Consider the following 57,239-nt stretch of genomic DNA (forward strand, 5'->3'; position numbering starts at 1 on the left):
CAGGTCGGCCGGCAGGCACGACACTTCCAGTTCGTTCAGGATGTGGTTGACGATGCCATGGCCCAGCTTCACGCCCGGGGCGTTTTCCTGGTTCATGAAGTGCAGCGGCACCTTGACGTGGATCTTGTCGGTGGCCGACACGCGTTGGAAGTCAACGTGCAGGACCAGCGGCTTGAACGGGTGCATCTGGAAAGCGCGCAGCAGGGCCTTTTCAGCCTTGCCTTCCACTTCGAGGTCGAGAATCGACGAGTGGAATGCTTCTTTCTTCAGCGCGTGGAACAGTGCGTTGTGATCGAGTTCGATCATCTTGGGTTCGGCTGCGCCGCCATAGATGATGCCGGGGGTCTTGCCGGCGTTGCGCAGGCGGCGGCTCGCACCCGTTCCCTGTACGCTACGCTCGAAGGCTACTACTTTCATGATGACTCCAAATGTAAGAGGGCTGTCCGCGACCAGACAGCCCGATGAACCTCGTCACGTGCCGTAGTAGGGGTCTTACTCCCCAAAAACAGCCGCAAACGCGGTAAAGCCTTGAATTCTATCAGGAATCGGCAAACAGCGACATGATCGAGTCGCCCTTGACGATCCGGGTAAAGGTCTCTGCCAGCAGCGATGCGGTCGAGAGCTGGCGAATCTTGCCGGACTGGATGGCATCGTCGCGCAGCGGAATGGTGTCGCACACCACCACTTCATCCAGTTCGGAGTCGGCGATGCGGGCAGCCGCGCCACCGGACAGGACCGGGTGGGTACAGTAAGCGAATACCTTCAGCGCGCCGCGTTCCTTGAGCACCTGGGCCGCCTTGCACAGGGTGCCGCCGGTGTCGATCATGTCATCCATGATCACGCAGTTGCGGCCGTCGACTTCACCGATGATGTTCATCACCTCGGCCACGTTGGCCTTGGGGCGACGCTTGTCGATGATGGCCAGGTCGCAATTCAACTGCTTGGCCAGCGCACGGGCGCGCACCACGCCGCCGACGTCGGGCGAGACCACCAGCAGATTGCCGTAGTTCTTCTCGCGCAGGTCGCCCAGCAGAACCGGGGAGGCGTAGATGTTATCAACCGGGATATCGAAGAAGCCCTGGATCTGGTCGGCGTGGAGGTCCATGGTCAGGACCCGCTCGACGCCGGCAACTTCCAGCATGTTGGCGACCACCTTGGCCGAGATCGCGACGCGCGCCGAACGCGGGCGGCGGTCCTGGCGGGCATAGCCGAAGTAGGGCATGGCGGCAGTGATGCTGCGTGCCGAAGCGCGCTTGAGCGCATCGACCATCACCATCAGTTCCATCAGGTTGTCGTTGGTCGGCGCGCAGGTGGACTGCAGCACGATGACGTGCTTGCCGCGAACATTTTCCTGGATTTCAACTTGGACTTCGCCGTCGGAGAACCGACCGACCTGGGCCTTCCCGAGCGGGATGCCGAGGTGCTGAACGACAGCCTCCGCGAGTTTGGGGTTGGCGTTGCCGGTAAAAACCATCAAGCCTTCGCTGCTCATTCGGTGCACCTGTCTTGCTACTGGAGGGGGAACGATTGCTGCCGGCTAGTGCCGGCAGCTTTTCGTGCAGGTCCGTAAGGACACTGTAGGATGTAATGGCAGGGGAAGAAGGATTCGAACCTTCGAATGCCGGAATCAAAATCCGGTGCCTTGACCAACTTGGCGACTCCCCTACACAACCGGGTACGTCCATCGTCACATTCAACTGCATGCGACGCCGAACGAAAAACTTTTTATGCGAGCGTTGCGAGTGGGTGTTGCGATAAACTCTTCGCACACCTGCCATCCCATTCGGGAGGCAACCGGTCTAGTACCTGCTGCGCAGTTTGCTCGTCGTTAAATCGTGCAAACACGCAGGCTCCGGAACCGGTCATCCTTGCATGTGGACTGTACTGTCTCAACCATTCAAGGGCTCGGGCAACTTCGCCGAACTTCACTGTTGCTATCGCTTCCAGGTCGTTGCGACCGAAACCGAACTTGTTTGTGCATCCAGTGAAGTCCGCTATTATGGTGATCGCCGTATCCCTTGTCAAGCGCTTGTCCGAAAAAATTGCAGCGGTCGGAACATGCTGCCGCGGATGGATGATCACGAACCAGCTTTCAGGCAATTCAACCGTCGTCAGTTCCTCGCCTATCCCTTGCGCGAACGCATTTTCCCCATGCACAAAGAACGGCACGTCGGCACCTAACGAAAGGCCGATGCGCTTGAGTTCGTCGCGTCCCAGGCCCAGCCCCCAAAGATGATTCAGTGCCAGCAGCGTGGTCGCCGCGTCCGATGAGCCGCCGCCGATGCCGCCGCCCATCGGCAACCGCTTGGCAATGGCGATGTCCGCGCCAAAGCGGGTGCCGCCAGCTTGCTGCAAGGCCTGCGCGGCGCGCACGATCAGGTCGCTCTGCGCCGGTACGCCCGGCACGTCGCTGATGCGCTCGATGCGGCCATCATCGCGGCGGAAAAAGTCGAGCGTATCGCTCCAGTCCACCAGTTGGAAAACCGTCTGCAGCGTGTGGTAGCCATCCGCGCGGCGTCCGGTCACATGCAGGAAGAGATTCAGCTTGGCGGGCGCCGCGCAGTCGCGCAGCGCAGGCGGAGGCAGGGGGCGGGCCGTGCTCATTGTGCTTGCTCCGGATCGATGACCAGGCGTACCGAGAGCGGGTTGGCTGCGCCGTCGCGCGCGAGGTCGATGCGGCGCGGGCTCGCCGTGGCCGGCGTGGATGGCGTTGTGGGCGCGGCTTCCTGCCATGCCACGTAGCGCACGGTCCAGCCGTTCTGCGCCAGGGTAGCCAGCCGTCCGCTGTCGTCAAGCGTGGTGCGCGCCGGGCTGCCGGGTGCGGGGCGGGCGTGCAGCCAGTCTCGCAGGCCTGCCACCGGCAGCGAAAATCCGAGCGCTTCCTCCAGCAAGGTATCGACTTCGGGCGCGTTGCGCGGCGGCTGGTTGGGCAGGTCGAGCGTGGCCCCCGAAGGCGTGGAGGTGACCACCGCCAGGGTCTGGCCCAGCGGCGAGATCAGGTCCAGCCGCACATTGCGGCCTTGCTCATGCCATTGGAAGCTGCCCTGCACGCCTTCATCGCGGCCATAGCGCACGTAGTTGGCGGCGAAGCGGCCGCTGAGGTCGCGAGCCTGGGCGGTCTCGCCGGCATCGAACTGCCGCGTGGGCGTGATGCTGGCGCAGGCGGCGAGCCATAAGGGGGCGCTCAGGCAGAGCAGGGCAAGGCGTCGGGATCTGGGCATGGCGTTTGGCGTGCGCGCCGGCGCCGCTGGGCGCCGGGCTGCCGGCCCGGCGCGAGGGCCGGGCGGCGGATGATTGCGGGTGATCGGAATGCCGCGTGACGGCTGCGTACGGCAGGATGCTACTTGGACAGCGCGGAGAGCGGGACGTTATAGCGGCGCAGGGTGTCGATCAGGATGACGTTATCCGGCTCGATCTTGGCGGCTTCGGTCCAGGTCTTGCGTGCCTCGTCCTGCTGGCCGAGTTGCCACAGCACCTCGCCGAGGTGGGCGCCGATTTCGGCCTCGGGTGCCTTGGCGTAAGCGTTGCGCAGCAGTTCGGCGGCCGGCTGCAACTGGCCCAGGCGGAACTTGACCCAGGCCAGGCTATCCATGATGTAGGGATCGTCCGGACCCAGCGCGGAGGCCTTTTCCAGCAGCTTGAGGGCCTCGGGCAGGCGCACGTTGCGGTCCGCAAGCGAATAGCCCAGCGCGTTGTAGCCCTGCTTGGCTTCCGGCTGCATGGCGATCACGCGGCGCAGCAGCTTTTCCATGCTGTCGTAGCGCTTCTCGCGCTCATCGAGCATGGCGAGTTCATAGACCCAGTCCGAGTTGTCGGGCTCCGCCGCGGCGCGTTCATCCAGCACCTTGCGGGCGCGGTCATAGGACTTGGCGTCGATCAGCATGCCAACTTCGGCCTGGCGGATAGCGGTCATGCGCTGCGCGCGCTGGTCGGGCTCGGGTATATCCTCGGCATCGGCCAGCATGTCATTGAATACCGCCTGGGCGTCGTCGAGCTTGCCCATGCGGCCTAGCAACTGCGCGCGCTTGACGGCTGCAGCCGGCGCGAGGCGGGCGTCGTCGATGCGGTCGAGCCAGGCTACGGCTGCCGGGTAGTCCTTCTTTTCCTCGGCGATCTGCGCCAGGTACTGGTAGGCGATATCCGGGCTGGCCGCCGGCACTTGCTCGGCGAGCTGCAGGTATTCCTTCAGGTACAGCTCGGCTTCGTCGTAGCGCTTGGACTGCAGGCTGGTGAGGCCGAGGGCGAGCGGCACGCGCGGATCCTTCGGCGCAATCTTGCGCAGCGTCTCGAACTCCGAGCGCGCGGCTTGCAGGTCGTTTTGCTGCAGGTAGAGGCGGGCCAGCGTGATGTGCCCGTTGACCGAGGCCGGGGCCTTGTCGACGAACGCCTTGAGCCCGGCAATGGCCTGGTCCGGCGCGCTGTCGGCGCGCAGCTCGGCAGCCATCAGCGCGGCGCCTTCGAAGTCGGGACGGATCTTCTGGGCCTCGTCGAGCTCCGCCAGGGCGCCAGGAATATCGTTGGCGGTTTCCTTGGCGCGCGCGAGGGCAAGGTGAGTCTCGGCCGACTTCAGGTCGTTGGCCACCAGGCGCTGCAGCAGCGCGGCCGCGCCGGCGGGATCGCTGGTGCGCGAAAGCTGCTGCTGCATCTGCAGGATGGCCTCCGGCCGCTGGCTCGGCGGCACGCCATTGAGCTGCAGGGCCAGCAGGGGTTCGGCTTCGTCCCATCGGCCGCTCAGGACCAGCAGGGTCGACAGCACTTGCCGCGCGCCGGCGGAGGTGGGCGCAAGCTCTGTCCACAGCCGCGCGGCGTCAAGCGCTTGCTGGGCGCTGCGGGCATTGAACGCGATCTCGGTGGCGCGCTGGGCAAAGCGCGGGTCGTGCGTATTGCGCGCCAGCTCCAGGTACGTCTGGTACGCGGGGCCGACCACGCCGCGCTGGGCGGAGATTTCAGCGGCCAGCACGCGGTAGAGGATGTCCGCGGTCAGTGGCACCGCCGGCAGGGGCATCTTCGGTGGCAGCGGGTTCGAGCGGATTGGCGTGGTGGCCTCCGCGGCGACCTTCATCGCGGGCTTGCCGTCCGCGGGCGCGGCGTGGCTGGCGAGCGGCGCCAGGGCGCAGACTGCCACCGCGGCGGCAGCCGTGGCCGCGAGCCTGTGACGCAGCGGCCGCCGGGGGAAGAGAAGTTGAGCGGTGGTCATCGGGGTACGGTCCAGGCGGTCCGACATGTGGGTGGGTGCTCCAGCACTCAAAGGCGATGGGGAAGGTAAAGGCATTGTAGCCTGCCGCTACAATGCTTTGCTTATCCGCATGGCACCGGCACGGCTGGGGTCTCTGGCGGTTTGAGTGGCACAAAAGGGAGAGGTTCGATGCCTGAGTTGCCGGAGGTCGAAGTGACCCGGCGCGGCTTGCTGCCGCATGTGGTTGGGCGGCGCATTGCCGAAGTGGTGGTGCGCCATCGCGGCCTGCGCTGGCCGGTCGAGCCGGATCTGGAGTCGCAACTGGCCGGGCGGGTGATCGCGCGCATCGAGCGGCGTGGCAAATACCTGCTGCTGGAGTGCGTGCGCCCGGACGGCGAGGCTCCCGGATGGCTGCTGATCCACCTTGGCATGACCGGCACGTTGCGGGTGTTGCCGCAGGCGCCGCCGCCGGGCACGCACGATCACCTTGACCTGGTCCTTGCCGACCCCGACGGTGCGGGCGATGCACAGCCCGGCGCAGCCACCAGCCTGGTGCTGCGCTTTCGCGATCCGAGGCGCTTTGGCGCGGTGCTGTGGAGCCTGCTCGAAGAGTCGCAATTGCCGACCCATCCGCTGCTGAGCAAGCTCGGCATCGAGCCTTTCGACCCACGCTTCGACGGGGCCTGGCTCTATCGCCTGGGACGCGGGCGCAGCGCGGCCATCAAGACCGTGCTTCTCGCGGGCGACATCGTGGTGGGCGTGGGCAATATCTATGCATCGGAAAGCCTGTTTGCCGCAGGCATCCGCCCCACCACGCCGGCCGGGCGCTTGTCTCTGGCGCGTTGCGAACGCCTGGCCGAGGCCGTGCGCGACACGCTGGCCCGCGCGATCGAGCGCGGCGGCAGCACTTTGCGCGACTTTGTCGGCAGCGATGGCAGCAGTGGCTATTTCCAGCTGGATTGCGCCGTGTACGACCGCGCCGGCCATCCATGCCGGGTCTGCGGCACCACCATCCGGCAGATCGTCCAGGGGCAGCGCTCGACGTTCTACTGCCCGAGCTGCCAACGTTGAGTGCGGCGGCGCCGGGCCTGCGGCTCTCGTTGCGCAGGCCGTACGAGAGTGATGATTGCCCATCTTCTTGCGAATGTGGCGCCAACCCGATGGCCCGGCGCAACAGGGAGGGCGGCGGGCGACTCGAATTTCACAAAAATCCGCCGTAAACCTGTATCTTGAAGATACGTAAAAAAGTGTTACAAAGACACCATGTCACCGCCCGAGTGCCGGCCATCGGACATCAAGATGTCAGGCCTGCAGCGCCGTCGCGGGGGCTTTTCGCCAAGCCGATCCCAGTGCCAATGACAACCCTCGCCCTTCAATTCGAACAATACGGCGCCTGGAGAACCGGGGTACTCCATTCCCTGGCCGAATTCCGCTCCTGGCTGCAGCAGCACGATCTCTACGACGCCCAGGCCGACGAACGCGTCCAGCGCATCCAGGGCGTGCTCAAGAGCGACCGGCTCAAGGTGGCGTTCATCGCGGAATTCTCGCGGGGCAAGAGCGAGCTGATCAACGCGATTTTCTTTGCCGACTACGGCCGTCGCATCCTGCCGTCTTCCGCCGGGCGCACCACAATGTGCCCGACCGAGCTGCGCTACGACGAAGCCGAGGCGCCGTGCATCCGGCTGCTGCCGATCGAGACGCGCCTGCAGGAAGCCTCCACCGCCGATTTCCTTGACGTCGATGCGCACTGGCACACCGTGCCGCTCGACCCCTCGTCGCCCGATGGCATGCTGGATGCGTTCCGGCACGTGGTCGAGACCAACCGTGTCACGCGCGAGATGGCCGAGTCGCTTGGCCTGTACAACGAGAACGATCCCGACGCCGCCTACGCGCTCGATGCCGACGGCATGGTCGAGATTTCCCGCTGGCGCCACGCGGTCATCAACTTCCCGCATCCGCTGTTGCGCCAGGGCCTGGTCATCCTCGACACGCCGGGCCTCAACGCGATCGGCACCGAGCCCGAGCTGACGCTGCGCCTGATCCCGGATGCGCATGTCGTGGTGTTCATGCTGGCGGCCGACGCCGGCGTGACCAAGAGCGACCTCGACCTCTGGCGCAGCCATGTGAGCGCAGGCCACCGCAAGGGGTGCCTGGCGGTGCTCAACAAGATCGACGGCCTGTGGGACCCGCTCAAGTCGCCGGCCGAGACCGCGGCCGAGATCACGCGCCAGGTCACCACCAGCGCTCATGTGCTGGGCATCGACGAGTCGCGCGTCTACCCGGTGTCGGCGCAGAAGGGCCTGGTGGCCAAGGTCACCAACGACGACGACTTGCTGGCGCGCAGCGGCCTGCCGCAATTCGAGCACGTGCTGTCTGACCAGCTGATCCCGCAGCGGCGCGAGATCGTCGCCGACCAGGTGCAGCGCTCGGTGGAGGAGATGGCGCGCGGCGCGCAGCAACTGCTGCAAAGCCGCCGCCGCAGCATCGTCGAGCAGTTGTTCGAGCTGCGCGGGCTGCGCGGCAAGAACCACGCGATGGTCAAGCACATGCTGATGCGCGTGCAGTCGGAGAAAGAAGAGTTCGAGCAGAGCATCGCCAAGTTCCAGGCGCTGCGGCTGGTGTTCGGGCGCCATAGCGCGGACATCATCAAGAGCCTGCAGCTGCGCGACGTGCGCCGCACCATGCGCGAGCGCCGCGAGCAGATGAAGGAGCGTTTCTTCTCGCGCGGCATGCGCGAGGACATGGACGCCTTGTTCGCGCGGCTTGGCGAACTGGTCAGCGAGGCGGACCAGAAGATCGCCCAGCTCCACCAGCTCACCGACAGCATGTACCGCCGCTTCAATGCCGAACATGGTTTTACGCTGCCTGCGCCGATCCAGTTCGTCACCGCGCGCTACGTCAGCGAATTGCAGCAGACGCTGGCGTTGGCCCACACGCACTTCGGCGCCATGAACATGCTCACGCGCTCGCGCCCGCAGCTGGTGCAGAGCGCGTTTTCCACCATCGCCACCCGCGTGCTGGAAACCTTCCGCGATCTGAACCGCGATATCGAGATCTGGCTCAAGTCGGTGATGACGCCGCTGGAGGCGCAGGTGCGCGAGCACCAGAAACAGTTGCGCCGCCGGGTCGATTCGATCGAGCGCATCCACGAGGCCACCGACACGCTCGAGAGCCGCATCGCGCAGCTCGAGGAAGTGCTCAACGGCCTGGATGATCGCAGCGGGCGCATCGAATCCTTCTCCAGGCAGATTCTGCAGCCGGACGCCAACGAGGGGCAGCCCAGGGCGTTCGCGGCCTGAAGCGCGGCCGGCGCAAGTCCGGCGGCGAATGCAGGTGGCGAGGGCTGGTGGCGGCGAGGCGGTATCATGACGCGCCGCCGCTTCCGGCGCTGTTGCTGTGTTGCCTTACCCGTCACGTACCCGATGCCCCGCAAGCCCGCTGCTTCTCCTGCCGTTTCATCCGATCTTTCCCCCGCCGTGGTTCCTGCCGATTTCGCCGCGCGCGTGGTGGGCTGGCAGCGCTTGCACGGGCGCCATGACCTGCCGTGGCAGAACACCCGCGACCCTTACCGTATCTGGCTGTCCGAGATCATGCTGCAGCAGACCCAGGTCAGTGCGGTGATCGAGTATTTCCAGCGTTTCGTCGGCCGGCTGCCAACCGTGGCCGCATTGGCCGAGGCCAGCGCGGATGAGGTGATGGCGCTGTGGGCCGGGCTTGGCTACTACTCGCGCGCGCGCAACCTGCACCGCTGCGCCAAGGCCGTGATGAGCGAGCATGGCGGTGTGTTCCCGACCGACCCCGAGGTGCTGGTGACGCTGCCCGGCATCGGCCGCTCCACCGCGGCAGCCGTGGCCGCGTTCAGCGCCGGCGTGCGCTCGCCGATCCTGGATGGCAACGTCAAGCGCGTCTTTGCCAGGTTCTTTGGCATCCATGGCCATCCCGGCGTCAAGGCGGTGGAGAATCGCATGTGGCAGCTTGCCGATGCGGTCCTGCCCGCCAAGGGGCCGGCGCAAGCCGAGGACATGGTGTCCTACACCCAGGGCGTGATGGACCTTGGCGCCACTGTCTGTTCGCGCGGCAAGCCAGCCTGCCTCGCCGCCGCCGCGTCGTGCCCGCTGGCCGGCGACTGCGTGGCGCGCCGCGACGGGCTGACCGGCGTGCTGCCCACGCCGAAGCCGCGCGCCGCCATTCCCGAGCGCAGCACCGTGATGCTGCTGGTCCGCCGCGGCCGCGAGGTCCTGCTCGCACTGCGCCCGGACAGCGGCATCTGGGGCGGGCTGTGGAGCCTGCCCGAAATGCCGGTCGATACCGTGCCCTTCGATGCGGAACTGGCCGAAGACGCTGCGCTGGAACGCGCCCGCGAATTCGGCAATCCCAGCACGGCCAATATGGTCGGCGAGCTCACCCACGTCTTCACTCACTTCCGCCTGCTGATCCGCGCCATTCGCGTCGACGTCACCGGCCTCACCGCGCGCGATGCCGCCAACGGCCCCGCACTACGCTGGCTGTCACTGGACGATCTGGATGCGGTAGGCACGCCCGCGCCGGTGCGCAAGCTGCTGGAGGCGCAAGCCCAAGGGGGATTGTTTTAACGTTGCTTAGAGGATGTGGTGCTGGTGCATGTATTTATGCACGATCTCGATCCGCATGCCCGCGTCCGGCAGCGCCATCAGCATCTGCTTGGCCTTGAGCGGCACCGGCAAGAACTCGCACAGCCGATTGGCCACCCAGCTGGGGTCATCCCACAGGAACGGCTCGCAGAAAGGCAGCTCGCCCGGATGCTCGGCATGGAGCGAGGCAACGATACGCCGCAGCACGGCCAGGCATTCGCCCAGCAGTTCGAGCTTGCAGTCGATGATGTCGGGCGGCAGCAATTCCGCCTGGCCGACCAGCAAGCCGTCCGGGCTCACGCTGTGGCCCAGCAGCCGGAAGCGCTGGCGGCCGCGCGCGCTGATCAGCAGCACACCCAGTTGTTCCATATTGCAGTCGATGATGTCGGCCAGGCAGCCGATCGTCTCGGGCATGGTGGGCTCGTCCGGGCGGGCGACCTCATTGCCGCTGGCGATCAGGCAGACACCGAAGGGCGTGCGATCGCGCATGCAGGCGCGCACCATGTCCACATAGCGCGCTTCGAACACGCGCAGTGGCAGCAGCCCATCGGGAAAGAGTACGGTATGCAGCGGAAACAGCGGCAGGCTATCCAACGTAGGCCCCGCCGAGGTGCTGTGCGGGGCGGCGAACGATGCGGATGAGCCGGGCGTGGCGGGTGAGGACATGCTGAGCCAGCAAAGGTTTCGGGCGAGGATTGCCGAGCCTGACCGCGAAACCTGGCGGTGCGGCGTTTAGCCGCCCGGCGCGAGCTCGCGGTGTCTCACCAGCACATTACCATGGGCGCGAAAATAGTTGGCAAGTCTTTCCGCGATGTACACGGAGCGATGCTGCCCCCCAGTGCAACCGATTGCGACGGTCAGGTAACTGCGATTGTCAGCGATGAAACTTGGCAGCCACTTTTCCACATAGGCGCGTATGTCCTCGGCCATGGCCAGCACCATCGGCTGGCTCTGCAGAAAGTCGATCACGGGCTCGTCGCGGCCGGTCAGTGGGCGCAGTGCCAGGTCGTAGTAGGGGTTGGGCAGCGAGCGCACGTCGAACACCAGGTCGGCGTCGCTGGGCACGCCGTGCTTGAAGCCGAACGACTCGAACAGCAATGTGAGCTTGAGGTCATCGCCGCGCACGAATTCCTTGATCCACGCGCGCAATGTATTGGTGCGCACATTGCTGGTGTCGATGCGGTGCGCAGCCTCCGCCAGCGGGCTCAGGAGCTCGCGCTCCATCTCGATGGCCTCGATCAGCGAGGTGTCGTTGAGTGCGGTCTCGGCGGCACTATCGGCGAGATTCTCGTTCCTGGGATTGGCCGAGAGGCCAGCCATGGCTGCGCGCATCGACAGCGGATGGCGCCGTCTCGTCTCGGAATAACGCTGCACCAGCGCATCGGTATTGGCGGTCAGGAAGACCACCCGGACCTGGTGTTCGGAGGCGAGGTCGCGCAGCGTGCCGGGCAGCTCGTCCAGCGATTCACGGCTACGGATATCGGTGGCGACGCCCAGATGGGTGTAGCCCTGCGCCGCCAGGTACTGGGCCAACTCCGGGATAAACTGCGCCGGCAGGTTGTCGACGCAGTAGTAGCCCGCGTCTTCCAGTACGTTCAAGGCAACGGATTTGCCGGAGCCGGAGATCCCGGTGATAAGTATGATGCGCATAGCACGACAAGCATAACATCAGGTGATGACGCCGTCATGACGGCGCCGTGCCAGAAAAAATGGCGAACCGAAGAGGTTCGCCATTTTTACACGTCCGCGCCGCAAGTGATGCCGGTAGCTTACTTGGACAAGCAGTCGCTCATGAAGGCCTTGCGCTCGTCGCCCTTCTTGCCGGTGGCCTGGGCGTTGCAGGTCTTCATCTTTTCCTGCTGGCTGTTCTTGGCGGGTGCGGCCGCGGGCTTATTGGACAGGCAATTGCTCATGAAGGCCTTGCGCTCATCGCCCTTCTTGCCGGTGGCCTGCGTGTTGCAAGCCTTCATCTTGTCCTGCTGGGAGTTAGGTGCCGCCGGTGCCGCCGGTGCCGCCGGTGCCGCGGGTGCAGCGGCCGGTGCATTCTGGGCGAAGGCGCCGGTGGCAAAAAGCGGGGCTACCAGCACGCACATCGCGATCAATTTTTTCATGCTTGCTCTCCTGGCTGTGGAAAACTTCATGGCTGCTGGCCTGTCGGCTCGGCAACTCGGGGCTGGGCCCAATGCCCATTACTGCACAAAACGGCCTATGCCCCAATCGCGTTGACCATCGAAGCGCGGCCGGATGTAAGCAATTGAAAACGGCCCCGTCGTGGTCGCATGGCGTGGGCCCGCCAAACCTAGAGTAGCCGGCCCTGACCCCGCGATGCGACATCGGCCTGCATCGCGGCGCGCTGGCGGTCCATGAAGTCGCGCAGCGTGTCGATGCCGCGCAGGCGCAGGATGGTGTTGCGCACGGCGGCCTCGACCAGCACGGCGAGATTTCGGCCGGCCGCCACCTGGATCTTGACCATGTGGATGGGCAGGCCGAGCACGTCGAGATACTGGGAGTCCAGCGGCAGGCGCTCGAATTCGCCATCGTTGCGGCGAACCAGTTGCACCACCAGCTTAAGCTTCATCTTGCGGCGTACCGCAGTCTCGCCAAAGATGGTCTTGATGTCGAGCAGGCCCAGGCCGCGCACTTCCAGCAGGTTCTGCAGCAGCGGCGGGCAGCGGCCCTCGATGAAGTCCGGCCCGAGGCGCACGAAATCGACGGCATCGTCCGCGACCAGCCCATGTCCGCGCGAGATCAGTTCCAGGCCGAGCTCGCTCTTGCCCAGGCCGGATTCGCCCATCACCAGCACACCCATGCCGAGGATGTCGAGGAATACGCCGTGCATGGTCACGCGCGGCGCGGAAATGCGCGACAGATAGAGGCGCAGGTGGTCGATCACCGCGGCCGAAGACACCGGCGTGGTGAACAGCGGTGTGGACGAGCGCGTGCAGCGCAGTTCCAGGTCGGGCGGCGGCTCCATGCCGTCGGCGATCACCAGGAACGGCGGCTCCAGCAGGATCAGCTCGCCCATCTGGCGCTTGCGCATCTCGTCATCGAGGCGCTGGTAATACGTGATTTCGGGCTTGCCCAGCACCTGGATCCGGTTCGGGTGGATCAGGTTCAAGTGGCCGACGAGATCGGCCGCGGACGTGGCTTCACGCGCGAACTCGACATCGAAGGCCCGGTCCGCACCCTCCAGTCCTGCTACCCAGGAGAGTTTGATATCGGCTGCGTTGTCGTCGAAGATCGACTGCGAGGTGACGCCAGTGAGTTCCATTCGGGTGCTTTCAGGGACGGGCTTTCAGTGCCGGATCAAGGGTGCCATTGCGTCAGCAACTGGTGCACGTCGTCGGGGGTGGGCAGGGTAGCCAGTCCTTCGCGCATCTCGCGGTCGGACAGCAACTGGGCGATCTCGGAGAGAATTTCCAGATGCTGCTGGGTGGCCTGTTCGGGCACCAGCAGGAAGATCAGCAGCGCGACCGGCTTGCCGTCGGGCGACTCGAAGGGGATCGGCTCGGCCAGGCGCATGAAGGCGGCCAGTGGCTGCTTCAGTCCCTTGATGCGGCCGTGGGGGATCGCAACCCCCGCGCCCAGGCCGGTGGACCCGAGCGACTCGCGGGCGAACAGGTTGTCGGTCACGGTCGCGCGCGCTACGCCATGGTTGTTCTCGAAGAGGAGCCCGGCCTGTTCGAACACGCGCTTCTTGCTGGTGACGCTGACGTCGAGGTTGATGTTGCCGGGTGGCAGCAATTTAGCCAAACGATTCATGTGGAATGCGCAGGGTTTTCTAGTAAGCAGGCCCGGGGCCAGGAGGCGTCCCACCGGGCGGAAAGAGGTAAAAAACCAAGGCCCGAGGTTTCCACCGGGTGTCCCCCCATGCCGGTGTCGGGCGTCTGGCCATTATAGAGCAGGCCCGCTTCCGCTTTGTGCATTGCAATAGCCGATGCGCTCAAGCGGTGCTGCATGCACCGGAATGGCTAGGCCGGTCAACCATGTATTGCACAGCATACACTGGTACATATGCGTTGCGGAATCCCCTGTGTGGCCCGATCGGGTAGGCTGCAACGAAAAAGCCGCGCTCTGGGCGCGGCTTGATTCCATTTTTCAAGGGACTGACACCGACGGCCCGGTATGTGGGCCGCCAGGCACGGTCATTGCTGCATCTGCGATGCGGCCATCTGATACTTGACCGCTTCACGGTCGTGGCTCTGCACGCGATCCTTGTGGCGAATCACCTGCCGGTCGAGCTTGTCGACCAGTGCGTCGATAGCGGCATACAGGTCTTCATGATGCGCTTCGACAAAGATGTCCTTGCCCTTGAGATGTAGATTGATTTCCGCGTACTGCCGCCGGTCCTTTTCTTTTGTATTGTCGACAGAGAGCAGCACACTTACGCCAATGACTTGATCGAAATGCCTGACGATACGCTCCAGTTTCGTTTCCACGTACTCACGCAGAGGGGGCGTGATGTCCAAGTGGTGTCCACTGATCTTGAAGTTCATAGCGTTTCTCCTTCTGAAAGAGCTGCATCAGGCAGGCGATGCAGCTCGGCTACAAAGTCTTACGGAGATTGACCGCGGGAATCTTGAGCGCTTCGCGGTATTTGGCAACGGTACGCCGTGCTACCACAAAGCCTTGCTCGCCGAGCAATTCGGCAATCCGGCTATCGGACAAGGGGTTCCTAGCGTCTTCGGCTCCTATCAATTGCTTGATCAACGCACGGATTGCCGTTGATGAGGCCGCGCCGCCGGTTTCTGTGGATACGTGAGAGCCAAAAAAATACTTCAGCTCGAAAGTCCCCATCGGCGTTGCCATGTATTTATTGGTAGTCACCCGAGAGATGGTGGACTCGTGTAAACCCAGTGTATCGGCAATCTCCCGCAAAACCAAGGGGCGCATCGCAATTTCACCGTGGGTGAAGAAGTTCTTTTGACGTTCGACAATGGCTTGTGCGACGCGCAATATCGTGTCGAACCTTTGCTGGATATTCTTGATCAACCAGCGTGCTTCCTGCAGCTTTTGCTGCAGTCCGGCCGCGCCTGCATCGCCTTTTGCACCGCGCAAAATCTGCGCGTACATGTCGTTGATGCGTAGCCGCGGCATCACATCCGGGTTGAGGTGGGCGATCCATCCGCCGCTCAATTTTCGAACAAAAACATCAGGCACCACGAAGTCCGCTTCTGGCCGGCTGTAGGCATGGCCGGGATAGGGCGCGAGCGAGCGGATCAGTTCATGTGCGGCCTTGAGTTCCGGTTCGTCCACTTGCAGCGCCTTTTTAAGGCGCGTGTAATCGCGCACCGCCAGCAGCTCGAGGTGGTTGGTGACGATGCTCAGCGCCAGTTCGCGCTGCGGATGCTTGAGCCTGCGCAATTGCAGCGCCAGGCACTCGGCGGCGTTGCGTGCCCCGACGCCCGGCGGATCGAAGCTCTGCAGCAGCGTGAGCACAGCCTGGATCTCGTCGACCTCGAACTCGAGCTCCTCCGGCAGCTCGCTGCAGATTTCCTCGAGCGTGGTGCTCAGGTAGCCGTCATCGTCCAGGGACTCGACCAGGAAGATAGCCAGCCCTTTGTCGCGCAGGGAAATCTTGAGCGGCGCCAGCTGTTCCATGAGGTGTTCACGCAGCGTGGGCTCGGCGTCGCGCAGCTGCATCGGGGTTTTTTCGTCGTCTTCGCCTTGCGGGCGGCGGGCGAAGTCGTCCAGGCTCCAGTCGCTGCCGTAATCCTCATTGCTGTCAGAGTAGCTGTCGTCGGCTTCGGGCGCGCCATCGGGGCGGTTCTCGCTGGTGCCCTGGCCATCGGCGGGCGCTGGCGCGGGCGCGCTCTGCAGGTTCACCGAGCCGTCCGAAGACACGCGCAACGGGCTGTCCAGCCAGTCGTTCTCACGCTCGAGCAAGGGGTTCTCGGTCAGCGCCTGTTCCACTTCCTGCTGCAGTTCAAGCGTGGACAGTTGCAGCAGCCGGATCGACTGCTGGAGTTGCGGCGTAAGCGCGAGATGCTGCGAGAGGCGGAGCTGTAGCGACGGTTTCATGCGACCTATTTTATGCCCAACTTCCGTACTGATGGAACGGAAATTGCTATCGCTGGTGTCGCTATGATCGTTTGAAGGATAAAAGGCGACACCGAAGCCGCCCGGGGGGCGATGCGCGGCAGGCGCCGCGCGCCCTTACATGCGGAAGTTCTCGCCCAGGTAGACCTTGCGCACCGACTCGTTGGCGATGATGTCCTCAGGCTGCCCGGACGCCAGCACCGCGCCTTCGCTGATGATGTAGGCGTGGTCGCAGATGCCTAGCGTCTCGCGCACGTTGTGGTCGGTGATCAGCACGCCGATATTGCGTGCCTTGAGGAAGCTGACGATGCGCTGGATTTCGCCAACCGCGATCGGGTCGACGCCGGCGAAGGGCTCGTCGAGCAGGATGAAGCGCGGCGCGGAGGCCAGCGCGCGGGCGATTTCCACGCGGCGGCGCTCGCCGCCGGACAGCGACAGCGCCGGGTTGTCGCGCAGGTGGGCAATCTGCAGGTCATCCAGCAGGGTGTCCAGCCGGCGCTCGATCTCGGCCTTGCCCAGGGGTTTGCCATCGTTGAGCTGCAGCTCCAGCACTGCGCGGATGTTCTCCTGCACATTGAGCTTGCGGAACACGGAGGCTTCCTGCGGCAGGTAGGACAGGCCCATGCGTGCTCGCTCATGGATGGCCAGGCCGCTGATGTGTTTGTCGTCGAGCACGATATCGCCTTCGTCCAGCGCCACCAGCCCCACGATCATGTAGAACGACGTGGTCTTGCCCGCGCCGTTGGGGCCCAGCAAGCCGACCACCTCGCCGCTCTTCACGTCGAGCGACACGTCCTTGACCACGGTGCGCGAGCCGTAGCGCTTCTTCAGGTGGCGCACGACCAGCGTGCTGCTGTCCTTCAGGGTGGCGGGCTGGGACGGTGCGGTTTGGGTAGCGGTCATGAAGGTGAAGTCAGAATCCGTGGATCAGGGACGTGGCGGCGTCAGGTCAGGGGTTGACGGGGGCAGCTGCCGGCTTGAGCGGCAGCGGATTGGCTGCGGCACCGCTGGCGGGCTGCTCCTGGCGCGGCGACAACACGGCGCGCACGCGGCCCGACGGGCTGCCCGCGGTCGCGTTCTCGGCGCCGCCGCTGGCCGTGTAGAACTCGTTGCGGCTGTCATAGGTGATCACCGCGCCGCGGATCTCGTCGACCAGCTTGGCGCCGGCCAGGCGGGCCATGCGGGCGCGCCCGATCAGCTTGGACAACTCCTGCTTGCCGTCATATTCGATGCGGTCGCCCCAGCCATCGATGTACTCGTCGACGTTGTCGCGCTTCTGCCGGATATAGGCTTGCTTGCCGCCCTTGGAGGTCGCGACCGCGTACTGGTAGCCCTCGGGATCGGTACGGACTTCGGCTGCGTCGGATTTGAGCACCATGGTGCCCTTGGTCAGCACCACGTTGCCAGTCAGTACATAGACCTGCTTGACGTCATCGTAGCTGGCATTGTCGGCCTCCAGGACCAGCGGCTTTTCGCGGTCGGCCTTTTCGGCGCTGGCGGGCGCGGCCAGCGTGAGGCCCAGGACGGCGGCCAGCGTCAGCAAAGCGGCCGTGCTGCGGCGCAGACAGGACGAAGTCGTCGGGAATGGATTCATGTTGGCGTGATGGCGGTTGACGCGGGCGGTTGGTGCCCGCGGGCGGCTTCGGGGCTACTTCGTGGGACTCGCCGGCGGCGGCCCCGTGATGATGGTGCCGCGTACGTTACCCAGCAATTGTACTTCGCGAGTGACATTGTTGAAGACCAGGCCGTTGGCGGTCATCACCGACGGGCCGCGGGTCAGCTTGACAGCCTTGTCGGTCTTGACGATGTCATCGTTCACCAGCACCTGGAAATACTCCGAGGCGGCCGTCATCTGCGGATCCTTGGCGGGGTCGGGGCCCTGGGTACGCACGATGAAGGCATTGCCGAACAGGTCGATGACCGAGCCTTCCGCGTTCATCGTGCCGCGATCAGAGTGGCCGGTGACGGGCGGACGGTCGATTTCATAGGAGCGCATGGCCGGGCGCGTCACTTCGTAGGTCTGGTCGTCCTCGAAGTGGATCATCTTGTCGCCGGTGAAGCGCAGCTTGGTGTTGCCGTCCTCGGCAAGCTCGGTCGCGGAAAAACGGATCATGTAGTAATCCGGTTCATGCTTCTTGCCTACCGGCCCGGTGTCCGCTTCTTTCGGGGAGTTGACCTGCACCAGCCAGAAGGTGCTGCCCGCCACCAGTGCCATCAGCAGCAGGGGCAGGGCTCGCATGGCAAGCCGGCTCAGGGAGGACAGGATTTCCCGCATAGGCATGGGCTGGCCTCAGATGACCTTGGCGCGGGTCAGGTCGTGGATGTGGAGCGCGCCGACCAGGCGCCGCTCTGCGTCGACCACCAGCATCTGGTTGATGCGGTTCGCCTCCATCACCTGCACGGCTTCCACGGCCAGCTGGTCCGGCCCGACGGTATGCGGTGTGCGGTGCATGACCTCGCTGATGGGTACGGTCTTCCAGTCGCGCGGGGTTTCGAGCAGGCGGCGCAGGTCGCCATCGGTGAAGACGCCGATCAGGCGGTCGTCCGGGTCCACCACCGCGGTCATTGCCATGCCTTTGCGGGTGATTTCCATCAGGGCCTGTGCCAGCGGCGTGCTCTCGCGTACCTTGGGCACCGCGTTGCCGCTGCGCATGACGTCGCGCACGTGGGTCAGCAGCTTGCGCCCGAGCGCGCCGCCCGGATGCGAGCGGGCAAAGTCTTCCTCGCCGAAGCCGCGGGCATCCAGCACCGCCACCGCGAGCGCGTCGCCCATCGCCAGTGCGGCGGTGGTGCTGGCGGTCGGGGCCAGGTTGAGCGGGCAGGCTTCTTTTTCCACGCCGGCATTGAGGTGCGCGTCGGCCAGCTGGGCCAGCGTGGAGGCGGGGTTGCCGGTCACGGAGATGAGCTTGGCGCCGATGCGCTTGACGATCGGGACAATCGAAAGCAACTCGGCGGTCTCTCCGGAATTGGAAAAGGCGATCAGCACATCGTCGCGCGTGACCATGCCCAGGTCGCCGTGGCTGGCCTCGGCCGGATGCACGAAAAACGCGGGCGTGCCGGTCGAGGCCAGCGTGGCCGCGACCTTGCGGCCGATGTGGCCCGACTTGCCGATGCCGGACACGACGACGCGCCCGCTGCAATTGAGCGTCAGTTGCACGGCTTGCGCAAATCCGTCGTCCAGGCGGCCTGCGAGGGCAGCGACGGCGTCGGCTTCGATCTGGAGGGTTTCGCGAGCGAGCCTAAGTGCTCGATCCGCATTGAAATTAGCTATCATGGCGACGAAGTATACCAACGAATGCGATGGCGCTTGGGCTGTTCCTGGGATCGGGCGGCCGGGGCGGCCATCGCGCTTGCCGTAATCCGCCGGCAGGGCCGCCCGCACCGGGCCGGCCCGGTGCCCGGCGCGGCGTACCCTGACCCTGTCGATGCACTCTCCGCTGGACCTTACCCTTGTCCTGCTGGCCGCCGCCGTATTTGGCGTGGTCGCGTTTCGCATGTTGCAGTTGCCGCCGATGCTGGGGTACCTGGTCGTGGGCATCCTGATCGGGCCGCATGCGCTCGGCCTGGCCAGCGATACCGCGCAAACCAAATACCTGGCCGAGTTCGGCGTGGTCTTTTTGATGTTCTCGATCGGCCTGGAGTTCAGCCTGGGCAAGCTCAAGGCGATGAAGCGGCAGGTGTTCGGCCTGGGCGGCTCGCAGGTGGTGCTGTCGCTCCTGGCCGTGATTCCGGCGAGCTGGGCGTTCAACTGGCTGTTTCCGCTGTCCTGGCAGGCCTCGGTGGCGCTGGGCGGCGCGCTGGCCATGTCATCCACCGCCATCGTGTCCAAGATGCTGTCGGAGCGGCTGGAGCTGGAGAGCGAGCACGGGCGCAACATCATCAGCATCCTGCTGTTCCAGGACCTGGCCGTGGTGCCGCTGCTGATCGTGATCCCGGCGCTCTCGCGCGATCCGGGCGACCTGATGATGGCGCTGGGCCTGGCCACGGTGAAGATCGTGGTGGCCCTGAGCCTGATCTTCTTCGTCGGCCAGCGCTTCATGAGCCGCTGGTTCCACATCGTGGCGGCGCGCCGCTCGCAAGAGCTGTTCATGCTCAACCTGCTGCTGGTCACGCTGGGCATGGCCGCGCTGACCGAGCGGCTAGGCCTTTCGATGGCGCTGGGCGCCTTCATGGCCGGCATGCTGATCTCCGAGACGCCGTATCGCCATCAGGTGGAGGAGGACATCAAGCCCTTCCGCGATGTGCTGCTGGGGCTGTTCTTCGTCACCATCGGCATGCTGCTCAATATCCATGTGGTGCTCGATCACTTGTGGCTGGTGCTGGCGCTGCTGGTGGTGCCCATTGTCTTCAAACTGGTGCTGATCTCCGGCCTGGCCCGCTTGTTCGGTTCGCGCCAGGGGGTGGCGATCCGTACCGGCCTGGGCCTGGCGCAGGCCGGCGAGTTCGGCTTTGTGCTGCTTAACCAGATCGACGGCCTGAACCTGGTCGACCCGGTGCTGATCCAGGTCATCCTGGCCTCGATGCTGTTGTCGATGCTGGCGGCACCGTTCCTGATCCAGTACAGCGACGCCATCGTGCTGCGCTTTACCGCCAACGAATGGCTGATGCAGTCGCTCAACATGACGCGCATCGCGGTGCAGAGCCTGCAGACCGAGAAGCACGCCATCATCTGCGGGTTTGGCCGCAGCGGCCAGAACCTGGCGCATATGCTGGAGCGCGAGGGCATTACCTACGTGGCGCTGGACCTCGACCCCGACCGGGTGCGCGAAGCCGCCGGCGCGGGCGATACCGTGGTGTACGGCGATGCGGGCCGGCGCGAGGCGCTGATCGCGGCGGGCCTGCATCGCGCGGCCGCCTTGATCATCACTTACAACAACACACCCTCGGCGCTGAAGGTGCTGCACCATGTGCAGGAGCTGGAGCCAGCGCTGCCCGTGATCGTGCGCACCATGGACGACTCGGAACTCGACATCCTGCAAAAAGCGGGCGCCACCGAGGTGGTGCCGGAAAGCATCGAGGGCAGCCTGATGCTGGCCTCGCACGCGCTGGTGCTTCTGGGCGTGCCGATGCGGCGCGTGGTGCGAGGGGTGCAGGAGGCGCGCGATGCGCGCTACAGCCTGCTGCGCGGCTACTTCCACGGCCGCGATGACGAGGAAGACATGGTGGAGCGAGAGTCCGTGCGGCTGCACTCCATTTCGCTTGGCCCGGAGGCCACGTCGGTGGGGCGGCGCCTGGGCGCGCTCGGGCTGGACCGTATCGGGGTGGAAGTTACGGCGGTGCGCCGGCGTGGTATCCGCGCGTTCGATCCGGAGCCCGATACCGTACTGGAGCCGGGCGATATCGTGGTCTTGCGCGGCCAGCCAGAGGCGCTGGAAGCGGCCGAGGCGCGCATGCTGGCCGGCTGAGCCTGCGCTATGCGCTCAGTGGCCGCAAGTTCGGGTTCATGCCGCCACGCGGCTGCCGGTGTGCGCCTCTTCCGCCCACGATGCCGGCAGGCCCTCTAGCACGGAGCGCGCGTCGAGCGAGCCGATCGGGACGCGCGGGTCGGCGGGAATGCGGCCTTCGCCTTGCAGCATCAGGTAGCGCAGGCAGCATACGCGCAGGAAGGACGTGAAGTTTGCCGCCTCGCCCCGGTAGGCCACCAGTTCGTCGTGCAGCCGGGTGATGAGCTGGCCCACGCTCATGCCATCGCGGCGTGCCAGCGTTTCGAGCACTTCCCAGAACAGGCTTTCCAGCCGGATGCTGGTGGCCACGCCATGCAGCCGGAGCGAGCGTGACTGGCCCTGGTACGACTGCGGGGTGGCCCGGATGAAGATTTCACACATAGAAGAACTCCCGTGCTTAATGGCCCGCGATAGCCCTAGGTGGGCTCGCGGGCCGCGTTCGGTAGCCTCTAATGTACGATCCTGGTGCCCAGGACGGCAAGGAACTGCGCCAGCCACGCCGGGTGCGCGGGCCAGGCCGGTGCGCTTACCAGGTTGCCATCCGTGTAGGCCTGGTCGACTGGAATGTCGGCATATTTTCCGCCCGCCAGGCGCACTTCGGGCGCGCAGGCCGGATAGGCCGAGCAGGTCCGGCCTTCCAGCACGCCGGCCGCGGCTAGCAGCTGGGCGCCGTGGCACACCGCGGCGATCGGCTTGTTGGTGCTGGCAAAGTGCCGCACGATTTCCAGCACCCGCTCGTTCAGGCGCAGGTATTCCGGGGCGCGCCCGCCCGGGATGACCAGCCCGTCGTAGGCCGCTGGATCCACATCGGCAAAACTCGCGTTCAGCGCGAAGTTGTGGCCGCGCTTTTCGCTATAGGTCTGGTCGCCCTCGAAATCATGGATGGCGGTGGGGCAGCTGGCGCCGGCCGCCTTGTCCGGACACACCGCATGGACCGTGTGGCCCACCATCTGGAGTGCCTGGAAAGGCACCATGGTTTCATAGTCTTCGGCGTAGTCGCCGACCAGCATCAAGATCTTTTTCGCCATCGCTGTCTCCTGTATGGTTACGGTTGTCCTGGGGGAGCCACGCCGCAAAGCGTGCCATCCGCCCAGGCGTTGCCCATTGTGTTGCCGTTTGCGGCAGCCCGGGTGGTAACCCATTACCGCATCCAGCCTGCCGATTTGGCGGGCTGCCCGAACGAGTCCCCATGCCCAACACCACTATCCAGTCGTCCGCCCTTGGCGACGTTACCCACTACCTGCGCGAACGCATCCGTACCGTGCCGGACTGGCCCCAGCCCGGCGTGATGTTCCGCGACATCACGCCGTTGCTGCAGGATCCCAAGTCCCTGCGCGTGCTGATCGATGTCTTTGTGCACCGCTACATGGACGCCAAGCTCGACGTGGTGGCCGGCATCGACGCACGCGGCTTTATCCTGGGCGCCATCGTGGCGTACGAGCTGAACCTGGGCTTCGTGCCGATCCGCAAGAAGGGCAAGCTGCCGTTCGAGACCGTGGCCGAGGAGTATGAGCTGGAGTACGGCAGCGCCACGGTGGAGATCCATGCCGATGCCTGCAAGCCGGGTGACCGCGTGCTGCTGGTGGACGACCTGATCGCCACCGGCGGCACCATGATGGCTGGACGCAAGCTGCTTGAGCGGCTGGGCGCCACCGTGGTGGAAGGCGCCGCCATCGTCGACCTGCCCGAGCTCGGTGGCTCGCGCCACCTGCTGGATAGCGGCCTGCCGCTGTTCACGGTTTGCCGCTTTGACGGGCATTGACCCGCATTGACGGCCGCTCTCCGAGCGGCTTGCGCATTGGGCTTGCGGCCATTTCCACCGCGTGGACATGGCGTTGCCCACACATGCCGGCAGGCGCATAATGCCCCATTGACAACGATACGATGGCCGGGCGAAATCTTGCGATCCGCAATGGAGGCACCGGTCACATAAGGGCATAAGGGCGCAGCATGGGCGTACTACTACATTTGCTTTCCGGCGTGGCGCTGCTGGTGTGGGGCACCAACATCGTCAAGGTCGGCATCCTGCGCGTGTATGGCGCCAACCTGCGCCACGTGCTCTCGTCCAGCATTTCCAACCGGTTCACGGCCTTTGCCGCCGGCCTCGGCGTGACCGGCCTGGTCCAGAGCAGCAACGCGACCGCCGTCATCGTCAGTTCCTTCGTCGGCCAGGGCCTGATTGCCGTGGCGCCGGCGCTGGCCATCATGCTGGGCGCCAACGTCGGCACCGCCATCATGGTGCAAGTGTTCTCGCTGGACCTGTCCTGGCTGTCGCCGCTGCTGATCTTCGTTGGCGTGATCCTGCATCTGTCCTGGAAGGGCAACAAGCCTGGCCACGTGGGCCGCGTGCTGATCGGCCTGGGGCTGATCACGCTGGCGCTGGAGCTGATCTCCATTGCCACCCGCCCCGTGGTGGAAGCGGCTGGCGTCAAGGTGTTGTTCGGCACGCTCACCGGAGACCCCACGCTGGACATGCTGATTGGCGCCTTACTGACCATCCTTTGCTATTCCAGCCTGGCGGTGGTGCTGTTCTGCGGGGCGCTGGCCTCGGCCGGGGTGGTGTCCCTGCATGTGGCCATGGCGCTGGTGCTGGGCGCCAACCTGGGCTCGGGCATTTCCGCGTTGCTGACCACCTCGGGCAACAACCAGCCCGGCAAGCGCGTCACGCTGGGCAACCTGCTGTCGCGCCTGCTCGGATGCGTGATCGCGCTGCCCTTGCTGGGCCAGGCCGAACACCTGCTGGCGCTGGTCGACGCCGATCCGCAGCGGCTGGTCGTGAATTTCCACCTGCTCTTCAATGTGGCGCTGGCAGTGCTGCTGCTGGGCGCCACCGGTCCGCTGGCGCGCCTGTGCGAGGCGGTGCTGCCCGGGCGCAACACCGGCGACAGCCAGGTCACCCCGCGCCACCTCGATCCCGCCGCGCTGCCCACGCCGGCGCTGGCGCTGTCCAATGCCGCGCGCGAGGTGCTGCGCATTGGCGACCGCATCGAGCAGATGCTGGACAACATGCTGCGCGTGCTGCGCACCAACGATGCCAAGCTCGCCACCGCCACCTGCCGCATCGACGACGAGGTGGACGATCTCTACACCGCGATCAAGCTCTACCTGACCCGGATCAGCCTGGAGGCGCTGGATGAGCGCGACGGCCGGCGCTGGACGGAAATCATCTCGCTCACCATCAACCTCGAGCATGCCGGCGACATCATCGAGCGCATCCTGCAAGACGCGCGCGAAAAGAAGATCGCTCATAACCTGGCCTTCTCGGAAGCGGGCATGCAGGAGATCTCGCAGATGCACGCGCGCGTGGTGGCCAACCTGCGGCTCGGGCTGTCGGTCTTCCTCTCCGGCGACCTGAAAAGCGCGCAGCTACTGATGGCGGAGAAGGCGACTTTCCGCGAGCTGGAGCGCCAGTACGCGCGCACCCACCTGCAACGCATCGCCGTGCAGACCGCCGAGAGCATCGAGACCAGCTCGCTGCACCTCGACGTGATCAGCGATCTCAAGCGCCTGAACTCGTTGTTCTGCGCCACCGCCTACCCGGTGCTGGAAGAAGCTGGCGTGCTTAACCGCAGCCGCATGAAGGAAGATGATGGCGAACCCCCGGCCAGGGCCGTGCCGTCCGCGCAGGCGCACTAAGGAGCCACTAAGGAGTGGCTACAGCTTGTAGCCGATCTCCCGCAGCAGGTTCCGCCGCGAGGCAATGTCAGCCTCGGTTTCCAGCCCGAGCGGCGAAGCGCCATCTACCACGCCAAGCACCGCGCGCCCCTGCGCGGTCTGCGCTACCACCACCTCGGTCGGGTTTGCCGTGGCGCAATAGATCCGGCATACCTCCGGCACCGCGCGCACGGTCGCGAGCACATTGACCGGATAGAAGCCGTCGCCAAGGAACACCAGGAAGCAGTGGCCGGCACCGATTGCCAGCGCGTTCTGGCACGCCAGGTCGATCATCGCCTCGTCGGTGCCGGACCAGCGCACAAGGCGCTTGCCCGAGGCCTCGCAGAACGCTAGTCCAAAGCGGATGCCCGGCACCGCGCCGGCCAGCGCCTCGTGGATGTCGTCCACGGTCTTGATGAAGTGGGATTGCCCGAAAATGAAGTTGGTCGCCTCGGGCTTGGCGATCGGCACTACGGTGAGTTCCATGGCCGTGCTCCTGCATTGGCCTGTGCCAGCCCCGGAAAGGGCTTCAGGAGGCGCGGCCTTCCGCAGTCTATGGTAGGCCGGGCAAGGTCGAATGCAAGGCGCAGCGCGGGCCTACTTCGAGGAGGGCGGGCGGCGTCTGCGGCGCGCGCGCTGCAGCATCGCGGCGATGGCCACAAGCACGGCCGCGCCGCCCAGCGTCAGCGCCAGATTGCCGGATACAGCGCCGCTCGCCTTGGCAGGTACCTGGGCAGCGCTGGCGGCACTGGCCTCCCGGGCGCCTTGCGCGGGCGGAGCGGATGCCGCCGGCGCGGCGGGTTCATCGAGTGCTCGCGCTGCCGGCGCGGCCAGGTCGATCGGCGTGACGGTGGCTTGCGCCACAGCCGGGCCGGCAACGGCGGCGCTGCCGAGCAGCAGCGCGCATTGCCAGGCGCAAAGGATGAGGCGGAAACGCGTGCGCACCGTGGTCAGCGGCGCTCGAGCAGCGGCGCCAGGTACTTGCCGGTGAAGCTCGCGCGGCTAGCCGCCACCGTTTCCGGCGTGCCCTTGGCGATCACCTGGCCACCGCCCGCACCGCCCTCCGGGCCCATGTCGAGCAGCCAGTCCGCGGTCTTGATCACGTCCAGGTTGTGCTCGATGATGACCACCGTGTTGCCCTGGTCGCGCAGCTTGTGGATGACCTTGAGCAGCAGCTCGATATCGTGGAAGTGCAGGCCCGTGGTGGGCTCGTCCAGGATGTAGAGCGTGCGGCCGGTGTCGCGCTTGGACAGCTCCAGCGACAGCTTGACGCGCTGCGCCTCGCCGCCCGAGAGCGTGGTGGCGGACTGGCCCAGCCGGATGTAGCCAAGGCCCACGTCCAGCAGCGTCTTGAGCTTGCGCCGCACGACAGGCACCGCCAGGAAGAACTCGTGCGCGTGCTCTACCGTCATGTCGAGCACTTCGTGGATGTTCTTGCCCTTGTAGAGCACCTCCAGCGTTTCGCGGTTGTAGCGCTTGCCGTGGCAGACGTCGCAAGGCACGTACACGTCCGGCAGGAAATGCATCTCGACCTTGATCACGCCATCGCCCTGGCAGGCCTCGCAGCGCCCGCCCTTGACGTTGAACGAGAAGCGGCCCGGATCGTAGCCACGCTCCTTGGCCGAGGGCACGCCCGCGAACAGCTCGCGGATCGGCGTGAACAGGCCGGTGTACGTAGCGGGGTTGGAGCGCGGGGTGCGGCCGATCGGGCTCTGGTCGACGTTGATGACCTTGTCGAAATGCTCCAGCCCGTCGATGCGGTCGTGCGCGGCCGGCTCCGCCGTGGAGCCATACAGGTGGCGCGCCACCGCGTGGTAGAGCGTGTCGTTGATCAGCGTCGACTTGCCCGAGCCGGACACGCCGGTCACGCAGGTGAGCAGGCCCACCGGGATCTCGGCGCTGACGTTGCGCAGGTTGTTGCCGGTTGCGTTGATGATGCGCAGCAGCTTTTCCTCGTCGGGCGCGGCACGCTCTTTCGGCACCTCGATGCGGCGCGCGCCGGACATGTACTGCCCGGTGAGCGAATTGGCCGACTGCTCGATCTGCTGCGGCGTGCCTTCGGCCACGATCATGCCGCCGTGCACGCCGGCGCCCGGGCCGATGTCGACCACGTAGTCGCAGGCGCGGATCATGTCTTCGTCGTGCTCCACCACCAGCACGGAGTTGCCGATGTCGCGCAGGTGCTTGAGCGTGCCGATCAGGCGGTCGTTGTCGCGCTGGTGCAGGCCGATGGAAGGTTCGTCCAGCACGTACATCACGCCGGTCAGGCCGGAGCCGATCTGCGACGCCAGCCGGATGCGTTGCGCCTCGCCGCCCGACAGCGTGTCGGCGCTGCGCTCGAGCGACAGGTAATCCAGCCCCACGTTGTTGAGGAAGTTCAGGCGCGCGCTGATTTCCTTGACGATCTTGTCGGCGATCTCGCGCTTGGCGCCGTGCATGTCCAGCGTGAGGAAATAGGTGAGCGCGTCGCGCAGCGGCCAGCCGTTGATCTCGTAGATGGCGCGCGCCTGGTCGTTCTCGCCCAGCTTGACGTGGCGCGCCTCGGTGCGCAGGCGGGTACCGTGGCAGGCGGGGCAGGCCTGGTTGTTCTGGTACTTGGCGAGCTCCTCGCGCACCGCGATGGAGTCGGTCTCGCGGTAGCGGCGCTCCAGGTTGGGAATGATGCCCTCGAAGGCATGCTCGCGCACCGTGGTGCGGCCACGTTCGTTCATGTAGGTGAACGGGATCTCCACGTCGCCCGAGCCGTGCAGCACGACTTCCTGCACCTCGGCCGGCAGGTCCTCGAAGGCCGTATCGAGCTCGAAGTCGTAGTAGGCCGCCAGGCTTTGCAGCATCTGGAAGTAAAACTGGTTGCGGCGGTCCCAGCCCTTGATGGCGCCCGAGGCCAGCGACAGGTTAGGGAAGGCCACCACCCGCTTGGGATCGAAGAAGGTGATCTGGCCCAGGCCGTCGCAGCTCGGGCAGGCGCCCATCGGGTTGTTGAACGAGAACAGCCGCGGCTCCAGCTCCTGCAGCGAGTACGAGCAGATCGGGCAGGCAAACTTGGAGCTGAACCCGTGCTCCTGGTTGGTGTCGATCTCCAGCGCGATGGCGCGGCCATCGGCCAGGCGCAGCGCGGTCTCAAACGATTCCGCCAGTCGTTGCTTGATGTCCGGGCGTACCTTGACGCGATCCACCACCACGTCGATGGAATGCTTCTCGGTCTTTTTCAGCTTGGGCAGCGCGTCCACCTCGTAGACCACCGCCGGTGCCTCATGCGTGGTGCCGCCGCCGGAGCGGATGCGAAAGCGCACGAAACCCTGGGCCTGCATGGTGTCGAACAGGTCGGAATGTTCGCCCTTGCGGTTGGCCACCACCGGCGCCAGGATCATCAGCTTGGTGTCTTCCGGCAGCGCCAGCGCGGCGTCGACCATCTGCGAGACGCTTTGCGCCTGCAACGCCAGGTTGTGGTCGGGGCAGTAAGGCGTGCCGGCGCGTGCGAACAGCAGCCGCAGGTAGTCGTGGATCTCGGTGACCGTGCCCACGGTTGAGCGCGGGTTGTGGCTGGTTGCCTTCTGTTCGATGGCGATCGCGGGCGATAGCCCCTCGATCAGGTCGACGTCCGGCTTTTCCATCAGCTGCAGGAACTGGCGCGCGTAGGCCGACAGCGACTCCACGTAGCGGCGCTGGCCCTCCGCGTACAGGGTATCGAAGGCGAGCGAGGACTTGCCCGATCCGGACAGCCCGGTAATCACGATCAGCTTGTTGCGCGGCAGATCGAGATTGATGTTCTTCAGGTTGTGGGTACGGGCACCACGGATTCTAATTTCTTCCATATACCGATTGTCTTCGCCAGGCGGGGCCGCCGGTCGGGTCGACAGGCCGGGTCTCACGGAATTTCAAGAAAAAAGCATGCCAGCAGGGCTGCGACCGGCTTCAGGCCAGCCTCAGGCCGGGCTTTGCCGGCCCGCGCCGGGGCTCGCGGTGTCCGATTCGGAGCCGAAAGCGCAGCGGAGCAAACCTGTTAATATACCGAACTTCGGTTTCCGGGGGTTGCTTGGGCCAATTGACTGCGCCCTGCAGCAACGGTGGCAGAAGCGCCGCAACTTCCGCTCCGGCCATGGATCGAAGTTGTCGCCGCCCCGTCAGCATTGGGGTGATGCGGTGCGTGCGCGGTGCACGACCCGGCAATCCGTCATAGAAATTCCCCACGATCGCAATGTCGTCGATCCATAGCTCCTCCCAAGATGCGGCCAAGGCCGACGATTCCAAGGTTCAGCCCGCTGCCGGGCGCGACCGCATGACCGGCATGGAAGTGCGGGCCAGCATTTCGCTCGCCAGTATTTTTGCGCTGCGCATGCTGGGCTTGTTCCTGATCCTGCCTGTGTTCGCCGAATATGCGCATGGCCTGCCCGACGGGCACGACGCCCAGCGCGTGGGCCTGGCCATGGGCATCTACGGCCTGATGCAAGCCTTCCTGCACATTCCTCTCGGCTGGCTGTCCGACCGCGTTGGCCGCAAGCCGGTGATGGTGGCGGGCCTGCTGCTGTTTGTCGCCGGCGGGCTGGTGGCGGCCAACTCCGACACGTTGTCCGGCATCATCATCGGCCGCTCGCTGCAAGGCATGGGCGCGATCTCCGCGGCCATCACCGCCTGCATCGCTGACCTGACCCGCGAGCAGCATCGCACCAAGGCCATGGCCATGGTGGGCGGCAGCATCGGCCTGACCTTCGCGCTGTCGCTGGTGATTGCCTCGCCGCTGCTGCACAGCATCGGCATGCCCGGGATCTTCACGCTGATGTCGGTGCTGGGCGTGGTCGCCATCCTGGTGACCCTGTTCCTGGTGCCCACGCCGCCGCCGCCGCATCCCGTGCGGCTGCCGTTTCGCAGCGTGCTGCTCAACCCCGACCTGGTCCGCCTGAACGTGGGCGTGCTGGCACTGCACGCGTCGCAGGTGGCCATGTTCATGGTGGTGCCGGCCATGCTCAGCGATGCCGGCATGCCGCTGGACCAGCACTGGAAGGTCTACCTGCCGGTGGTGCTGGTGTCCTTCGTGCTGATGCTCGGGCCGATGATGGCCGCCGAGCGCTATGGCAAGGTACGCCCCGTGCTGCTCGGCGCGGTCGGCCTGATGACCGCGGTGCAGCTGCTGTTTGCCGCCGTGCACGGCCTGTGGGGCATCGTGGGTGTGTTGCTGCTGTTCTTCGTGGCCTTCAACGTGCTGGAAGCCATGCAGCCCTCGCTGGTGTCGCGCTACGCCGCCGCCGCGCGCGGGGCGGCGCTTGGCGTCTACAACACGACGCAGGCGATGGGACTGTTCCTGGGCGGCGCCGTGGGTGGCTGGCTGCTCAAGCACGAAGGCCGTAGCGCGGTCTTCATCGGCTGCGCCGTGGTGCTCCTCCTCTGGCTTATAATCGCCTGGAACATGAAGTCGCCGCCGGCCCGGAAAAGCAGTGCCCAGGCCGTCGCTGCCTGAAGTTGGCAGCCCGCGGTCATTGGTCCGCAAGGGCTGCCCGCATCACTTCGTATAGCTTTTTGCCGTAATTAGGCACTAGCATGACCGCGCGCCCGACTTCTTGGCCGGGGGCGCGTTATTCGTTTACGCATCAGTCAACAGTCAAGGCATTGCCACGCCGCTTGCAGCAGAGGGCGTGGCCCTGGGAGAACATTCACATGGCATCGATCAACAAAGTCATCCTCGTCGGCAACCTGGGCGCGGATCCGGAAACCCGCTACCTGCCCAGCGGCGACGCCGTGAGCAACATCCGCCTGGCGACCACCGATCGTTACAAGGACAAGACCAGCGGCGAGATGAAGGAAGCCACCGAGTGGCACCGCATCGCCTTCTTCGGCAAGCTGGCCGAGATCGCCGGCCAGTACCTGCGCAAGGGCTCGCAGGTCTATATCGAAGGGCGCATCCGTACCCGCAAGTGGACCGACCAGTCTGGCGCGGAAAAGTACAGCACCGAAATCGTGGCTGAGCAAATGCAGATGCTGGGCTCGCGCCAGGGCATGGGCGGCGGCGGTGGCGGCGGTGGCGACGACATGGGCGGTGGCGGCGGTGGCTACGGTGGTGGCCGCGAATCGTCGGGCGGCGGCGGTGGTTACGGCGGCGGTGCGCGCAGCGGTGGCGGCCAGGCTGCCGGCGGCCAGCAAGGTGCTGGCGGCGCGCGTCGCCAGCAGCAGGCTCCGTCGAACGGCTTTGAAGACATGGACGACGATATTCCGTTCTGACCGTTCTGAGCATCCCCGCCATCCCAGGCCGACACAGTCGGTACGGCCTGCACCGGCAAACAAAAAACCCCGGGAATCGTTGATTCCCGGGGTTTTTTGTTTCTTGGCTCCTCGAAGGCGCCGTGCGTGCTCAGTGCGGCATGGCGGTGAAGTCCAGCGCGTTGGTCAGGTCGCCCATGGCCTTGCCCTTGTTCGCGAGCAGGGCGGTATCGCGTTGCTGCAGGCCCGGCAGAGTCGGCAGGACAAAGCGGCGGGTGATGAAGCGCAGCGCCGAGGCCGTGTCGTATTGCGTGTGGTCGACAAAGCCTTTCTTCGCGTACGGCGACACGAGGATCGCCGGGATGCGCGTGCCCGGGCCCCAGCGGTCGCCGGTGGGCACTTGCGCGTGGTCGTAGAAGCCGCCGTTCTCGTCGTAGGTGACGAGGATCAGCATGTTCTTCCACTGCGGGCTCTTCTGCAGTTGCGCGATCACGCTGGCGATATGCGTGTCGCCGTCGGTCACGCTCGCATAGCCGGGGTGCTGGTTCAGGTTGCCCTGCGGCTTGTAGAAGGCGACCGCGGGCAGGTTGCCGGCGGCGGCGTCCTGCAGGAACTGGCTGTCGAAGTCCTTCAGGTGCGCGCTGCGGTTGGCGGCCTGGTTGACCGGGTCGAAGTTGGCGTAGTAGTTGAACGGCTGGTGGTGCGGCTGGAAGTTGGGCACCGTGTTGTTGTAGATGGCGGTCGGGTCCTGCGTGGCCTTGGCCCAGGCACCGGCGTACCAGGCCCAGCTTACGCCGCGTGCGTTCAGCAGGTCGCCGATGGTGGTCTGGGTCTGCGGCGGCAGCGTGGTCGCCTTGGTGGGGTCGGCGTAGAGACCCGTGGTATCGGTGGTGGCGGGCTTGTTGCCGCTCGGCTGGTAGTCCGGCTGCATGGTGTTGACGGCGTAGAACATGCCGCTCTTATCCGCGGGCGTCAACGTGCTGTCGTTCTGGTACGTGGCCTTGCCGGTGAGGACCGAGGCGGGATTGCCGGTGCCGGGGGTCAGGCGGACAAAGTTGCCATTGGCGTCGACATCGATCGCCGAGATCGAGTTCTTGGCCGGCGAGGTGGCCGCGTCGGCGTTCGGGTACTGCGGCGCGCAGGCGCAGATCAGGTATTGGTGGTTCAGGAACGAGCCGCCAAAGGCACCCATGTAGAAATTGTCGGCCAGCACGTACTGCTTGGCGAGCTGCCACATCTGCATCTGGCTGCCGTCGTAATAGCCCATCGTCAGGCCGCCCGCGTCCGAGAACGCGGCGTACTTGTCGTTCTTGCCGCCGTTGATCTGCATCTGGTTGTTGTAGAAGCGGTGCACCAGGTCGCGTGTGGTGACGGACTGCGCAATCTCCACGTTGCTGCCGTTGATGCCGCCGGACGCGAGTGGCGTGTCGATCTGGAACGGCTTGTTGGCCCAGTTGGCGGTCTTTGCCTGCGGCAGCTGCACGGCTTGCCCTGCCGCGGTGAGCCCGCCCCAGGTCGGCGGCAGCACCGGCAGCACGGAGCCGTCGAAGTCCTTCTGCGGTTCGACGGTGCCGGTCGAGGTGGGGTTCACGCCGGGGACGCCGTTGGCGCCCGGGAACAGCCCGTAGAGATTGTCGAAGCCGCGGTTCTCGGCATAGATCACCACCACGGTCTTGATGTTGTCGAGGGCGACCCGCTTGGCGACGCCGTCGCGCAGGGCCTGGGCGATGTCGCCGCCGCCGGCGACCGAGTCGGCGATCAGGTCGATGGTCTGATCGATCTCCGCCTGCAGGGTCGCCTTGATGGTCTTGTCGGTTTCCTTGTTGTGGTCGGCCAGCAGCTTGTCCGCCGTCACGCCGATGCGGGCGGCCAGACGTGCCTTGGCCGCGGTGAGGTCGCCGCCGTTGGACTCCATGAGCGCGACCAGTTCGGTCGTGATGGCGCTGAGCACGCCGTTGGCGCTGGCCGGTGCGCGGAACACCAGCGGACGGGTCACGGCTGCGTGGCCGCCGGTGTCATCGTTGCGGAAGGCGTCGCTGCCGATCTCGGCGGCGATCGCGCCTTGGCCGGTGAGCGTAAAGGCGCCGTTCTTGTCGGTGTAGGTGCTGGTTTCCGTGCTTTCGCACTTGCCATTGTTGTTGGCATCGATGCAGACCTTGGCGTGCTCGAAATAGCTGCCGGTCACCACGCCCGAGGTGGTGACGGCTGCGGGCGTGCTTCCGCTCCCGGAGTCGCTGCCGCCGCAGGCGGCCATGGCAGCGGCGGCCACCACTGCAAGGGGATAAAGTTTTAAGGCTCGGCGCATGGAATATCCTTTTTTCGTTATGTGTAAGGCGGTTTTTTTGGGACAGCCGCGCGATTCTCGCGCCGCTCCATGTCAGATTGATGATGGCGCCGGGACGAGAAAAAGACATCCGCCACGCATGACACGCCGCTGTCATGCACGCGTGCTAGCGTGGCGGCCCGTTCCTGAATCTCCTGTGCCTGGGCTGCCGCACCCATCCCGCCCTGGCCATTCCACTTCGCCGCACAGATGCCACCGCGCTTTGTTCTGCCGCCAGTTCCTTCCCCGATCCGCCGCCTTGCCACGGGGGCCTTGCTGCTGTCTTTCGCCCTGACCCTGGCGGGCTGTGGCAAGTCCGCACAGGAGGGCGTGGCCGCGGCCCCGGCATCCGCGCCGGCTGCCAGCCGGGTCGCCGCGCCTTCGCGGCCAGCCTATGCCGACGCGTTCTACACCATGATGGCAACGCGCCGGCCGCAGGTGCCGGCCATGGCCGCGCTTGGCAAGGCGCTGTTCTTTGATCCCGCGTTGTCGGCGTCCGGCCGGCTCGCGTGCGCAAGCTGCCACAGCCCGGAACACGCCTATGGGCCGGCCAACGACCTGTCGGTGCAACTGGGCGGCCCCGACATGCTGCGCGCCGGCGCGCGCGCGGCGCCGTCGCTGCGCTATGTGCAGAACGTGCCGCCGTTCTCCGAGCATTTCCACGAGAACGACGGCAACGACAGCGAGGACCAGGGCCCCACCGGCGGCCACAACTGGGACGGGCGGGCGTCTTCCACGCACGAGCAGGCCCGCATTCCCTTGCTGTCACCGCATGAGATGGCGAACGCGGACGCGGCGGCGGTGGCCGCCAGGCTGCGCACTGGCAAGCATGCGCAGACCTTGCGCGAGGTGTTTGGCGCCGACATCCTGGAGCGCGACGAGGTAGCCTTCCAGGCAGCGCTGATGGCGCTCGAGGTGTTCCAGGAAACGCCGTCCGAGTTCTATCCCTACAGCAGCAAGTACGATGCGTTCTTGCGGCGCAAGGTCAAGCTGAGCGAGCAGGAAGCGCGCGGCCTGCGCCTGTTCAACGATCCCGCCAAGGGCAACTGCGCGGCCTGCCACCCCAGCGCGATCAGCGCCGACGGCGTCTTTCCCGCCTTCAGCGATTTTGGCTTCATCGCGCTGGGCGTGCCGCGCAACCGCAAGCTGGCGGTCAATGCCGATCCGGCCTTCTTCGACATGGGCCTGTGCGGACCGGATCGCACCGACCTGAAGGCGCGCGCCGAGTACTGTGGGCTGTTTCGCACGCCTAGCCTGCGCAACGTGGCGCAACGCAAGACCTTCTTCCACAACGGCGCCTTTCATTCGCTGGAAGAGGTGTTGCGTTTCTATGTGCAACGGGACAGCAATCCCGGCAAGTGGTACCCGCGCAAGGCCGACGGCAGCATCGACAAGTTCGACGACCTGCCGGCGCGGTATCGTGACAACGTCAATATGGAGCCTCCGTTCGGCGGCGCGCCTGGCAGCAAGGCCGCGCTGTCGGAGGCGGAGATCCGCGACGTCGTCGTGTTCCTGAAGACCCTCAACGACGGCTACCGCTTGCCTGCAACCCATTGAGGCGTCCTGGCGGCAGTGGCTGTTCGCCGGTACCTGCGGATTAGCGCGCAATGGTGGGTGGGCAGGCGCCCGGCAAGGCGCCGGGCGCCTCGCAGGCCTTTCCTTTTTCCAATCCGTCCCCATTTCCTCCTGACACCGTGCTGTCAGGAGATGTCAGCGCCACACTTCAGCGCGCGGCACGCTGCCGTCCTTCGGGATAGGATAGCGGCCTGACCGTACCAACACCGCGATTTGCGAAGGCTTTCGCCGCGCTCCCGGGGCCCGTGTGCCCTGCCAGGCCTGTCTTCGCAATTCGCACGCCGCACGCAAGCTATCAGCTAGCCACTCGCAAGCCACGCTTTAAAGGACGCATCCCATGTCATCCGGTGTCATCCGTATCCGCGGAGCCCGTCAGCACAATCTCAAGAATCTCGACCTCGACCTGCACACCGGCGAAATGACCGTGGTGACGGGGCCGTCGGGCTCGGGCAAATCGAGCCTGGTGTTCGATACGCTCTACGCCGAAGGGCAGCGGCGCTATGTCGAAACCTTCAGCGCCTATGCGCGCCAGTTCCTGGACCGCATGGACCGGCCGCAGGTGGACCGGGTGGACGGCGTGCCGCCGGCCATCGCCATCGACCAGACCAACCCGGTGCGCAGCTCGCGCTCCACGGTCGGCACGATGACGGAGCTCAACGATCACCTGAAGCTGCTGTACGCGCGCGCCGCCGAGCTGTTCGACCGCCAGACCGCGCAGCCCGTGCGGCATGACTCGCCGGAAACCATCTACGCGGAGCTGCAAGCACGTGCCGCCCAGGGCGATCCACGCCTGGTCGTCACCTTCCCGGTGGAACTGCCGGAAACCACCACCGATGCCGAGATCGAGCAGTGGCTCTCCGTCAGCGGCTACACGCGCGTGCAGGCGCAGCGCGTGGTGGCCTCGCCCACCGGCCCGCGCAAGGTGCTGGACGTGGTGGCCGACCGCTTCCGTCTCGGCAATACCGAGAAGGTGCGGGCGCTGGAAGCCATCGAGGCATCGCTCAAGCGCGGCAGCGGCCGGGTCAACGTCTATGTGCCCGACACTGCCAATGAGGGCGCGGAGCCACAGGTTTGGCGCTTCTCCACCGGCCTGCACAGCCCGGAAAGCGATATCCGCTATGCCGATCCGCAGCCCGCGCTGTTCTCCTTCAACTCCGCCTACGGCGCCTGCGAGACCTGCCGCGGCTTCGGCCGCGTGATCGGCGTCGACCTCGGCCTGGTGATCCCGGACGAGCGCAAGACGCTGCGCGGCGGCGCCATCAAGCCGATGCAGACGCCGGCCTGGAAGGAGTGCCAGGACGACCTGATGCGCTACGCCGCCAAGGCGGGCATTCCGCGCGACGTGGCCTGGTCGAGCCTCACCCCGGCCGAGCGCGCCTGGGTCATCGACGGCTCGCCGGACTGGAACGGCAAGTGGAATACGCACTGGTATGGCGTCAAGCGCTTTTTCGACTACCTGGAGTCGAAGGCGTACAAGATGCACATCCGCGTGCTGCTATCGAAGTACCGCAGCTATACGCCGTGCGAGACCTGCGACGGCGCGCGGCTGAAGACCGAGGCGCTGTTGTGGCGCCTGGGCAGCAAGCCGGGTGCGGACGCCGTGTGCGCGCCGGAGAAGCGCTTCCTGCCGCGCGGCGTGGACTGGGACCGCACGCAGCTCGAAGCGCTGCCGGGCCTCACCGTGCACGACCTGATGCTGATGCCGATCGAGCGCATCCGCAAGTTCTTCGACGAGCTCACGCTGCCGAGCCTGATGCTCGATGACGCGCTCAAGCTATTGCTGGCCGAAGTGCGCACGCGCCTGAAATACCTGTGCGACGTGGGCCTGGGCTACCTGACGCTGGACCGCCAGAGCCGCACGCTGTCCGGCGGCGAGGTGCAACGGATCAACCTCACCACCGCGCTGGGCACTTCGCTGGTCAAGACGCTGTTCGTACTGGATGAGCCCAGCATCGGCCTGCACCCGCGCGACCTGAACCGCATCGTCGAGGCCATGCATCGCCTGCGTGACGCCGGCAATACGCTGGTGGTGGTGGAGCACGATCCTTCGGTGATGCTCGCGGCAGACCGGCTCATCGACATGGGCCCCGGCCCGGGCGAGCGTGGTGGCAACATCATCTTTGACGGCACGCCTGCCGATATCCGCGGTTCGGGCACGCTCACCGGCGAATATCTTGCCGGCCATCGCCAGGTAACCGATCTTTCCCGCTGGCAACCTCGCGCGGTGGATGCCGCCACGCCGCGCATCGTGCTCGAAGGCGCCTCCGAGCACAACCTGCGTGACGTCACCGTGGAGATCCCGCTGCAGCGCCTGGTGTGCGTGACCGGCGTTTCCGGCTCGGGCAAGTCCACCTTGCTGCAGGACGTGCTGTATCCCGCCATGGCGCGCCAGTTCGGCAAGTCCACGGATGCGCCCGGCGCCTTTCGCAGCCTCACCGGCGCGGAACAGGTGGCCGATGTGGTGTTCGTCGACCAGTCGCCCATCGGCAAGACCGCGCGCTCCAACCCGGCCAGCTATGTGGGGGCCTTCGACGAGATCCGCAAGCTGTTCGCCAAGGCGCCCATGGCGCTGCAGCGCAGCTATACCGCCGGCATGTTCAGTTTCAATTCCGGCGACGGGCGCTGCCCCACCTGCGGTGGCTCGGGCTTCGAGCACGTCGAGATGCAGTTCCTCTCCGACGTCTACCTGCGCTGCCCGGATTGCGATGGACGGCGCTACCGCGCGGAAATCCTCGAAGTGAAGATCGAGCGCGCATTGCCGGGCCAGCCGCCGCGCGCGTTCAGCGTGGCCGATGTGCTGGAACTCACCGTGAGCGAGGCCGTGGCGTATTTTGCTGGCGACGCGGCGGTGCTGCGCGTGCTGCAGCCGATCGTCGACGTGGGCCTGGAATATGTGAAGCTGGGCCAGCCGGTACCGACATTGTCGGGGGGCGAGGCCCAGCGGCTGAAGCTGGCCGGCTACCTGGCCGAGACCGCGCAGGCGAGCAATACGCGCGTCAAGCCGATGCCGTACGAGTGCAAGCTGTTCATGTTCGACGAGCCCACCACCGGGCTGCACTTCGACGACATCGCCAAGCTGATGCGCGCTTTCGGCAAGCTGCTCGATGGCGGCCACTCGCTGATCGTGATCGAGCACAATCTCGACGTGGTGCGCGCCGCCGACTGGATCATCGACCTCGGCCCCGAGGGCGGCGACGCCGGCGGTGAAGTGCTGTGCGTGGGCACGCCGGAAGACGTCAAGCGCTGCGCGCACTCGCATACCGGCAAGGCGCTGCTGCAATACGACCGCGCCGTCGGCCATGCCTTCGTCGCGGAGGACGCGGGCGTGCCCTTGCAGGCAGCCTTGCGCGCGGCGCGCGCGCGCCGCGCCATCGAGGGCGAGGACGTGGTGCGCATCGTCAACGCGCACGAGCACAACCTGAAGGCGCTCAACGTCGATATCCCGCACGGCAAATTCAATGTGGTCACCGGTGTGTCGGGCTCGGGCAAATCCACGCTTGCTTTCGACATCCTCTTCCATGAAGGGCAGCGCCGCTATCTCGAATCCCTCAACGCCTATGCGCGCTCCATCGTGCAGCCCGCCGGGCGCCCGGAGGTGGATGCGGTGTACGGCATTCCGCCCACCGTGGCCATCGAGCAGCGCCTGTCGCGCGGCGGCCGCAAGAGCACGGTGGCGACCACTTCCGAGGTCTGGCATTTCCTGCGGCTGATGTATGTGAAGCTGGGCATCCAGCATTGCATCCACGACGGCACGCCAGTCACCTCGCAAAGCCCCGAGTCCATCGCGGCGCAATTGCTGCGCGACTACAAGGGCCAGCATGTGGGCCTGCTGGCGCCGCTGGTGGTCAACCGCAAGGGTGTCTATACCGACCTGGCCAAATGGGCCAAGGCGCGCGGTAACACGCACCTGCGTGTCGACGGCGAATTCCTGCCGGTGGACCCGTGGCCGCGCCTGGACCGTTTCCGCGAGCACACCATCGAACTGCCGGTGGGTGACATCATCGTGTCCGCGGACAACGAAGCCGCATTGCGCGCGCTGCTCGGGCAGGCGCTGGAAGCCGGCAAGGGCGTGATGCACCTGCTGGCGCCGCTCGATGGTCTGCAGCACGCGATGGGCAACGGCGGCACCGCCCGCGTCGGCAGCACCACCGTGTTCTCGACCAAGCGCGCCTGCCCGGTGTGCAGCACCAGCTACCCGGAACTGGACCCGCGCCTGTTCTCCTACAACAGCAAGCACGGCTGGTGCACCAGTTGCGTCGGCACCGGCCTGACCCTCACGCGGGAGCAGCGCGCGGCCTACGACGATACCGTGATGGCCGACGACAACCGCGGGCGCGAGCAGACGCTGCCCTCGGAGCAGCAAGAGCCCGATGACGTCGCCGATACCCCGTGCGCGGATTGCGGCGGCACACGGCTGAACCCGGTGGCGCGCGCGGTCACCTTCGACGCGCACCCCATCGTGGAAGTGGCACAGTGGACGGTGTCCGACACGCACCGCTGGGTGCAGGGCCTGCACCTGGCCGGGCGCGAAGGCGAGATCGCGCGCGACGTGGTGAGCGAGATCCGCAGCCGCCTGCAGTTCCTGGAAGAAGTCGGCCTGGGCTACTTGAGCCTGGATCGCGCCGCGCCCAGCCTGTCCGGCGGCGAGGCGCAGCGCATCCGGCTGGCGGCGCAGCTTGGCAGCAACCTGCAAGGCGTGTGCTACGTGCTTGACGAGCCCACCATCGGCCTGCATCCGCGCGACAACCAGATCCTGCTCGACGCCCTGCGCAAGCTCGGCGAGAAGGGCAACACGCTGGTGGTGGTGGAGCATGACGAGGACACCATCCGCCGCGCCGACCACATCATCGACATCGGCCCCGGCGCCGGCAAGCGCGGCGGCACGCTGGTGGCGCAAGGCGGCGTGGCCGCGCTGTCGGCCAGTGCGGATTCGCTGACCGGGCAGTTCCTCGCCCATCCGATCCTGCATCCGTTGCAGCCACGCCGCGTGGTCAAGCCGGCGGGCAAGAACAGCGAGGCCGTACCCGAGCGCTGGCTGACCGTGCATCACGCCACGAAGCATAACCTGCGCAACGTGACCGCCAGCATTCCGCTGGCGCGGCTGGTTGCCATCACGGGTGTCAGCGGTTCCGGCAAGTCCACGCTGGCGCGCGATGTGCTGATGGCCAACCTGCTCGACGCGGTGGGCCGCTCGGTGATGTCGTCGCCGGCCACGCGGCGCGCGCGCAAGGCGGCGGGCAGCGAGGCGCCCGCGCGCTCGCAGGCCACGGCGCGCACCGAGCCGCGCCGCAAGCTGGAGGTCACGCACAACTGGCAGGGCTGCGAGTCCATCACCGGGTATGAGAGCATCGACCGCGTGCTGGAGGTCGACCAGACCCCGATCGGCAAGACGCCGCGCTCCTGCCCGGCCACGTATATCGGCGTGTGGGACACCATCCGCAAGCTGTTCGCGCAGACGCTGGAGGCCAAGGCACGCGGCTATTCCGCCTCGCGCTTTTCCTTCAACACCGGCGACGGGCGCTGCCCGGCCTGCGAGGGGCAGGGCGTGCGCACCATCGGCATGAGCTTCCTGCCGGATGTGAAGGTGCATTGCGATGTCTGCCACGGCCAGCGCTTCAACCCGGAGACGCTGGCGGTCACCTGGCGCGGCAAGAATATCGGCGACGTGCTGACGATGGAGATCGACGAGGCGGTGGAATTCTTCTCCGCCATGTCCAATATCGCGCACCCGCTGCAGCTGATGAAGGACGTGGGCCTGGGCTACCTGACGCTGGGCCAGCCGTCGCCCACGCTGTCCGGCGGCGAGGCGCAGCGCATCAAGCTGGTGACCGAGCTGTCCAAGGTGCGGGACGACATCACCCGCCGTGGGCAGCAGGCGCCGCATACGCTGTACGTGCTGGATGAGCCTACCGTGGGCCTGCACATGGCCGACGTGGCCAAGCTGATCCGCGTGCTGCACCGGCTGGCCGATGGCGGGCACAGCGTGGTGGTGATCGAGCATGATCTCGACGTGATCGCCGAGGCCGACTGGATCCTCGACCTGGGCCCGGAAGGCGGCGTGGCGGGCGGCGGCATTGTCGCCGCGACCGACCCCGAGGGGCTGGTGCGGGTGCGGGCCAGCCACACCGGCGCGGCGCTGGCGCCGGTGCTGGCCCGCGGCAAGTCGGCTGGCAAGGCAATGCCGGAGAGCGGCAACGACGCCGGGCACCGCCTTGCGGCGGCGCAGTAAAGCCAGCGCGGCGGCCTCGCCCCTCCCCGGAGGGCGAGGCTGCAGGCCGTTTTCACCCGGCGGCCCCGGTAGCTGACACAATGACGGATTCAGCAACTGGTGGCCGCCGCCGGTCCAGCCGTGCGCCACAGAGGTGGCGGCCGGGCGGGCCATGCGTAGCCGCCGCATGACAGCGTGATAGCAAAACCCCTTTCCCTTTTCTCCCTCCTCTCCCTACCCGCCATCGTGACGGCGCTATCGCTCGCCCTGGCCAGCACGTCCGCGCTGGCGGCACCCGCTGCCGCATCGGACGCTAGCGGCGCACGCGCGCCTGCCAAGGCGGGCAAGCGCGCGGCCTCGGCGCCGGCGCCAACCTCCCGGGCCGTTCAGCAAGCCACCACCGCACCGCAGGTCAACCACGACCAATACGCACTGCGCCCCGAGCGCGACGTGCAGCCGCGCAGCAGCTTTGGCCTGCGGATGAAACCCGGCTGGCCGCAGCAGGACGACTCCGGCGGGCCCGGGCGTTAGCCAGCCAGCTCGGCATGCTGCCGGGCATACCGGCGGCAGTGCCTTTGCGGTACGCTCTGTGGGTTCCGCAGTCCGACCCGCAGTCCGACCCTTACACCGCAAGGAGCTCAGATGTCCACCAGCCCGTCCGGCTTTGCGTGCGCCCCGGCCGCAGCCCGCGCCACCGTCCATCACCTGCGCGCCTCGCGCATCCGCGAGGTGGCCAATGCCGGCATCGGCCTGCCCGACGTACTGCCCTTCTGGTTCGGCGAATCCGACCAGGTCACGCCCGCCTTTATCCGCGACGCCGCCAGCCGGGCACTGGCCGGCGGGGCGACGTTCTACACGCACAACCTGGGCATTGCCCCGCTGCGCAGCGCGCTGGCCGACTACGTCAGCGCGCTGCATGGCGCCACCGCCCTGGACAATGTGGTGGTGACCAGCGCCGGCGTCAACGCGCTGATGCTGGCTGCCCAACTGGTGGCCGGGCCCGGTGACCGCGCGGTTGCCGTCACGCCGCTGTGGCCCAACCTGGTGGAAATCCCCAAGATCCTTGGCGCCGAGGTGGAAACCGTCTCGCTCGATTACGGCGCGCACGGCTGGACCCTGGATCTCGACAAGCTGCTGGCCGCGCTGACGCCTGATACGCGCTTGCTCATGATCAACTCGCCGAACAACCCGACCGGTTGGGTGATGTCGCGCGCGGACCAGCAAGCGGTGCTCGCGCACTGCCGGCGCCATGGCATCTGGATCATTGCCGATGAAGTGTACGAACGGTTGTATTACGGCGAAGGCGATGGCGCCATAGCGCCGTCGTTCCTGGATATCGCCAGCCGCGACGAGCGGGTGATCTGCGTCAACTCGTTCTCCAAGGCCTGGCTGATGACCGGCTGGCGGCTGGGCTGGATGGTGCTGCCCGCGGCGCTCACCGACGACCTGGGCAAGCTGGTTGAGTACAACACGTCGTGCGCGCCGTCCTTCGTGCAGGAAGCCGGCATTGTGGCGGTGCGGGAGGGCGAGGCCTTTACCCGTGAACTGGTCGGCAGGCTGCGCGCGGCGCGCGATCACCTGGTGGGTGCGTTGGCTGTGGTGCCGGGCGTGGATGTGCATGCGCCCGAGGGGGCCATGTATGTGTTCTTCCGGCTGGCCGGCGCCAGCGACAGCCTGGCGTTGTGCAAGCAGCTGGTGCGCGAGGCACGGCTCGGGCTGGCGCCGGGAAGCGCGTTCGGGGACGAGGGGGAGGGCTTTGTGCGGTGGTGCTACGCGTGTGATCCGGCGAGGCTGGATGAAGGTGTGCGGCGGTTGCGCGGTTTCCTGGGGCGTTGAGCGCCGCGCCGTTCGCGGTGCGAGCGGGCTGGCGTGCGCCATCTTCATGTCGAGACGGCACCGCTAGCACTAGCATTAGCACTACGCTTCACTGCGCAGCGGCCGCTTCTGCCTGCCACCAGCCGCCCCCTAGCGCCTGCAGCAGCGCCGCGGAATCGGTAAAGCGGCTGGCGGTAGCCTGCGACAGCGAAAGCGCGGCCTGCCGGTACTGCCGCTCGGCATCGAGCACCGCAAGCTGGCTGACGCCGCCGAGACGATACTGGCCGGTCACGATCGATAGCGTATCGGCGGCCTGCTTCGCACTGTCGGCGCGCGCCTGCAAGGTGTTGGCATCGGCCTCCAGCGCGCGCAGCGAATCCGCGACTTCGCGCAGGCCCTGCAGCACCGTTTGCTGGTAGGCCGCGAGCGATTGCGCGTAGGCCGCTTGCGCCGCGCGCTTGCGCGCCACCAGCTCGCCGCCCCGGAACACCGGCTGCACCAGCCCCGCGGCCAGCGACCACACGTTGAGGCTGCCAAACAGATCGCGCGCGGAGAGCGCCTGCGTGCCGGCGCTGCCGGACAGCGTGAGCTGCGGGTAGAGCTGCGCGGTGGCCACGCCGATATTGGCCGACGCCTGGTGCAGCAGCGCCTCGGCCGCGCGGATATCCGGGCGCTGCCTTGCCATGGCGGAGGGCAGGCTCACCGGAAGCGTGGCGGGCAAGGTGAGATCTTCCAGCCGGAACTCGGGCAGCTGGACGCTCGCGGGCGCCTGTCCCAGGTACACGGCAAGCTGATGCCGCGTGGCCGCAAGCTGCTGCACCAGGCCCGGCAGCAAGGCCTGGCTCTGCGCCAGTTCATTGCGCTGGCGCTGCGCGTCCACCTGCGCCACGCCGCCTGCGCGCAAGCGTTGCTCGGTGATGGCGAGCTGGCGCTGCTGCGCCGCCACGATGGCCTCGGTGTTGGCAATCTGCGCGCGCAAGCCGGCCTCGCGGATGGCGGCCGTGGCCACGTTGCCGGCCAGCGTCAGGCGCGCGGCTTCCAGCTCGAAGCGTTGATAGTCCACCGCCGCGCGCAGGCCTTCCAGTTCGCGGCGCTGGCCGCCGAACAGGTCGAGCGAGTAGGAGATTTCCACGCTGGCGCCGTACAGCGTGAACGGCCCGGGACTGGGAAAGGCGGTGATACCAAGCGAGTTGAAGTCGACCTGCTGGCGCGTGGTGTTGAGCTTGGCGTCCACCCGCGGCAACAGGCGCGCGCCGGTGGTGGCCACCAGTTCCTGGCGCGCCTGTTCAATGCGGGCCTGTGCTTGCGCCAGCGTCGGGCTGGCATCCAGTGCCGCGCGGATGGCGTGGTCCAGCGCGGGGCTGCGGAACAGCGTCCACCATTGCGCCGGCACGTCGGCGCCGCTCTCCAGCGTTTGTGCCTGGCCGTGCGGTGCGTCGGCGGCGCTGGTGCGCGCTGGCTGTGTGCCCTCGGTATAGGACGGCGCAGCGGGCGCGGCCGGCTCGGTGAAGTCCGGGCCCACCGCGCATGCCGAAAGCATGGCTGCCGCCAGCACGGCGAGGACCGTGCGGGATGTGGATTTACCGTGTGGCGAGGCTGGCATGGCAGGCTCCTCAATCCAGCGTGCGGCGATAGAAGCGCACTGCAATGGTCATGACGACGACCGTGAACAGGGCCATCGGCCACACGTTCGGCCATAGCTCGGTCCAGCTGTTGCCCTTGAGCAGGATCCCGCGGATCAGGCGGTTGAAGTAGGTCATCGGCAGCACGTTGCCAATGGCCTGCGCCCAGCGCGGCATCCCCTGGAAGGGAAACATGAACCCGGATAGCAGCAGGTTCGGCAGGAAGTAGAAGAACGTCAGCTGCACCGCCTGCAGCTGGTTTTGCGCAAGCGACGACAGTGTGATGCCCACGGTCAGGTTGGCGGCGATAAACAGCAGCGCCGCCAGGTAGACCGCGACCACCGAGCCGACAAAGGGCACGCCGAAGACCCAGCGCGCGGCCAGCAGGATGATGGTGGACTGGATCAGGCCGATGAAGATGTAAGGGATGATCTTGCCGCTGATCACCTCCAGCGGCCTGACCGGCGTGGCAAGCAGGTTTTCCATGGTGCCGCGCTCGCGTTCGCGCGTCATCGCCAGGCCCGTCATCATGACCATGGTCATGGTCAGGATCACGCCCATCAGCCCGGGAATGATGTTGTACTGCGTGAGTCCCTCCGGGTTGTAAAGGCGCTGCACCTGCACGTCGAACGGCGGCTTGCCGCCCGCCAGGTGCGCCAGCGCGCCCTGCAGGTCCTTGTCCGCCACCGAGAACGGCAGCTGCGACAGCGCGGCGATGGCCGAGCCGGTGGCGGAAGGGTCGGTGGCATCGGCCTCCACCAGCAGCGCCGGGCGTTCGCCACGCAGCAGCCGGCTGGTGAAGTCGGGCGGGATGCTGAGCACGAACTGCACCTCGCCCTTCATCAGCGCCTCGCGCCCGGCGGCTTCGTCGGGCAGGGTGCCGACCACGTTGAAGTAGGTGGTTGCCTGCATGCCGGCCACGAAGGAGCGGGTGAACTCGCTCTGGTCCGCGGCGATGACCGCGGTGGTGAGGTGGCGTGGATCGGTGTTGATGGCGAAGCCGAACAGCATCAGCTGCACGATGGGCAGGCCGACGATCATGCCGAAGGTGACGCGGTCCCGGCGCAGCTGCAGGAACTCCTTGAGCACGATGCTCCACCAGCGCTGCAGGGAGAGCGGGAAGCGTGCGCCGTTGGTGGCCTTGGCCGGTTCGCCTGCGTCGCGCGTCATGCCCGGGCCCCCTTGCCGTCCTGCCTGGTTTTTTGCTTTTGCTTGCCCGCGCGCATATTGTCCTCAGCGCCGCTCATCATGTGGATGAAGACGTCTTCCAGGCTGGTCTCGATCGGCTCGATCCGGTGCTGCGGGCCGGCAACGCGGCGCAGCGTGGCTTCCAGTGCGGGCGCGTCGTGCCCGGTGACGTGCAGGGCGCTGCCGAACACCACGGTCTGTTCCACGCCCGGCGCGCCCTTGAGCTGATCCGACAGCGCGGAGAGCTGCTCGCCCTGCACGCTCCAGGTGACGAGCTTCTGGCTGGCTACCACTTCGCTGGCCGTGCCCTGCGCCAGCAGCTTGCCGTAGGCGATATAGGCGAGCTTGTGGCAACGCTCGGCTTCATCCATGTAGTGCGTGCTGACGAGCACCGAGATGCCGCGCGCCGCTAGCTGGTGCAGTTGCTCCCAGAAATCGCGGCGCGCCTTCGGGTCGACCCCGGCGGTGGGCTCGTCCAGCAGCAACAGTTCCGGTTCATGCAGCAGGCAGGCGGTCAGCGCCAGGCGCTGCTTCCAGCCGCCCGAGAGCGCGCCGGCCAGTTGCTGCGCGCGGCTGGCCAGGCCGAGGTGCTCGAGCGCCTGGTCCACCACCTCGCGCCGGCGCGGCATGCCGTACACGCGCGCCACGAAATCCAGGTTCTCGCGGATGGAGAGATCGTCCCAGTAGGAGAACTTCTGTGTCATGTATCCCACGCGCCGCTTGATCTCGGCGGTCTCGCGCAGGATGTCGTAGCCCAGGCAGGTGCCGGTGCCGGAGTCCGGCGTCAGCAGCCCGCACATCATGCGGATGGACGTGGTCTTGCCGCTGCCGTTCGGGCCGAGGAAGCCGAAGATCTCGCCGCGCGCGACTTGCATCGTCAGGTTGTTGACGACGTGCTTGTCACCGTAGTGCTTGTTGATGCCGTGCACGTCGATGGCCAGGGCGCTGGCTTTGCCGGGCCCGCCGTCCAGGGGAGCAACGGTCGCGTTCATGGCCTTGCCACCTCGACCGGCTGGCCCGGATGGAGCTTGGGCGCGTCGGCCGGTGCGGGCCGCGCTTCCACCAGGAACACCAGCTTGTTGCGCGTTTCATTGCTGTAGATCACCGGCGGCGTGTACTCGGCCTGGCTGGAGATGTAGGTGACCGTGGCCGCAATGGGCGCGGCGCAGCCATCGCAGCGCACGCGCACGGCCTGGCCGTTCTTGAACGCGCCGAGCACGGCCTGCGGCACGTAGAAACGCACCTTGACGTTGCCCGGCGGCAGCAGCCGCACCACCGGGCTGCCGGCCGGCACCCAGTCGCCAAGGCGGAAGGGCGTGTCGTAGACCAGGCCGGCCTGGGTCGCGCTCACGGTCTTGCGCGACAGCTTCCACTCGGCCTGCGCCAGCGCGGCGCGCGCGGCGGCCACCTGGGCTTGCTGGGCCGCCTGCTGCGCGGTGCGTCCCGGCAGCCGGGCCACGTCGATATCGCGCTGCAGCTCGCGCACGCGGGCGGCGTCGGAGGCGGCGGTGGCGCGGCTCTCTTCCAGCTGCGCCAGCGCGATCCCGCCGATGGCGTACTGGGCTTCGTCGCGCTTGCGTTGCGCGGCGCTGCGCACCGAGGCGGCTTGCGCCTGCGCCAGCTGGGCTCGGCTCACGTCGACTTCCGGCACGCGCTTGCCGGTCTGCAGGTCGGCGAGTTGGGACTCGGCCACGCGCACTTGTTCTGCCGCTTGCTGCCGGGCCGCGCGCTCGTCGTCGGCCTCCAGCGCGAACAGCGGCGCGCCACTTGCCACCTGCTGCCCGCGCTGGACGGAGATCTGGTCCAGCCGGCCGGCAAAGGGGGAGGCCACGCTGACGAATTCGCCCTCCACATAACCTTGCCAGGAGGGTGGCGCAGGCTCGCCACAGGCAGATAGCAGCGCCGCGCCGATCAGGGCGGCCGATGGCCAGCCTGCACGCAGGTTCGCGACGAGGCGGGAGGAATGAGGCTGAGCGTGGCGAGGCATGCGGGCTCCGTGGCGGGCAGGCTGGGTTCAGGCGGACGGCGGCGCGGCCGGCCCGGGATGCGGTATCGGCGCGATCGGCGCGATCGGCGCGATCGGCGGTACGCCCAAGCCGTGCGCCAGCAGCGCGCTCACGTGACGCACCAGCGCCTCGCTGTCGATGGCGCCGGCGCCGGGCAGGCGGCGCCAGATATGGGTAGTGGCCAGCGGCAGCAGCGTCAGGCCGATCAGCGACACCATCAGCAGCGCCGGCTCCAGGCTGGCGTTGATCTCGCCGCGCGCGCGCGCCGCCGCCAGCGGGCCGATCACCAGGCCAGCGCGCTGCAGCGCGATCTTCTGCAGCACGCGCTGATGCAGCTGGCCGTCCGCGCCGACGATCTCGCGGATCCACAGCCCGGGAAACCATGGCGTGGCGGCGGCGGTGCGGATCAGCCGCCCGGCAATGCCCACCAGCATGGCTGCCGCGTCCGCGCTGTCGGCGGCGGCCGGCGCGAACACCTGTTCCACCAGCGGCTGCAGGCGCTCGTCGACCACCGCGTCAAGCAACTGGTCGCGATCGCGGAAGTAGTAGTGCACGAGCGCCGGGGTGACGCCAGCATGGATGGCGATGGTCTTGATCGGCGTGGCGGCAACGCCGCGCTGGGCGAACAGCTCGGTGGCGGCGTCCAGCAATTGCTCGCGCTGGCCCGCGCTACCCCCATGCCCAGCGGCAGGACGGCCCGGACGGCGGCTTGGGGGCGGGGTGGCAGTAGCAGGCGGCATGGCGGATCCTGAATCTGCAGATAATATTAATTTGTGAATTAATTAATTCAAGGCCGATTACAACGTGATGTTTAAGCAACTTGTCTTCTCATTATGTTGCGCCGCAGCAATGCAAGGTAGACATGTCATAAACGCTTGGCTATGCTTCGTCCGCCCATCAGCCGGGCTTGCCCCTGAATTTGCCTGCGGCTGTTCCCCGGATTTTTTCATGCTGCTTTGTCGCTTCCACGCCGCCCCAGCGCGGCTACGCCTGTTTTTTGCCACTCGCCTGGCGGGTGTGGCCTTGTCGCTGGCCGGCCTTGCCGGCATGGCGGCCATGCCGGCCCTGGCGCAGGGAAAAGCCGGGACAAGCAGCGACGCGCCCGTGCAGGCCGATGCCCCCGAGGACTACGCCTTCCATGGCCAGACCACCTATATCTGGCAGCGCAAGCCGTCCTTCGGCGCGGCCTACTCCGGCGCCAACAGCCTGACGGCGGACCGCGCCAAGAGCTACTCGTTCAGCACCACGCTCGATCTTGGCTTGCGCCTGTGGCGCGGCGCGGAGTTCCACTTCAATCCGGAGGTGACGCAGGGCGTGCCGTTTTCCGAGCTGCACGGCCTGGGCGGGCTGAGCAACGGCGAGCTGGCCAAGGTATCGAGCACCAATCCGGTGTTCTACCGGGCGCGCGCGTTTGTCCGCCAGACCTGGGGGCTGGGCGGCGGCAGCGAACAGCTGGACGCCGATTTCAACCAGCTGGACGGCAGCGTCGACAAGCGCCGCGTGGTGCTGACCGCCGGCAACTTCGGCGTGCTCGATGTGTTCGACCAGAACGAGTACGGCTCCGACCCGCGCACCCAGTTCATGAACTGGTCGTTCATGGCGCACGGCTCCTTCGATTACCCGGCCGATGCGCGCGGCTACAACTGGGGCGTGGCGCTTGAGTACATCGGCGACATGTGGTCGGTGCGGCTTGGCCGTTTCCTGCAACCGCTGGAGTCCAACGGGCTGGAACTCGATACGCGGATGTTCCAGCACTATGGCGACATCCTCGAGTTCGAGAAGCGCTACAACCTGGCCGGCCAGCCCGGCGTGGCGCGCCTGCTGCTCTGGCGCAACAAGGCGCGCATGGGCGCGTTCAGCGATGCCGTGCAACTCGGCGCCGCCACTGGCGCCGCGCCGGACGTGGCCAATGTGCGCGAGGAGCACGCCAAGATCGGCGCGGGATTGTCGCTGATGCAGCGGGTCAACGAATCGCTCGGTGTGTTCGCGCGCGCCAATATGTCGGACGACAAGACCGAGACCTACGCCTTTACGGAAATCGGCCGCCAGGTCGCCGCCGGCGGCGTGCTCAACGGCAATGCGTGGGGCCGGCCGCGCGATGTGGTTGGGTTGGCGGTGTCGGTGAATATGCTGGGGTCGCGGCACCAGGCTTACCTGGCTGCCGGCGGGCAGGGCGCTTTTCTTGGCGATGGCGCGTTGCGCTATGGTCCTGAGCAGGTCGTTGAGCTGTTCTATAGCTTCCAGCCGGTCAAGTACCTGAGCATCAGCCCGGACTTCCAGTACATCCGCAATCCTGGCTACAACCGCGACCGCGGCCCGGCGATGTTCTACGGCGTGCGCCTGCACGCGGAGTTCTGAGTCCCGGGGGCGGCGCCTTGCCGGTGGCTCAGTCGCCCAGCGCGCTCAACAATGCCCTGAGCTGTTTCGCCTTGGCGGGCCCAAGGCTGCGCACGATGCCGTCCTCATGCTGCTGCACCAGGCGATTGAGCCGCTTGGATAGCGCCAGTCCATCGTCGGTGGCGTAAAGCAGCACGCGGCGGTTGTCGTGCAGGTCGGGGCTGCGCATGGCCAGGCCATGGCCGATCATGCGGTCAACCAGCTTGGTCAGGGTGGGCGGATGCATCGCCAGCGCCTGGGCCACCTCGCCCATGGCGTGCCCTTGCTCGTCCGCCAGCACCCGCAGTACTTTCCAATGTTCGACCTGTACGCCTTCCGCCGCCAGCGCCTGTTCCAGCCGGGCGTGGACGGCGAGGTGGGCGCGTGACAGGAGTTGGGCTAGGTAGCTGTCGAAATCGCTCATGAGCAGGCCTGCGTGAAACACTGCGTTAGTATACGGGAAAAATACGGGAAAACTTTCCCAGGAAAGTTTTCTGGCCTTGTCCTCGCTTGCTATTCGTGCGGATCGAGGCGCGCTGACAAGACGCGGCGTTGCCGCCCCGCCCGGCAAGGAGACGAAGCCATGCAATGGAAGCCACTGCAGCCCAGTTGTGCCCCGGCGCCGGACGACCCGGCTTTGACCTGCCTGGTCGATGCGCCGCCGGCCGGCTACGGCGCGCGCCGCGCCGATTGCCTGAACGTCGGCCTGCTAGTCCCGGTGCGGGGCGCCGCAGGGATCTGGGGCCCGTCGGCACGCGCCTGCGCGCAGCTCGCGGCGGAAGAACTGAACCGGCAGGGTGGCATACGCGGGCGGGAGCTCCGCCTCCACGTGTTCAACGCCGTCGACGAGTGCCGCGATATCCCCGACTTGCTCGGCGGCCTGGTGCGCGAGGGCGAAATCGACGCTGTGGTCGGCATGCATACCAGCGCGGTGCGCTCGCGCGTGCGCGCCGCCACGGGGGGACGGATTCCGTTTGTCTATACGCCGCTCTACGAAGGCGGCGAATGCGCGCCCGGTGTCTACGCGATCGGCGAAACACCGGATCAGCAACTCTTGCCCGCGCTGGCGGCGATGTATCGCCAGTACCGCGCGCGCCGCTGGGTGTTCGTCGGCAATGACTGCGTCTGGCCGCGTGCCTCGCACGGGCTGGCCAGCGGCGCACTAAGGGCGCTGGGCGGGGAAGTGCTGGCCGATCGCTATGTGGAACACGGTTGCGCGTCCTATCGCAAGGTCCTGCAGGAGATCGAGATGCTGCGGCCCGATGCGGTCCTGCTTTCGCTGATCGGGCAAGATGCCGTGCGTTTTAACCGCGAGTTCGGCGCATCGGGCCTGCAGCGGCGTGTGCGCCGGCTGTCGTGCGCCATCGAGGAAAACGGCTTGCTTGCCATCGGGGCCGCCAATACCGAGGGGCTGTTCGCGGCCGCCGGCTATTTCGCCGCCCTGCCCAACGAGGCCAACATGGCCTTCAAGGAACGCTATCACGGCCGCTTTGGTGAACGGGCACCGGTGCTGAATGCGCTGGGGCAGTCCGTCTACGATGGCGTGCACTTCCTGGCGGCGCTGGCCGCTGCGCCGCAGCGTGCGCGGCGCACAGCGCCGCTGGTTTTCCGCAGCGTGCGCGGACTGTCGTGGCGCGGCAATGCACGGGTGCAGCAACCGGTCTTCCTTGCCGAGGCCAACGGCCACTTTTTCAACGTCGTCAGGCAACTCTGAGTCCACGGCTGTGTCGCCATGGTTTTCCCTAGCCGCTAAATATTTTCCTTGGAAATTATTTCTTTGGAAAATAATATGACGGCTGCCCCAGGATAACGGGCCATTCTTCTCATGCCTTTCCCACCTTGCACAGGAGTACGCCATGACCGTGAAGCGCCCCACCCAGGCCCAGATGCACGAGCTGATCGCCAGCCTGCACATGACGATGAGCGAGGCCGAATGCGCCGAGTACCTCGCCTTGATGGAAGGCAGCATCCAGGCCTACGACCGCGTCGACGAACTGCCTGACTTCCTGCCCGAGCCGAAGTACCCGCGCAACGCGGGCCACCAGCCGCCGCCCCAGGAAAACCGCCTCAATGCCTGGTACGTCAAGACCGAAGTGAAGGGGGCCGCCGGCGGCGCGCTGGCAGGGCGCTCGGTCGTGCTCAAGGACAATATCTGCCTGGCCGGGGTGCCGATGATGAACGGCGCATCGACGCTGCAAGGCTACGTCCCCGATATCGACGCCACGGTGGTGACGCGCATCCTCGACGCCGGCGGCACCATCGTCGGCAAGGCGCATTGCGAGTGCTTCTGTCTGTCCGGCGGCAGCCATACCAACGCCACCGGCCCCGTGCACAACCCCTATCGGATGGGCTATATCGCGGGTGGGTCGTCCTCCGGTTGCGGCGCACTGGTCGGGGCGGGCGAGGTGGACATGGCGATCGGCGGCGACCAGGGCGGCTCGATCCGCATTCCCGCCGCGTTTTCCGGCTGCTATGGCATGAAGCCCACGCATGGGCTGGTTCCCTATACCGGCATCATGCCGATCGAATCCACCATCGACCACACCGGCCCGATGACCCGCACCGTGGCTGACAACGCCTTGCTGCTGGAGGTGATCGCCGGGCCCGATGGCTTGGACCCACGCCAGTACGCGCCGAGGGTCGAGCGCTATACCGAGGCGCTCGGCAGGGGCGTGGCGGGCTTGCGCATCGGCGTGGTGCGCGAAGGATTCGGCCTGGCCAACAGCGAGGCCGATGTCGATGCCAAGGTACGCGAGGGCGCCCAGCGCCTGGCGCGGCTTGGCGCGGTGGTGGAGGAAGTCGGCATTCCCATGCATCTGGACGGCGCCGCCATCTGGACGCCCATCGCGCTGGAAGGCTTGCAGGCGCAGATGATGCATGGCAACGGCATGGGCTTCAACTGGAAGGGCCTTTACACCACGAGCCTGCTGGAGCGCCATGCGGGCTGGCGCGAGCAGGCGGACCAGCTTTCGCCCTCGCTCAAGTTGTCGATGTTTGTCGGCGAGTTCTTCATGCAGCAGTATGGCGGGCGTTTCTATGCCAAGGCGCAGAACCTCGCGCGTCAGCTGCGCCAGGCTTATGACGACACCTTGCAGCGCTATGACTTGCTGCTGATGCCGACCTTGCCTTTGAAGGCGCAGCCGATTCCCGCGCCCGGTGCGCCGCTGGCCGAAGTGATCCAGCGCGCCTTCGAGATGGTGGCCAATACGGCGCCGTTTGACGCCACCGGTCATCCGGCCATGAGCGTGCCCTGCGGGCTGGGCAACGGGCTGCCGATCGGCTTGATGCTGGTGGGCAAGCATTGGGATGAGGCGACCATCTACCGTGCCGCGCATGCCTTCGAGCAATCGGGAGACTGGCACAAGTTCTGATGCGTAAAAAAGCCCGGCGCACGCGCCGGGCCTTCTCTCTTCTCTGCTGGCTGCAAGGCCTACGGCATCACTGCCGTGCGTTGCGCCGGTTGTCCGGCCACGGCGTGTTGAAGTTGGTGCGGAACGGGTTGATATCCAGCCCGCCGCGCCGCGTATAGCGCGCATAAACCGCCAGCTTCACCGGCTTGCACTGCCGCATCACGTCGGTGAAGATCCGCTCCACGCATTGCTCGTGGAACTCGTTGTGGTTGCGAAACGAGATCAGGTACTTGAGCAGTCCTTCCTGGTTGATCGGCGCGCCCACGTAGCGGATCTGTACGCTGCCCCAGTCCGGCTGGCCGGTTACCAGGCAGTTCGACTTGAGCAGGTGCGAGACCAGTGTTTCTTCCACTGGCGATTCGTCCTGGGCGGCATGCAGCAAGTGCGGCGCCGGCTCGTAGATGTCGGTTTCGATGTCGAGCCGGTCCAGCTGCACGCCGTCCAGCTCGGCCATCTTCTGCGTGCCGAGATCAGCCTCGGTCACCAGGCGCACCTGCACCGTGCCGCCGGTGGCCTCGGACAGGTCGTGGTGCAGCAACTGCTGCAACGCCTCGGGCGAGGCGATCTTGCTCTGGTTGAATGAATTCAGGTAGAGCTTGAACGACTTGGACTCGACGATGTTGGGCGTGTCGGCCGGAATGATGAAGCTGGCCAGCGCCACCTGCGGCTTGCCCTTCATGTTCAGCCACGACAGCTCGTACGCGTTCCAGATGTCCACGCCGAAGAACGGCAGCGCGCGGCCTTGCGCCAGCCCGATCTCCGTGCGCTTGGGCTGGCGCGGGATCGGGAACAGCAACGTCGGGTCGTACTCGGTCTTGTAGGCCGAGGGTTTGCCTAGCGGCGATTGTTCGGGAAGGCTCATGGTTGCCTCGGATGATCAGGACAGGAACAGCTTGTACACGGGATTCTCGGTCTCTTCCCAGTGTACATAGCCCAGCGTGGCGAGGAAGGCGCGGAAGGCGCGCTTCTCGTTCTTGGGCACCTGGATACCAACCAGGATGTTGGAGGTGTCGCCGCCCTGGTTGCGGTAGTGGAACAGGCTGATATTCCAGTTCGGGCTCATGCTCGACAGGAAGCGCATCAGCGCGCCCGGCCGCTCGGGAAACTCGAATCGGTACAGCAGCTCGTCATGCGCCAGCGGCGAGTGCCCGCCCACCATGTAGCGGATGTGCTGCTTGGCCAGCTCATCGTTGGACAGGTCCAGCGTATCGAAGCCGTGGCGGCGGAATCCGGCGGCGATCTTCTCGTTCTCCGCGCGGCTCGCAATCTGCACGCCGACGAAGATATGCGCCATGCTCTTGTCGGCGATGCGGTAGTTGAACTCGGTCACATTGCGCGTGCCGAGCTGCTCGCAGAAGCGCTTGAAGCTGCCGCGTTCCTCGGGGATGCTGACCGCGAAGACCGCCTCGCGCGCCTCGCCCACCTCGGCGCGCTCCGCCACGAAGCGCAGGCGGTCGAAGTTCATGTTCGCGCCGCAGGCAATGGCCACCAGGTGCTGGCCCTTGAGCTTCTCGCGCTCGGCGTAGAGCTTCAGGCCGGCCACGGCCATGGCACCGGCCGGCTCCAGGATGCTGCGGGTGTCCTGAAACACGTCCTTGAGCCCGGCGCAGATGGCGTCGGTGTCCACCAGGATGATCTCGTCGACCAGCTCGCGCGTGATGCGGAAGGTTTCCTTGCCGACCAGCTTCACGGCGGTGCCGTCCGAGAACAGGCCCACTTCCTTGAGCTCCACGCGCTTGCCCGCGTCCACCGAGCGCTTCATTGCGTCGGAGTCCACGGTCTGCACGCCGATCACCTTGATCTCCGGGCGCACGGCCTTGATGTAGGACGCAATGCCGGAGATCAGCCCGCCACCGCCGATCGCCACGAACACCGCATGCAGCGGGCCCGGGTGCTGGCGCAGGATTTCCATGGCGATGGTGCCTTGGCCGGCGATGACTTCGGGATCGTCGAAGGGGTGGATGAAAGTCAGCTTGTGCTTTTTTTCCAGCACCGCGGCGTGGTTGTAGGCGTCGCTGTACGAGTCGCCGTGCAGCACGATTTCCACCCACTCGCCGCCGCGCTCGCGTACCGCGTCGATCTTCACCTGCGGGGTGGTGACCGGCATCGCGATCAGCGCCTTGCACTTCAGGCGCGCGGCCGACAGCGCCACGCCCTGCGCGTGATTGCCGGCCGAGGCGGCGATCACGCCGCGCTTGAGCTCTTCCGGCGACAGCGAGGCCATCTTGTTGTACGCGCCGCGCAGCTTGAACGAGAACACCGGCTGGGTGTCCTCGCGCTTGAACCACACCTTGTTGCCGGTGCGCGCGGAGAGCAGGTTTGCATAGGTGAGATCGGTCTCCTGGGCCACGTCGTACACCTTGGCGGTCAGGATCTTTCTCAGGTAATCGGGTTTGCGGGTCATCGTGGACAGCCGGGGCGGGGATTGGCGGAAACCGGTAATGATAAAGGATGGCGGGGGGCGGCGATGGCTGCACCCCTGTGCAGGCGGCCGCGAAGGGCAGGCAAGCTCACCTTCGTGCGCCGAGGCGCGTTGTGCACCGCAGCGGTGCAGGCACCGCCGTGGCGCGCCCAAGGGGCGCTTGCGCACCTTGTAGGACGAAGCCCGGTGGACGCTGCCGGAACACTCGTGATACGGTGTAACGCAATGCCTTCCCTACCTCTAATCGAACCGAACACCGCACTGTTCCTGGATTTCGACGGTACGCTGGCCGACCTTGCGCCGCGTCCTGACCTCGTGCAGGTCGAACCGGAACTGGTGGGGACGCTGCGCGCCCTGCATCTGCATCTGGGTGGCGCGCTAGCCCTGGTTTCCGGCCGGCCGATCGCCGAGCTGGATCATTTCCTGCATCCGCTGCAACTGCCGTGCGCCGGCGTGCATGGCGCGGAGCTGCGCGACGCGGGCGGCCACCGCCTGCGCCAGCCCGACCCCGGCGTGCCGCTGCTGCTCCCGCCGCTGGAAGTCCTGGTCGGTACGCATCCCGGCTTGCAGCTCGAGCGCAAGTCGGTCGCGGTGGCGGTGCACTACCGCGCCGTTCCCCACCTCGAAGGCATGGTGCGCAACTTCGCGGCCGAACTCGCCAGCGGCGTGCCCGGCATCGAAGTCCTGCACGGCAAGATGGTGGTGGAGCTCAAGCCGGCAGGCATCGACAAGGGTGGCGCCATCGACGCCTTTATGCGCAGCCCGCCATTTGCGCGGCGCACGCCGCTGTTTGCCGGCGACGATATTACCGACGAGGCTGGTTTTGCCGTGGTGCGCCGCCTCGGCGGCGTCGGCCTGCTGGTTGGCGCGCGGCCCAGCGCCGCCACCGTCAGCGTGACCGGCCCGGCCGCGCTGCGCTGCTGGCTGCATCGCTCCGCCAAGGCACTCGAAGTCATGGCCGCCGCGCAGGGCAAGCAGCAGGTTTCCGGAGCTACATCCACAACGACGTCTTGAGGGGGATTCGCTGTGAGCAACCCATCCACCGAGGATAATCCGGCGCGCGCCGGAGGTGCCGGCCGCTACGCCGCCCCTTCGCTATCGCTGGGCATGATCGGCAACTGCGCGATCTCCGCGCTGGTCGACGGGCGCGGGCGCATTGTGTGGTGCTGCCTGCCGCGC

47 protein-coding genes and 1 tRNA gene (2 of these 48 running past the window's edge) are annotated in these 57,239 nt (G+C 66.4%); 17 read left to right on the forward strand and 31 right to left on the reverse strand.

The window, feature by feature from the left end; genetic code table 11:
* From AC1RQK_RS19020 to AC1RQK_RS19045, 6 genes are all read right to left on the reverse strand, one after another.
* Positions 1-417, reverse strand: partial view of a 50S ribosomal protein L25/general stress protein Ctc gene (locus AC1RQK_RS19020; protein WP_150991842.1) — the 5' portion only. The gene continues 186 nt to the left of window position 1, outside the view; the window shows 417 of its 603 coding nt (coding positions 1-417); the start codon lies at positions 415-417; its stop codon lies beyond the left edge, outside the window.
* A gap of 121 nt (positions 418-538) precedes the next feature.
* Positions 539-1,492 (reverse strand): ribose-phosphate pyrophosphokinase, encoded by a 954-nt coding sequence (locus AC1RQK_RS19025; RefSeq protein WP_017229695.1) that lies wholly within the window; start codon positions 1,490-1,492, stop codon positions 539-541.
* Between the two features lie 96 nt (positions 1,493-1,588).
* A tRNA-Gln gene (locus tag AC1RQK_RS19030) sits at positions 1,589-1,665 on the reverse strand.
* A 60-nt stretch (positions 1,666-1,725) separates the two neighbouring features.
* Positions 1,726-2,604, reverse strand: coding sequence for a 4-(cytidine 5'-diphospho)-2-C-methyl-D-erythritol kinase (ispE, locus tag AC1RQK_RS19035; RefSeq protein ID WP_492810485.1), 879 nt, complete (start codon positions 2,602-2,604; stop codon positions 1,726-1,728).
* On the reverse strand, positions 2,601-3,221 hold the full coding sequence (gene lolB, locus AC1RQK_RS19040) for a lipoprotein insertase outer membrane protein LolB (RefSeq protein ID WP_492810487.1): 621 nt from the start codon (positions 3,219-3,221) through the stop codon (positions 2,601-2,603). The genes ispE and lolB overlap by 4 nt, the downstream gene beginning before the upstream one ends.
* Positions 3,222-3,340: 119 nt before the next feature.
* Positions 3,341-5,224: a tetratricopeptide repeat protein gene (locus AC1RQK_RS19045; protein ID WP_492810489.1), complete on the reverse strand. Its 1,884-nt coding sequence runs from the start codon at positions 5,222-5,224 to the stop codon at positions 3,341-3,343.
* 141 nt (positions 5,225-5,365) lie between these two features.
* On the opposite strand from AC1RQK_RS19045, the gene mutM reads away from it, so the two are divergent.
* The 3 genes from mutM (at position 5,366) to mutY (ending at position 9,768) form a co-directional block, all read left to right on the forward strand.
* A complete protein-coding gene (mutM, locus tag AC1RQK_RS19050; protein ID WP_459372766.1) occupies positions 5,366-6,247 on the forward strand; it encodes a bifunctional DNA-formamidopyrimidine glycosylase/DNA-(apurinic or apyrimidinic site) lyase in 882 nt (293 codons plus the stop codon).
* Positions 6,248-6,531: 284 nt separating this feature from the next.
* Positions 6,532-8,475, forward strand: coding sequence for a dynamin family protein (locus AC1RQK_RS19055; protein WP_492375320.1), 1,944 nt, complete (start codon positions 6,532-6,534; stop codon positions 8,473-8,475).
* Positions 8,476-8,598: 123 nt separating this feature from the next.
* On the forward strand, positions 8,599-9,768 hold the full coding sequence (gene mutY, locus AC1RQK_RS19060; RefSeq protein WP_492810492.1) for an A/G-specific adenine glycosylase: 1,170 nt from the start codon (positions 8,599-8,601) through the stop codon (positions 9,766-9,768).
* A gap of 6 nt (positions 9,769-9,774) precedes the next feature.
* Here the strand turns inward: mutY and AC1RQK_RS19065 are convergent, their stop codons facing one another.
* From AC1RQK_RS19065 to AC1RQK_RS19115, 11 genes are all read right to left on the reverse strand, one after another.
* Positions 9,775-10,452 (reverse strand): LON peptidase substrate-binding domain-containing protein, encoded by a 678-nt coding sequence (locus tag AC1RQK_RS19065; protein WP_492375322.1) that lies wholly within the window; start codon positions 10,450-10,452, stop codon positions 9,775-9,777.
* Positions 10,453-10,518: 66 nt separating this feature from the next.
* Positions 10,519-11,436 (reverse strand): RNase adapter RapZ, encoded by a 918-nt coding sequence (gene rapZ, locus AC1RQK_RS19070; RefSeq protein ID WP_492375323.1) that lies wholly within the window; start codon positions 11,434-11,436, stop codon positions 10,519-10,521.
* A gap of 119 nt (positions 11,437-11,555) precedes the next feature.
* Positions 11,556-11,897, reverse strand: a complete 342-nt coding sequence (locus AC1RQK_RS19075; protein ID WP_492810495.1) for a PsiF family protein — start codon at positions 11,895-11,897, stop codon at positions 11,556-11,558.
* A gap of 188 nt (positions 11,898-12,085) precedes the next feature.
* Positions 12,086-13,057 (reverse strand): HPr(Ser) kinase/phosphatase, encoded by a 972-nt coding sequence (gene hprK / locus AC1RQK_RS19080; RefSeq protein WP_006159437.1) that lies wholly within the window; start codon positions 13,055-13,057, stop codon positions 12,086-12,088.
* Between the two features lie 35 nt (positions 13,058-13,092).
* On the reverse strand, positions 13,093-13,548 hold the full coding sequence (ptsN, locus tag AC1RQK_RS19085; protein WP_006159436.1) for a PTS IIA-like nitrogen regulatory protein PtsN: 456 nt from the start codon (positions 13,546-13,548) through the stop codon (positions 13,093-13,095).
* Between the two features lie 383 nt (positions 13,549-13,931).
* Entirely contained in the window at positions 13,932-14,282 is a 351-nt protein-coding gene (gene hpf, locus AC1RQK_RS19090) for a ribosome hibernation-promoting factor, HPF/YfiA family (protein ID WP_006159435.1), read from the reverse strand.
* A 49-nt stretch (positions 14,283-14,331) separates the two neighbouring features.
* On the reverse strand, positions 14,332-15,807 hold the full coding sequence (locus AC1RQK_RS19095; protein WP_043343436.1) for an RNA polymerase factor sigma-54: 1,476 nt from the start codon (positions 15,805-15,807) through the stop codon (positions 14,332-14,334).
* 135 nt (positions 15,808-15,942) lie between these two features.
* Positions 15,943-16,728, reverse strand: a complete 786-nt coding sequence (gene lptB, locus AC1RQK_RS19100; protein ID WP_150991814.1) for an LPS export ABC transporter ATP-binding protein — start codon at positions 16,726-16,728, stop codon at positions 15,943-15,945.
* Positions 16,729-16,774: 46 nt separating this feature from the next.
* Complete coding sequence (lptA, locus tag AC1RQK_RS19105; protein ID WP_492810499.1) at positions 16,775-17,419, reverse strand: lipopolysaccharide transport periplasmic protein LptA; 645 nt, start codon at positions 17,417-17,419, stop codon at positions 16,775-16,777.
* 54 nt (positions 17,420-17,473) lie between these two features.
* Entirely contained in the window at positions 17,474-18,100 is a 627-nt protein-coding gene (gene lptC, locus AC1RQK_RS19110; protein WP_492375332.1) for an LPS export ABC transporter periplasmic protein LptC, read from the reverse strand.
* 15 nt (positions 18,101-18,115) lie between these two features.
* On the reverse strand, positions 18,116-19,099 hold the full coding sequence (locus AC1RQK_RS19115) for a KpsF/GutQ family sugar-phosphate isomerase (protein ID WP_492375324.1): 984 nt from the start codon (positions 19,097-19,099) through the stop codon (positions 18,116-18,118).
* Positions 19,100-19,250: 151 nt separating this feature from the next.
* Between AC1RQK_RS19115 and AC1RQK_RS19120 the strand changes: the two genes are divergently transcribed.
* Entirely contained in the window at positions 19,251-21,230 is a 1,980-nt protein-coding gene (locus tag AC1RQK_RS19120) for a monovalent cation:proton antiporter family protein (protein WP_492375325.1), read from the forward strand.
* 36 nt (positions 21,231-21,266) lie between these two features.
* On the opposite strand, the gene AC1RQK_RS19125 is transcribed toward AC1RQK_RS19120, so the two are convergent.
* Entirely contained in the window at positions 21,267-21,650 is a 384-nt protein-coding gene (locus AC1RQK_RS19125; protein WP_492375326.1) for a ribbon-helix-helix domain-containing protein, read from the reverse strand.
* A 68-nt stretch (positions 21,651-21,718) separates the two neighbouring features.
* Positions 21,719-22,297 (reverse strand): DJ-1/PfpI family protein, encoded by a 579-nt coding sequence (locus AC1RQK_RS19130; RefSeq protein WP_006159426.1) that lies wholly within the window; start codon positions 22,295-22,297, stop codon positions 21,719-21,721.
* 161 nt (positions 22,298-22,458) lie between these two features.
* On the opposite strand from AC1RQK_RS19130, the gene AC1RQK_RS19135 reads away from it, so the two are divergent.
* A complete protein-coding gene (locus AC1RQK_RS19135; protein ID WP_267605425.1) occupies positions 22,459-23,031 on the forward strand; it encodes an adenine phosphoribosyltransferase in 573 nt (190 codons plus the stop codon).
* Positions 23,032-23,219: 188 nt separating this feature from the next.
* Entirely contained in the window at positions 23,220-24,905 is a 1,686-nt protein-coding gene (locus tag AC1RQK_RS19140) for a Na/Pi cotransporter family protein (RefSeq protein ID WP_492810503.1), read from the forward strand.
* Between the two features lie 18 nt (positions 24,906-24,923).
* On the opposite strand, the gene AC1RQK_RS19145 is transcribed toward AC1RQK_RS19140, so the two are convergent.
* From AC1RQK_RS19145 to uvrA (AC1RQK_RS19155), 3 genes are all read right to left on the reverse strand, one after another.
* Positions 24,924-25,409 carry an adenosine-specific kinase gene (locus AC1RQK_RS19145; protein ID WP_492375328.1) on the reverse strand — a complete coding sequence of 162 codons (486 nt, stop codon included), beginning with the start codon at positions 25,407-25,409 and terminating at the stop codon, positions 24,924-24,926.
* Positions 25,410-25,520: 111 nt separating this feature from the next.
* Positions 25,521-25,868 carry a hypothetical protein gene (locus AC1RQK_RS19150; RefSeq protein WP_492375329.1) on the reverse strand — a complete coding sequence of 116 codons (348 nt, stop codon included), beginning with the start codon at positions 25,866-25,868 and terminating at the stop codon, positions 25,521-25,523.
* 5 nt (positions 25,869-25,873) lie between these two features.
* The gene (gene uvrA, locus AC1RQK_RS19155) at positions 25,874-28,738 is read right to left on the reverse strand and encodes an excinuclease ABC subunit UvrA (protein ID WP_150991795.1); all 2,865 of its coding nucleotides are present in this window, start codon (positions 28,736-28,738) and stop codon (positions 25,874-25,876) included.
* Positions 28,739-29,121: 383 nt separating this feature from the next.
* Between uvrA (AC1RQK_RS19155) and AC1RQK_RS19160 the strand changes: the two genes are divergently transcribed.
* Both AC1RQK_RS19160 and ssb read left to right on the forward strand, forming a co-directional pair.
* On the forward strand, positions 29,122-30,378 hold the full coding sequence (locus AC1RQK_RS19160) for an MFS transporter (RefSeq protein WP_492810506.1): 1,257 nt from the start codon (positions 29,122-29,124) through the stop codon (positions 30,376-30,378).
* Between the two features lie 197 nt (positions 30,379-30,575).
* Entirely contained in the window at positions 30,576-31,136 is a 561-nt protein-coding gene (gene ssb, locus AC1RQK_RS19165) for a single-stranded DNA-binding protein (protein ID WP_174425613.1), read from the forward strand.
* 130 nt (positions 31,137-31,266) lie between these two features.
* Here ssb and acpA read toward each other — a convergent pair whose 3' ends face one another.
* Entirely contained in the window at positions 31,267-33,420 is a 2,154-nt protein-coding gene (gene acpA, locus AC1RQK_RS19170; RefSeq protein ID WP_492810509.1) for an acid phosphatase, read from the reverse strand.
* A gap of 228 nt (positions 33,421-33,648) precedes the next feature.
* Between acpA and AC1RQK_RS19175 the strand changes: the two genes are divergently transcribed.
* The 4 genes from AC1RQK_RS19175 to AC1RQK_RS19190 all read left to right on the forward strand — a co-directional run bounded on the left by AC1RQK_RS19175 (position 33,649) and on the right by AC1RQK_RS19190 (position 43,057).
* Complete coding sequence (locus tag AC1RQK_RS19175) at positions 33,649-34,995, forward strand: cytochrome-c peroxidase (RefSeq protein WP_492810511.1); 1,347 nt, start codon at positions 33,649-33,651, stop codon at positions 34,993-34,995.
* A gap of 355 nt (positions 34,996-35,350) precedes the next feature.
* A complete protein-coding gene (gene uvrA, locus AC1RQK_RS19180) occupies positions 35,351-41,242 on the forward strand; it encodes an excinuclease ABC subunit UvrA (RefSeq protein ID WP_492810513.1) in 5,892 nt (1,963 codons plus the stop codon).
* Between the two features lie 174 nt (positions 41,243-41,416).
* Complete coding sequence (locus AC1RQK_RS19185; RefSeq protein ID WP_492810515.1) at positions 41,417-41,752, forward strand: hypothetical protein; 336 nt, start codon at positions 41,417-41,419, stop codon at positions 41,750-41,752.
* A 111-nt stretch (positions 41,753-41,863) separates the two neighbouring features.
* Complete coding sequence (locus AC1RQK_RS19190) at positions 41,864-43,057, forward strand: pyridoxal phosphate-dependent aminotransferase (RefSeq protein WP_492810517.1); 1,194 nt, start codon at positions 41,864-41,866, stop codon at positions 43,055-43,057.
* 88 nt (positions 43,058-43,145) lie between these two features.
* On the opposite strand, the gene AC1RQK_RS19195 is transcribed toward AC1RQK_RS19190, so the two are convergent.
* Genes AC1RQK_RS19195 through AC1RQK_RS19215 form a run of 5 tightly spaced genes read right to left on the reverse strand, consistent with a single transcriptional unit; the run spans position 43,146 to position 48,592 of the window.
* The gene (locus AC1RQK_RS19195) at positions 43,146-44,639 is read right to left on the reverse strand and encodes an efflux transporter outer membrane subunit (protein ID WP_492810519.1); all 1,494 of its coding nucleotides are present in this window, start codon (positions 44,637-44,639) and stop codon (positions 43,146-43,148) included.
* A gap of 10 nt (positions 44,640-44,649) precedes the next feature.
* Positions 44,650-45,828, reverse strand: coding sequence for an ABC transporter permease (locus AC1RQK_RS19200; protein ID WP_492810521.1), 1,179 nt, complete (start codon positions 45,826-45,828; stop codon positions 44,650-44,652).
* Positions 45,825-46,838: an ABC transporter ATP-binding protein gene (locus AC1RQK_RS19205; protein ID WP_492810523.1), complete on the reverse strand. Its 1,014-nt coding sequence runs from the start codon at positions 46,836-46,838 to the stop codon at positions 45,825-45,827. Before AC1RQK_RS19205 ends, AC1RQK_RS19200 begins: the two co-directional genes overlap by 4 nt.
* Positions 46,835-47,833 carry an HlyD family secretion protein gene (locus AC1RQK_RS19210; protein WP_492810525.1) on the reverse strand — a complete coding sequence of 333 codons (999 nt, stop codon included), beginning with the start codon at positions 47,831-47,833 and terminating at the stop codon, positions 46,835-46,837. Before AC1RQK_RS19210 ends, AC1RQK_RS19205 begins: the two co-directional genes overlap by 4 nt.
* A gap of 27 nt (positions 47,834-47,860) precedes the next feature.
* Entirely contained in the window at positions 47,861-48,592 is a 732-nt protein-coding gene (locus tag AC1RQK_RS19215; RefSeq protein WP_492810527.1) for a TetR/AcrR family transcriptional regulator, read from the reverse strand.
* A gap of 208 nt (positions 48,593-48,800) precedes the next feature.
* On the opposite strand from AC1RQK_RS19215, the gene AC1RQK_RS19220 reads away from it, so the two are divergent.
* A complete protein-coding gene (locus AC1RQK_RS19220) occupies positions 48,801-50,210 on the forward strand; it encodes a carbohydrate porin (RefSeq protein WP_492810529.1) in 1,410 nt (469 codons plus the stop codon).
* A gap of 28 nt (positions 50,211-50,238) precedes the next feature.
* On the opposite strand, the gene AC1RQK_RS19225 is transcribed toward AC1RQK_RS19220, so the two are convergent.
* A complete protein-coding gene (locus AC1RQK_RS19225; protein ID WP_309407351.1) occupies positions 50,239-50,652 on the reverse strand; it encodes a MarR family winged helix-turn-helix transcriptional regulator in 414 nt (137 codons plus the stop codon).
* A gap of 159 nt (positions 50,653-50,811) precedes the next feature.
* Between AC1RQK_RS19225 and AC1RQK_RS19230 the strand changes: the two genes are divergently transcribed.
* Positions 50,812-51,942: a substrate-binding domain-containing protein gene (locus AC1RQK_RS19230; RefSeq protein ID WP_492375786.1), complete on the forward strand. Its 1,131-nt coding sequence runs from the start codon at positions 50,812-50,814 to the stop codon at positions 51,940-51,942.
* 142 nt (positions 51,943-52,084) lie between these two features.
* On the forward strand, positions 52,085-53,599 hold the full coding sequence (locus AC1RQK_RS19235) for an amidase (RefSeq protein WP_492810531.1): 1,515 nt from the start codon (positions 52,085-52,087) through the stop codon (positions 53,597-53,599).
* 67 nt (positions 53,600-53,666) lie between these two features.
* Here the strand turns inward: AC1RQK_RS19235 and queF are convergent, their stop codons facing one another.
* Both queF and ilvA read right to left on the reverse strand, forming a co-directional pair.
* The gene (gene queF, locus AC1RQK_RS19240; protein WP_043343529.1) at positions 53,667-54,500 is read right to left on the reverse strand and encodes an NADPH-dependent 7-cyano-7-deazaguanine reductase QueF; all 834 of its coding nucleotides are present in this window, start codon (positions 54,498-54,500) and stop codon (positions 53,667-53,669) included.
* A gap of 15 nt (positions 54,501-54,515) precedes the next feature.
* Positions 54,516-56,042, reverse strand: a complete 1,527-nt coding sequence (ilvA, locus tag AC1RQK_RS19245) for a threonine ammonia-lyase, biosynthetic (protein ID WP_174425600.1) — start codon at positions 56,040-56,042, stop codon at positions 54,516-54,518.
* A gap of 243 nt (positions 56,043-56,285) precedes the next feature.
* On the opposite strand from ilvA, the gene otsB reads away from it, so the two are divergent.
* Both otsB and AC1RQK_RS19255 read left to right on the forward strand, forming a co-directional pair.
* Positions 56,286-57,074: a trehalose-phosphatase gene (gene otsB / locus AC1RQK_RS19250; protein WP_492375788.1), complete on the forward strand. Its 789-nt coding sequence runs from the start codon at positions 56,286-56,288 to the stop codon at positions 57,072-57,074.
* A 12-nt stretch (positions 57,075-57,086) separates the two neighbouring features.
* On the forward strand, positions 57,087-57,239 hold the 5' portion of the coding sequence (locus tag AC1RQK_RS19255; RefSeq protein WP_492810534.1) for a glycoside hydrolase family 15 protein. The gene runs 1,686 nt beyond the window's last position; 153 of the gene's 1,839 nt are visible here — the first part of the coding sequence; the start codon lies at positions 57,087-57,089; its stop codon lies beyond the right edge, outside the window.

The organism is Cupriavidus sp. GW822-FHT02D05 (assembly GCF_058802485.1).

Bases quoted from the DNA above. Each gene is read 5' to 3' on its own strand.
- AC1RQK_RS19025 (WP_017229695.1), bottom strand. From the start codon at position 1,492: ATGAGCAGCGAAGGCTTGATGGTTTTTACCGGCAACGCCAACCCCAAA.
- ispE (WP_492810485.1), bottom strand. From the start codon at position 2,604: ATGAGCACGGCCCGCCCCCTGCCTCCGCCTGCGCTGCGCGACTGCGCG.
- lolB (WP_492810487.1), bottom strand. From the start codon at position 3,221: ATGCCCAGATCCCGACGCCTTGCCCTGCTCTGCCTGAGCGCCCCCTTA.
- AC1RQK_RS19045 (WP_492810489.1), bottom strand. From the start codon at position 5,224: ATGTCGGACCGCCTGGACCGTACCCCGATGACCACCGCTCAACTTCTC.
- mutM (WP_459372766.1), top strand. From the start codon at position 5,366: ATGCCTGAGTTGCCGGAGGTCGAAGTGACCCGGCGCGGCTTGCTGCCG.
- AC1RQK_RS19055 (WP_492375320.1), top strand. From the start codon at position 6,532: ATGACAACCCTCGCCCTTCAATTCGAACAATACGGCGCCTGGAGAACC.
- mutY (WP_492810492.1), top strand. From the start codon at position 8,599: ATGCCCCGCAAGCCCGCTGCTTCTCCTGCCGTTTCATCCGATCTTTCC.
- AC1RQK_RS19065 (WP_492375322.1), bottom strand. From the start codon at position 10,452: ATGTCCTCACCCGCCACGCCCGGCTCATCCGCATCGTTCGCCGCCCCG.
- rapZ (WP_492375323.1), bottom strand. From the start codon at position 11,436: ATGCGCATCATACTTATCACCGGGATCTCCGGCTCCGGCAAATCCGTT.
- AC1RQK_RS19075 (WP_492810495.1), bottom strand. From the start codon at position 11,897: ATGAAAAAATTGATCGCGATGTGCGTGCTGGTAGCCCCGCTTTTTGCC.
- hprK (WP_006159437.1), bottom strand. From the start codon at position 13,057: ATGGAACTCACTGGCGTCACCTCGCAGTCGATCTTCGACGACAACGCA.
- ptsN (WP_006159436.1), bottom strand. From the start codon at position 13,548: ATGAATCGTTTGGCTAAATTGCTGCCACCCGGCAACATCAACCTCGAC.
- hpf (WP_006159435.1), bottom strand. From the start codon at position 14,282: ATGAACTTCAAGATCAGTGGACACCACTTGGACATCACGCCCCCTCTG.
- AC1RQK_RS19095 (WP_043343436.1), bottom strand. From the start codon at position 15,807: ATGAAACCGTCGCTACAGCTCCGCCTCTCGCAGCATCTCGCGCTTACG.
- lptB (WP_150991814.1), bottom strand. From the start codon at position 16,728: ATGACCGCTACCCAAACCGCACCGTCCCAGCCCGCCACCCTGAAGGAC.
- lptA (WP_492810499.1), bottom strand. From the start codon at position 17,419: ATGAATCCATTCCCGACGACTTCGTCCTGTCTGCGCCGCAGCACGGCC.
- lptC (WP_492375332.1), bottom strand. From the start codon at position 18,100: ATGCGGGAAATCCTGTCCTCCCTGAGCCGGCTTGCCATGCGAGCCCTG.
- AC1RQK_RS19115 (WP_492375324.1), bottom strand. From the start codon at position 19,099: ATGATAGCTAATTTCAATGCGGATCGAGCACTTAGGCTCGCTCGCGAA.
- AC1RQK_RS19120 (WP_492375325.1), top strand. From the start codon at position 19,251: ATGCACTCTCCGCTGGACCTTACCCTTGTCCTGCTGGCCGCCGCCGTA.
- AC1RQK_RS19125 (WP_492375326.1), bottom strand. From the start codon at position 21,650: ATGTGTGAAATCTTCATCCGGGCCACCCCGCAGTCGTACCAGGGCCAG.
- AC1RQK_RS19130 (WP_006159426.1), bottom strand. From the start codon at position 22,297: ATGGCGAAAAAGATCTTGATGCTGGTCGGCGACTACGCCGAAGACTAT.
- AC1RQK_RS19135 (WP_267605425.1), top strand. From the start codon at position 22,459: ATGCCCAACACCACTATCCAGTCGTCCGCCCTTGGCGACGTTACCCAC.
- AC1RQK_RS19140 (WP_492810503.1), top strand. From the start codon at position 23,220: ATGGGCGTACTACTACATTTGCTTTCCGGCGTGGCGCTGCTGGTGTGG.
- AC1RQK_RS19145 (WP_492375328.1), bottom strand. From the start codon at position 25,409: ATGGAACTCACCGTAGTGCCGATCGCCAAGCCCGAGGCGACCAACTTC.
- uvrA (WP_150991795.1), bottom strand. From the start codon at position 28,738: ATGGAAGAAATTAGAATCCGTGGTGCCCGTACCCACAACCTGAAGAAC.
- AC1RQK_RS19160 (WP_492810506.1), top strand. From the start codon at position 29,122: ATGTCGTCGATCCATAGCTCCTCCCAAGATGCGGCCAAGGCCGACGAT.
- ssb (WP_174425613.1), top strand. From the start codon at position 30,576: ATGGCATCGATCAACAAAGTCATCCTCGTCGGCAACCTGGGCGCGGAT.
- acpA (WP_492810509.1), bottom strand. From the start codon at position 33,420: ATGCGCCGAGCCTTAAAACTTTATCCCCTTGCAGTGGTGGCCGCCGCT.
- AC1RQK_RS19175 (WP_492810511.1), top strand. From the start codon at position 33,649: ATGCCACCGCGCTTTGTTCTGCCGCCAGTTCCTTCCCCGATCCGCCGC.
- uvrA (WP_492810513.1), top strand. From the start codon at position 35,351: ATGTCATCCGGTGTCATCCGTATCCGCGGAGCCCGTCAGCACAATCTC.
- AC1RQK_RS19190 (WP_492810517.1), top strand. From the start codon at position 41,864: ATGTCCACCAGCCCGTCCGGCTTTGCGTGCGCCCCGGCCGCAGCCCGC.
- AC1RQK_RS19195 (WP_492810519.1), bottom strand. From the start codon at position 44,639: ATGCCAGCCTCGCCACACGGTAAATCCACATCCCGCACGGTCCTCGCC.
- AC1RQK_RS19200 (WP_492810521.1), bottom strand. From the start codon at position 45,828: ATGACGCGCGACGCAGGCGAACCGGCCAAGGCCACCAACGGCGCACGC.
- AC1RQK_RS19205 (WP_492810523.1), bottom strand. From the start codon at position 46,838: ATGAACGCGACCGTTGCTCCCCTGGACGGCGGGCCCGGCAAAGCCAGC.
- AC1RQK_RS19210 (WP_492810525.1), bottom strand. From the start codon at position 47,833: ATGCCTCGCCACGCTCAGCCTCATTCCTCCCGCCTCGTCGCGAACCTG.
- AC1RQK_RS19215 (WP_492810527.1), bottom strand. From the start codon at position 48,592: ATGCCGCCTGCTACTGCCACCCCGCCCCCAAGCCGCCGTCCGGGCCGT.
- AC1RQK_RS19220 (WP_492810529.1), top strand. From the start codon at position 48,801: ATGCTGCTTTGTCGCTTCCACGCCGCCCCAGCGCGGCTACGCCTGTTT.
- AC1RQK_RS19225 (WP_309407351.1), bottom strand. From the start codon at position 50,652: ATGAGCGATTTCGACAGCTACCTAGCCCAACTCCTGTCACGCGCCCAC.
- AC1RQK_RS19230 (WP_492375786.1), top strand. From the start codon at position 50,812: ATGCAATGGAAGCCACTGCAGCCCAGTTGTGCCCCGGCGCCGGACGAC.
- AC1RQK_RS19235 (WP_492810531.1), top strand. From the start codon at position 52,085: ATGACCGTGAAGCGCCCCACCCAGGCCCAGATGCACGAGCTGATCGCC.
- queF (WP_043343529.1), bottom strand. From the start codon at position 54,500: ATGAGCCTTCCCGAACAATCGCCGCTAGGCAAACCCTCGGCCTACAAG.
- ilvA (WP_174425600.1), bottom strand. From the start codon at position 56,042: ATGACCCGCAAACCCGATTACCTGAGAAAGATCCTGACCGCCAAGGTG.
- otsB (WP_492375788.1), top strand. From the start codon at position 56,286: ATGCCTTCCCTACCTCTAATCGAACCGAACACCGCACTGTTCCTGGAT.